The organism is Bacillus sp. USDA818B3_A, from assembly GCF_009928415.1.
GTDB lineage: Bacteria > Bacillota > Bacilli > Bacillales > Cytobacillaceae > Neobacillus.
The window spans coordinates 130,894-188,564 of the sequence record NZ_JAABNN010000006.1 but is presented as its reverse complement, the minus strand read 5'-3'; the positions used below and the strand labels follow the sequence as shown (position 1 = coordinate 188,564).

The following is a 57,671-nucleotide window of genomic DNA, read 5'->3' as shown; positions in this document are numbered from 1 at the left end:
CCTGCGCGATTACTGGCAGCTTCTCTTTCAGTGTTTAAAATTTATACAAAAGCAATTAAAGCCAAGGAATTCACATGGCTTTAATTGCTTTTTGTAGTAGTAAACATTGAATGCTGCAACAATCAGATCGCAGCTCATTATTTTATTCATTCTGAGCCACACTTTTTCCATCTAGAAAAGATTTGAGCGCCTCTATATTCTCATCAAAATCAACATCTAATACCGCACCGAGATCTTCATCCCGTTTGTTTTCAAAACTGCCATCTTCAGGGATACGAAGCGTTTCTATATTTCTGCTTTTACTCGTTAGAACATCTTTTCCAATTGCCAGAATGGTCGAACGATCCATGTTTGTATCAATGTATGTATTCATAAGACTTAATAGCTTAGGGAGTTTGACCACACTTTGCAGACTTACCGCTTCATCTGTTAATTTAGAGATCACTTCTTGCTGCCTTTGAATCCGGCCAAAATCACTTAACCGATCGTGACGAAAACGAACATATCCTAGTAACTCCTTGCCATGAAGTATTTGTTCGCCTTCTTCTAATTTCGTTTCGATCCCATACGACATCTCATAAGGGATATCTACTTTAATTCCATCTGGAACGAGGAGATCGACTACTTTTTCAAATCCCTTAAAATCAATGATAGCGTAATAATGGATGCCGAGTCCGAAATTTTCCTTAATCGTTTCTCTTAATAATTCAGCACCGCCAAACGAATAGGCCGCATTTAATTTTTGCTGGCCATATCCTGGAACAGAGACCAGCATATCACGCATAAGAGAGATAAGCTTTATTTTATGAGTTTCCGGGTCATAATGTGCCACCATAATCGTATCGGTTCGAGCTTGTTTTTCTCCCCGAGTATCACTTCCTAATAGTAGAACATTTACCGCTCCTAGTTTATTTTTCTCTCCTTGAAAGTCTGTGCCTTTTGCTTTTAGTGGCTGGTTGATGGTTTGTATGGTGCCTTCTATGTACTGAAATATTTGCATAAGACCCACTAAAAAAATACTAAATAAAACTAGGGCCCCTAACACTCTCCTCCATCTTATTTTTCTCTTATTCTTCTTTACCCGTGTCAAATCTAGTATCACCTCATCCCTTACAACTCCTTAAAGTAATAATTATCCCATAGTAATTTTTCATTCATTTTAATAGAAGGTTACAATTTTATGTATTTCTGGTTACATCATATTTTTACTATCCAGCTAAGTTTACATGTGTAATAAAGCTTTTCCATTATCCATTTATCATGTAAATTTAATTATAAATGTATTTCCAAAATGCTATATTAGCAAGTAAGGTTTGAATTGGACGGTGATTCACATATGACGGAAACAAAGAAGCTGCAAGAGATGGATTTATATAAACCAATTCAGACATTTTTTGTGAATGAAGGTTTTGAGGTTTACGGTGAGGTTAGAGATTGTGATATAGTTGCGGTTAAGGGTGAGGAGTTAGTGGTCATTGAACTAAAGCTGACGTTAAGTGTTGATTTGCTCATCCAGGCTGCCAAACGGCAGCGGATCACGAATCAAGTGTATATTGCCATTCCAAAACCAAAGCAGCGTTTAAATTCTAGACGCTGGGCGGATAAATGCCATTTAATAAGACGGCTGGAGCTGGGATTAATTGTCGTTTCAAGCCTATCGAGTCGAGCGAAAGCAGAGGTCCTGTTCCATCCATCATCGTTTGATCGTCGCAGGAGTATGGGGCAAAGCAAATTAAGAAGACAAGCGGTTCTAAAGGAAATCAATGGCCGGAGTGCAGATTTCAATTTGGGAGGAAGCAATCGGACCAAAATAATGACAGCCTATAAGGAGAACTGTATCCAGATCGGCTGTTACTTGAGGCATTTTGGTCCGCTATCCCCGAAAAAGTTAATTCAATTGGGAACTGGAGACAAAACTTCATCGATTCTTGTAAAAAATTATTATGGTTGGTTTGAAAGAATTAAGAGAGGTACTTATGTAATAACAGACAAGGGCAGGGAAGAAATGTTGGAATATCCGGGTCTATTGAACTTTTATTTAGATCGTTTATCCAGTGACACATAATCCAGCGTTAGTTCAAAAGGTTGCCAGTCTTTTGGGCAACCTTTGTAAAAATATTAAACTGCTTTTTACTTGTTTATTTCGGCCGGTCATTCACTTCATAGGCGACCCGTATTCCGGACTCAATCGCCCCTTGCATCCAGCCATGGGTTAGTGTAGTATGTTCACCGGCAAAGTGAACTCTCCCTTCAGGCGTAGGAATATAGGGGAATATTTCTTCTTCCTGCCCCGGTTCGAAAGTCGCTAACGCTCCTGTTGAATATGGATTTTCAACCCAGCTAAAGGAAGTCCCAACGACAAATTCAGAATAAACGATGTCTCCATAAACTTGCGCTAAATTTTTTAAAGCAAATTGGACGCGTTCCTCGTTGGATAGGCCTTCCCAAGTTGATGCCTCATCAGCCCAAGTATAACTAGCCACCATGACAGCAGGTCCACTTGTGCCAATTCCTTGACTTGGATAATAAGTAAAGCGAATCGGCAGGTCCGTAATGGATTTACCACCCAATTGATTGAAACGTTCCCAAAACCGGCTTTTAAACTCTATGCCAATTTTAGTTGCCGCCATATAATTCACTTCACGAATGGCCCGCCGCTTATAGTAGGAAAAAGAATGGTAAGGTTCCACTTCGACAAATCTTAAGACGGAAAAGGGGATTGTAAGAATCGCGAGATCACTTGTAATGGTGGTGGATGGAGTTAAGGTGTGCGGCAGGTCGGAATGAATGGTAACACTGTTTTGATGTTGGACAATTTTTGTCATTCTTTGATTATAGCGAATGACATCTTTTAATTGCGGAAGGAATGCTTTTGGCAGCAAATCCATACCGCCTGTTATTTCATAGTAACGATTTGTTTTAAAGTGTGATGCTTCTCGTAAAACTTCAAGAAATGACATGCCCATATAAGCTTCATAGTCAAGGAGCACACCAATCATATCCACTGCGCCTTCAGAGAAAGTCGTCCCATATTGATAATGATAAAATTTTAAAAAGGTTCCTAAGGAGTAGTCTTTAAATTCTTTCTCGATCAAATTCCAATTTTTCACCGGATCTTTGTTTATAAAATCAATAATTGGCTGTAACGCTAAATTTAAGAGATCCTCTGCGCTCTTTCCTTTTTCATTAGGGGCTACTGGAAAGTTTAGAATTTCAGGATGTCGTTCAAAAATGTTCAGGCGCGTTTTGACACCGTTGATATAAAGGATATCGACAGGTGTTCGGTTAATAAACTCGTTTACAGGTAACCCATATTTTTTTATATACTCTATGGTTAAGTAATGAGCATCTGGAATACGCATCGGCCCTGCGTTTAGATAAAGACCGCTGGCAAAGGGGGAACGAATGGTATGAACACGACCACCGACAGCATTTGTGGCTTCGAGAATGACGATTTGGTGCCCGGCTTCCTTTAATAGCGAAGCGGACACTAGTCCTGCAAGACCTGCACCGACGATCGTAATATTCTTGGGTGCGCTGGTCTTTATTAGCCCATGTTTAATGATGTTTATCATTTGTTGAGAGGTTAACTTATCAGGCATCTCATCCCCCCTAGCAAAATGGTGTTATAACATTGTATTCACTTGGGGTGGGAGCTATGTGGTTTATAAGTTGTTGATGAAATAATATGCAGAGATGAGATCTCCATTTGAGGATAAGCAGTTTCATTTTAAAAGTAAACGTCATTTGTGAAATGTAGTAAAATAGAAGAAGACTTTAACGGAGGTAATTAATATGCCAGTCATCCCAGTACAGCAGCGCGATAAAGTAAGTTCTTATCAAAGTCTTCGTTCTTTATACGAACAAAACATTACTGTTAACAGTATTGCCGAAGTATTAGTTGCCTGTCATCTGCAAGATGATGCGACAAGCATTAAAAACATGATGGTGTTGAAAGACTATGACATTCTTGGTGTGGAAGAGAATGGAATCATAATTGGTTATGTGGTAAGAGACGAATTGAAGGAGGGAACCTGCAAAGACTTTTATCGAAGTTTTCTTCCAACCGAACTAGTCTCTGAATCCACTTCACTTTTATATACACTATTCATTTTCAAAGAAACGAACCGAATTTTTATCCTCGAAGGGAACAGGATCACTAAAGTTGTCACCTTAGCCGATCTTCAAAAACCGCCAATTCGCATGCTGCTATTTGGTTTGATCTCTCTATTAGAGATGCATCTATATCGAATTATTAATGATTATTTTCCTGAAGATACCTGGAAAAAACATTTAAATCCGAAGAGGATTCAATTTGCGGAGGATTTATTTTCTCTGAGGAAAGCTAAGAATGAAGCGATTCAATTGGGTGATTGCTTGCAGATTTGTGATAAGAGAGACATTGTCCTTAATGAGACTCCACTAAGAAAATTGCTAGGTATCGAAACAAAGACGAAGGGGAAAGAGTTCTTTAAAAAACTAGAAGAGCTCCGAAACAATTTGGCCCATTCCCAAGATATCAATACGGAAAATTCTTGGAATGACACATTATCCTTAATCGAACAGACGGAGCATTTATTAGAGGAATGTGAGAAGATAAAATAAACGGGAATATCATATGACAAAGTGGCCCTTGATGGATTCAGGTGCCACTTTTTTAATGTAAGTGGTGAACTAGGATGGATATTCCGTTCCTCAAAATTAAACAAAAAAGAAGGCTAAACACCTTCTTCTTTCTTCTCTTAGCTAGTATTAAGTCCTCTGTATAGTAGATAGTGAGAAGTTCTTCACCATTTTTTGCAGGTTTCGATGACCTTCTCTCAATTTAATCGTTTCTTCGATGATTTTTTGGAATCCTTCTATATCTCGATCGGATGCATTTAATAGAGACTTCGGCAGACCTTCGACGAGTTGTTGTAGGGTAATTTCATTCAACGGCTAATCCCACCTTTCAACTTATTCGTAAGACATCGGTTCTGTCTTGTCTTTAATATTTTGCATGAAGAGGTTTTTTTCCTGCCCACACGGTATAAAACTTATCTACATGAATCTCCATATTACATAGAGAATAGAAAAATTCCATGTTTTTATAACAAATTAAGACGTAAAATCTCTAGATGTTACTGATATTTGTAGAAAAATATCTATTCTAGAAGCACAAACAGCTACTTATATTTGTACCCCCATTTTTAGCGATTAGCGTATTAATTCTCATAAAGAACCATATAAAATTATGAAAGGAGGAGAGATGTGTAGATGGACGACATTTTTTAAAAAATTACTAATGTGAGGGGAATTTTTTATGAAAGTTGCATTAAAAAATTCAATTCTTAAATGGGCTTTTATAACTGTAGCCTTTACTCTTATTATAGGTTGTTCAAGGAATAGCAGTCTAACGGGCGGTAATCAGAATGAGAATGACAACACGGCCAATGGACAGCAAAACACCACTTCCAATAACGAGACTCCATCTTCTTCTAATTCTTCTGAAGCATCAAAATCCATTGTCTATGAAAATACAAAATATGGTTTTAGCTTTAAGCTTCCTGCAAGTTGGAGAGAATATTCCATAATTACTAGTCAGTGGGAGGGGGTCGCTATTGAAAATGGAAGTACAGTAGAAACAGGCCCAATTATATCCATTAGAGATCCAAGATGGACCAATGAAACACCACGCCAGGACATTCCAATTATGGTATTTACAATTAGCCAGTGGAACTCGCTTAAGCAAGGAGTATTTCATATAGGAGCTGCTCCTGTGGACCCAAGTGAATTGGGACGAAACAATTCTTACGTGTTTGCACTTCCGGCACGATATAACTATTCTTTTTTACCAGGGTATGAGGAAGTGGAAAAAATTTTAACCGATAATCCTTTGCACACTGCCAAAGTAAAATGAACGTAAGAATAATAGATTTACCGTTTTAGAGAGTGTCAGAGCGCAGAACAAGCTGTCTTTACCGACAGCTTGTTTTTATTCTGAAAAAACACTATTTTGACACTTGTTTGATTTATTCTAAATTTATACAATATACATAAATAGACATTAAAATTACTCTTAATCAATTGATTATTGGTTATAACAGGATAAAGAAATGGGGTATCTTCAATGAAACCAAAAGTAATTGTATATAAAAAAGTCGATAAAAAAGTATTGGATTTTATTAAAGATATAATGGAAGTAACCTATTTTGAGAAACTAGATTCACAAACCTATCCTGCATTTCTTAAAGAATTGAAAGATGCGGAAGGTATATTGGGATCCAAGTTGAAAGTGAATCAAGAATTGTTAGGACAAGCACCTAATTTAAAGATTGTGTGTAATACCTCTGTTGGGTATGACAATCTTGATTTATGTGCATTGGCAGAATATGGAGTAATGGCTACTAATACTCCGGATATTTTGAATGATACAGTAGCTGATACTATTTTTGGATTAATTCTGTCTACAGCAAGAAGGATGCCTGAGTTAGATCAATGGGTAAAAACAGGGCAATGGAATACCACCCTCGAACAAAATTGGTTTGGAGTGGATGTTCACCACAAAGTATTAGGGATTATTGGAATGGGAAGAGTAGGGGCTGCGATAGCAAAAAGAGCCTACTGTGGGTTTGATATGAACATTTTATATCACAACCGTTCGCGGAATGAAGAAGCGGAACAGAAATACAATGCAACTTATTTTACATTGGATGATCTCTTAAAACAGTCTGATTTTGTTTGTTTAATGACGCCTTTAACTCCCCAGACTGAAAAGTTAATCGGGAAACGGGAATTCGAGTTGATGAAAGAGACAGCCATTTTTATTAATGGGTCAAGAGGAAAAACAGTCGACGAACATGCCCTAATTCAGGCACTTAAAACAAGGGAAATTCTTGGAGCGGGGCTTGATGTTTTCGTTCAGGAACCGATTGAGAAGGATCATCCTCTTCTCGCCATGAATAATGTTGTGACACTGCCCCATATCGGCTCTGCTACCTATGAAACTCGCTTTAAAATGGATATGTTGGCAGCTGCTAACTTAGTAGCTGGACTCAAGGGAGAAGTTCCGCCAAACTTAATAAAGTAAAGTGAAAAACTTTATTGTATGTATAGAAAACAACCTTGTTCCGGCGAGGATAGGACAGTGAGGAGATTGACGATGAAAACATTAAAGATTGCTAACATCCCAGGAGACGGAATTGGAAAAGAGGTGGTTCCAGCAGCAACCGACGTCTTGAAAACGTTATCGGACCTTCATGGTGGATTAAGGTTTGAATTTACAGACTTTCCTTGGAGCTGTGAGTACTATCTCGAACATGGTAAAATGATGCCGGAAGATGGTCTTGAGAGATTAAAAGATTTTGATAGTATTTTTTTAGGAGCAGTAGGTAACTTACAGCTTGTTCCTGATCATGTTTCATTATGGGGCCTCCTAATTAAAATCCGCAGAGAATTTGAACAAGTGATTAATATTCGACCAGCCAAGGTATTTGATGGAGTTAGGTTTCCTTTATTAAATCCAAAAGACTTTGACTTAATTGTTGTTCGAGAGAATAGTGAAGGCGAATATAGCTCGGTTGGAGGAAAGATTTATCAAGGTGAAGATGAAATAGCCATTCAAAATGCTATTTTTTCAAGAAAAGGGACAGAAAGGGTCATGCGTTATGGTTTTGAATTAGCAAAAAAGCGTAGAAAACATGTAACTAGTGCGACAAAATCTAACGGCATCATTTATTCTATGCCTTTTTGGGATCATGTGTTTGATGAAGTATCAAAAGATTATCCTGAAATAAGTACAGATTCACAACATATCGATGCTTTATCCGCATTTTTCGTTACAAGACCGGAAAGATTTGATGTAATCGTTGCAAGTAATTTATTTGGAGATATTTTGACTGACTTAGGTGCCGCTATCATGGGGAGTGTGGGAATTGCTCCAGCTGCAAACATCAATGTAAATGGAAAGTTCCCTTCCATGTTTGAACCGGTTCATGGTTCAGCTCCAGACATTGTTGGAAAAGGTATTGCCAACCCGATTGGTCAGATATGGACGGCAAAAATGATGTTGGATCATTTTGGCGAAGAAGAACTTGGCAGCACATTATTAAATGTTATGGAAAGCGTAACGAGAGATGGATTTTTAACTCCGGACATCGGCGGGAAGTACACGACAAATGAGGTTACGGATGAGATCATTAACCGACTTAAAGTTGTGGATAAAAAGGGTGTTAATTTGACATATAAATAGGTACTCATACAAGCTGTCTTAGCCGACAGCTTGTTTTATTTGACACAATACTTCATTAAATTTTTAAGGTTCTTCAAACGGAGGACAATGACCTGCTTTCTCAAATCAAACCTCCTTCACAGGCTAACTATTACAAACCTAATGGTGATTAAATCCCTTTAATGGTAATATATTCTTGGAAGCGACTAAATACCTATGAAATTTGAAATATATTAAAAGGGGAGTATTGATGAATTCAAAAAGAAGATATGATATTGATTGGCTGCGGAATCTGGGAATTCTTTTATTGTTCGCATTCCATTCGGCAAGGGTATTCGATCATTGGGATCCATTCTATGTGAAAAGTAGTGAGTTAAGCTGGGGGTTAAGCTGGTTTATCGCTTCTACCAGCTACTGGTTTATGCCGTTATTATTTTGGCTTGCAGGTGCATCTACTTGGTATGCCTTGCAGTATCGTTCCTCTCAACAATATATAAAGGACCGGATTGCGAGATTGCTAATACCATTCATGTTTGGCTTGTTATTTATTGTCCCACCGCAGGGGTATTTTTCATTATGGCAGCATCGTGGTTCTTCACCTGGCAATTATTTTACCTTCTTGCAAAACTACTTTATGGATTTTAGTGATTTGTCAGGCTACTTTGGTTCATTTACTCCTGCTCATTTGTGGTTCATTCTTTATTTATTTGTTTTTTCGCTTGTAACGGTGCCATTATTTATGTATTGGAAAAATAAAACTGGCACATCCGGGAATGAAAAATTCCATTCGATTTTCAGCAAGCCCTTTGTTTATCTCTTATTTTTTATCGTTTTAACAGCGACACAACCTTTGCCAGACCCAGGGGGGCAAAATCCTTTTTATTATATCGCTTTTCTAATCATGGGTTTTGTCACAACAAGTTATCCCAATTACCAAAAAATGTTTAATAAATACCGTTTCCCGGCGTTAATTTCCATCATTATACTATTTCCTGTTTGGGAAATCCTTTTATACCATTCACTAAATTCAGCCGGTTTTTCTCCGATCAATATTTTTTTAAGGCCGCTAAATACTTGGTTAACGTTGATTGTGATCCTTGGGTACGGGAATAAGTTTTTAAATTTCTCTCATAAACTTCTACCATATATGAATGAGGCCGCTTTTCCGATTTATATTATTCATCAAAGTGTTCTTGTTGTAGCAGGGTATTTTATTCTGAAAATGAAAACGGATGTTTGGCTGGAATATCTTTTGATCATGGCTGTGACTTTTATGATCTCAGTTATGATCTATGAGTTTATCATCAAAAGAATACCGTTTACAAGATGGGTATTTGGTGTCAAAATTAAAAATTCTATTATATCTAAGAAATCAGCCGCAAACATAAATAGATAAGGGGGAATTTATAGTAAAGAGGGGAATAGGATGGATTTAAACTTTGTTAAAGAAAATTGATTTGCTGCCAAGAAAAACGACCTATATTAAATTATTGGTCGTTTTTCAAAAAGTACGATGACTTCAGTCCAATTGGACATATATAGTATCAGTTAAAGTCTATTGTGTGATCGATTTTAGCTCATTCTGATGGTTTACTTTCTTATAGTTCTTTCCCCATTCATACATCGATTCTAGAATCGGCATTAAACTTTCCCCTTGTTCAGTAAGTGAATACTCTACTTTAGGAGGGACAACAGGGTAAACTTCACGATGAATAATATAATCTTCTTCCAGCTCTCTCAATTGATTCGCAAGCATTCGTTGGGTAATATCCGGAATTAACTTTCTGAGTTCGCCAAAACGTTTCGTTCCCTCTTTTCCTAAGTACCATAAGATTAACATTTTCCATTTTCCACCGATGATCGAAAGAGTAAGTTCCTTTTCACAATTAAAAGTTGTTCCACGTGGATGACTCATGTTTTTCCCTCCAATTGTTTGTTTTCATTATTTAAATGAACTTTTAGTTAGTAAACTTTCATTCATCAAGTATACTATATATTTTTAAAAAAGATTGTAAAAAAACAACATTTTAGATGGGAGGGATAACGGGTAGTAATTATTCAAAAAACAAATGATGTATCGATGATAGAGACTATATTGACAACCTAGACTTTTTTTATTATCCTTTAAAAAACGATTATGAATTCAATAAGATTTCGTATAACTCCAATAATATGGTTTGGAGGTCTCTACCAGGAACCGAAATTCCTGATTACGAAGAAATTACAAAATTTGTATTTTCTTCGTAATCAGGAATTTTTTTTATTCTTCATTAAAATATAAAAACTATATTTGGAGGTCAAAATGAACTTTTTAGGGTTGCCAAAAATTGAACTTCACTGTCATTTGGATGGGAGCGTTAGGATTGAAACCATCATTGAAATTGCCCAAAAGGAAGGCATTCAGTTACCGTCTTTTGATAAAAAGGAGTTGCAGAAGGAACTGATTGCTCCTATGGAATGTGACTCCCTAGAGGAATATTTACAAAGATTTTCTCTTCCTAATTTGATCATGCAGTCCAAGAAAAACTTAAGAAGAATTACTTTTGAGCTTTTTGAGGATGCAGCAAGGGAAAATGTGAAATATTTGGAGGTCAGATTTGGACCATTGCTTCACACATTAAAAGGTCTAGAGGTTGAAGAAGTTATTCAAAGTGTTATAGAGGGAATGAGGGAAGCAGAAAGCTGTTACGAAATAAAGGGTAATATTATCCTGTCTTGCTTGAGATCAATGTCAGTAGAAAGTGCAATGGAGGTGGTTGAAAAAGGGAAAAGATTCCTAGGGAAAGGTGTAGTAGCAATTGACCTTTGTGCATCAGAAGAAGAAGGCTTTTGTGAAAGATTCGTAGAACCAATCGTATTAGCCAAAGAATATGGCTACAGAGTCACCATTCATGCAGGTGAAACGGGTATTGGTAAAAACGTCCTAGAAGCTGTTGAATTGTTAGGTGCTGAAAGAATTGGACATGGAGTATTTATTAAAGAATGTGATGAGGCTTATAGGATAGTGAAAGAAAAACAGGTAGTGCTTGAAATGTGTCCAACAAGTAATGTCCAAACAAAAGCTGTTCAAGATTATTCCGCACATCCTATATTTAAGTTTTATAAAGATGGAATAAAAGTGACAATTAATACGGATAACAGAACAGTTTCTGATACTACGATGGCAAAAGAAATCTATTTAGTTAACAATGAATTTGATTTAAGCGAAGAAGATTACCGACAAATATATTCAAATAGTGTAGAAGCATCCTTTGCCGACCAAGAAATCAAAGAATGGTGCTTGGCACAATATAAATAGAAAATTAGTTTTAGCGTTTTTTCTCCAAAAAGAAGCAAAGACCACAAATTCTCCTAAAGGGAGTGAACTTGTGGTCTATAGATATTCTATTTATGGCTTATTTACTCCAGATTCGCATGCTTTCCATACATTTTATTGGAGTCTAGCCCTTTTTTCTCCATAAATCTTAAAATCAGGGCATCGTAAAACAACAACATTGTTTGCTCAAAAAGTGATCCCATTGGTTGGATCGTTTGGTAATCACCGGTTGATTGATCTTTTGGGGCACCTGGCAGCTTAACAACAATATCTGCTAGTTTTCCGATGGTAGAATCAGGAGATATCGTAATAGCTGCGACGGTTCCACCAATGTTTTTAGCTTTTTCAGCAATGGCAACCAAGGTTTTGGTTTCGCCCGAACCGGAACCGATGATTAATATATCACCTGGTTCTAAGTTCGCTGTTACCGTTTCACCTACAATATAAGCATCAATCCCCATATGCATCATTCGCATAACAAAAGATTTGCCCATAAAACCAGATCGGCCTGCTCCTGCAACAAAGATTTTATTGGATTCAAGAATTTTATTCACTAACTCCTCAGCCTGTTTGTCTGAGATTAAATGAATGGTACGGCTTAATTCTTGAACCACTTCATCTAAATATTGAGTGGCTATCATGGTTCGATTACCCGACTTGAACAGCAGTCATTAATTCTTGCATTTTAGCTGCCACTGCCTTTTTATCTTCTTTACTAGTTATCCCTCCGCCTACAATCACCAAATCTGGTTGTTGTTTAATGACTTCTGGAAGTGTTTCTAATTTAATTCCGCCAGCAACAGCTGTTTTTGCATTTTTAACCACACTTTTAATGGTAGCAAGATCTTCAAATGAGTTTTTTCCAACCGCTTGAAGATCATAACCTGTATGAACACAAATATAATCAACGCCAAGTTCATCTAGTTCTTTTGCACGAGCGGCAATATCTTTTACGGAGATCATATCAGCAAGAATTTGTTTACCTTGCTTTTTCGCTTCCTCTACTGCTCCTTTAATCGATTCATCTTCAGCAGCAGCAAGAATGGTAATGATGTCAGCACCAGCTGCAGAAGCCTGGCTCACTTCATATCCAGCTGCATCCATGATTTTAAGGTCAGCCAACACTGTTAATTGAGGAAACGCATTTTTTACTTCCTTTACAGCTCTAAGTCCTTCATTAATGACCACTGGTGTGCCAATTTCAACAACATCCACATGGTCCTTCACTTCTTCCACCAATTCAATTGCACCCTGAATATCGACTAGATCTAAAGCTAATTGTAATTTCATAATAGAAATCTCTCCTTTATCGTTAAAATTTGTTGTGTAGCATGTATTCATTGTAATTCTCAGAAATTTATAAAAAAAGTACGCACTTTAAAATCAGATAGTGAGAAAAAGTATACTAAGGGACTCTATTGGAATACTTTTATAATATAAAATAGCTTAAGCCATCCGTTTAGATTCAAGAGGAGTCTAATACGGATGGCTTTTATTTTTTATTCAAACACAGTGTTTCATACTAAAGTAAATATCTTTTTATATTGTTTAGGTGTTAAATGGATGAACTTTTTGAAACCCTTTATGAAGTGAGCCTGATCATAGTAGCCATTATCATAGATAATATCGAGTAAATCTTCTCCTTTGCTTTCTAAATACATATCTAACGTATTTTGGAAGCGAACGATTTGACAAAATTGCTTAGGAGAAAAGCCGATATAGGATTCAAACTTCCTGCGAATATGCTGTTCAGAATAGCCAATGGAATCGGATAAGTCCTGAACATTAACGGTTCCCCGTGACGAATAAATCTGATCAATGGCATATCGGACCATTTTTTGATCTTTTTCAATTCCTAATTGTTTTTCTTTTAAATAATCCCCAAACAATACGATTCGCTCACTAAATGAGTTCCCAGAAAGAATTAACTCAACCAGCGGCTTCACCTCATTCATCACCTCCATTAAGGGGATTTGCTGAGCGAGAAGGAAGTTCATCGATTCATTTAATTTGAAAATACTTTGTTCGGGGAAAAATCGAACGCCGAAGTATTGGCAATCTTTTCGAAATTCCGGCTGTTCTTTTCGGTAAAAAGGGCTGGTCCAAAGAAAAGCAGATGGATTAGCAGGATCACAGCAGAATAAAAAGTCAAAACAACCATCAGGAATAAGTGATAGAAACGTAGAGGTTTCTGCATTTGTAGTAAATTGATAGAACAAGGCAACATCCTTGCGATACCATACACCCGCAGGTTTAAGTTCTTGATAGAAAAGTGTATTTTGTTTGATCTCTGGTTGAGAAGGAAAATAGAATTGGTTTTCCAATAATGTACTCATTTGAAGTACTCCTTTCATTAAATTAACTCAGAAGGTAAAGACGATTAAATGAAACAGGATTAATTGACTAGTTAGAATTCATAAAAAAATAATAATAATATTTTCATGTTTATTACAGTTTTATGTCATGAAATCTAACATACAAAATCAAAAAACGTAACATAAGTTCGTTTTTTACAATAAAATCGACAAAAAACTAGGTATTCTAAGAGTGTAGTTAAGAGGTACTCAAAAAAATCAATTCAACTTTATCAAATAACGGGAGGAATACTTATGAAAGCATCCGAAATGAAAGTAAATCTTGCGGCACATCCTTTAGAGCCATTAACAACAGAGGAAATCACTAAAGCAGTAGCCATTCTAAGAAATGAAATGAATCTAACTGATTCTGCTCGGTTTGCTCAGGTGGTCTTAAATGAACCTGAAAAAGACTTGGTTCTTCATTTTAAAGAGGGAGATACGTTTGAAAGAGAAGTTTTTATTATTCTATTAGAACCTGAAACGAATGAAACGTTTGAAGCGATTGTTTCACTTACAAAAGAACAAGTGGTTTCCTATGAATTTATTCCAGATGTTCGCCCAGGCTTTATCCTTGATGAATTTGATGCAGTCGAAGAATTAGTGAAAAATGACCCAGATTATCAAGCTGCCCTTTTAAAACGCGGCATCACCGATCCAAGTTTAGTGATGATCGATCCATGGTCATCTGGTTACTTTGGTATTCCAGAAGATGAAGGGAAACGATTGGTTCGTGCGTTAGCTTGGGTAAGGCCAGCTGAAGGAGAAAATGGATATGCGTATCCTATTACTGGTCTCATTCCGGTTGTTGATGTAAATAAAATGGAAATCATCCGTATTGAGGACTACGGAGTGAAACCCATTCCGCCAACAGATGCTGCTTATACTCCGGAAGAAGCAAAGAGTTACCCAATTGATATTCGCCAAGATGTAAAACCATTGGATATCATTCAGCCTGAAGGTCCAAGCTTTGAAATTGACGGGCACTCCATTAAGTGGCAAAAATGGAATATTCGTTTTGGATTCACGCCAAGAGAAGGGCTTGTTCTTCACACTGTAGGGTATGAGGATAAAGGAAAGGTTCGTCCTATTCTTTACCGTGCAGCATTATCTGAAATGGTGGTACCTTACAGTGATACAAACCCAGCTCATAACTGGCAAAATGCGTTTGACGCTGGGGAATACGGGATTGGTCAGCTTGCCAATTCTTTGGAGTTAGGCTGTGACTGTGTAGGGTATATTAAATACTTTGATGCCGTGATGTCCAATAGTAAAGGGGAACCATTCACAGTGAAAAATGCGGTTTGTCTTCATGAAGAAGATTATGGGGTTGCATGGAAGCATACGGATTGGAGGACAAACCGTGTAGAAGTAAGGCGTTCTCGTCGTCTAGTCATCTCTTTCTTTGCAACAGTAGCAAACTATGATTATGGATTCTTCTGGTCTTTCTACCCAGATGGAACGATCGAGTGTGAAGTGAAATTAACCGGTATTTTAAATGTGGGTGCTTTAGATGTAGGGGAAGTTCCTAAATATGGAACAGAGGTTGCACCACAGGTGAACGCGCCATATCATCAGCATTTCTTTAACTTCCGAATCGACCCTATCCTTGATGGGGTGAAAAACTCTTTGGTTGAATCTTACACAGTTGCAGAAAAAGCAGGTCCAGAAAATCCAAATAACAATGCCTTCTATACGATAGCAAAAGCCTTTAAAACAGAATCAGAATCAGTAAGTAATATTGATTTGGCCACCCAAAAAACATGGAAAATTGTTAATCCGAATTCGAAAAACTTCGTTGGCCAACCAGTCGGATATAAAATTGTTACTGGTGAAAACTGTCTTCCGTTCGCTACAGATGAGGCTAGTGTCATTAAACGTGCAGGATTTATCAAAAATCATCTCCATGTTACCAAATATGATCGAAACCAAATGTATGCTTCTGGAAAATATCCGAACCAATCAAAAGGTGGAGATAGCTTAGAGCATTATGTAAAAGCTGACCGTAATATTGTAAATGAAGATATTGTTGTATGGTACACAATGGGGCATCACCATATTACTAGACCAGAAGACTGGCCGGTCATGCCAACTGCGTATCAAAGCTTCCAATTGAAACCAGTAGGATTTTTTGACCGTAACCCAGCTCTAGATCTGCCTCGCCCAAAGGCGAAAACAGCTTGCAGTATGACAAAAGGTGATTCTTGTCATTAATAAGATAGAAACGGGAGTTGGTTGTTAACCAGCTCCCGTATTATAAATGGAGGTGAAGGTATGTTAGTTTTGAGTAGTTCAGCAATGATTGTTTTTTACAATATATTCTTTAGTATACACGTTGCTTCAAAGAAACAATGTGTCAGCCCAGCAACAGGAAAATGTATTTCGATGGGAGCAGGAATGGTAACCAGTACAATGATTGGTCTGATCCTTGCACTGTTAATGCCAGGAGAACTAGCGTATTCGACCGTATTATCCATTATTGTCAGCGGTGTTTTTACCTTCATTATTGGCAGCTTTTTTGGAGTTTCTGGAATCATTGAAGCATTATCTGCCAGCTTTATGGGAGCCATGATGGGGGCGATGCTTGGAGATATGACCCCAGAAAACCGGCAAACATTTATCATTGTTGCCATGGATATCTTCTATTTACTATCTATTATTTCTTTAATGTTTATGGTTAATAAAGAGGTTGTAAAACAGAATGCCATGATAAAAACCAAATTAACCCCGCTTATGCTATCACTCGTTCTTTCCATTTCAGTAATAGGTGTTGCTGTCACAATGGAGACACGTTCCCATGTTCCCGTTGATATGCCGGAGATGAATATGAACCATCAACACCAGCATTAAAATGATAGTAAAAGAATCTTAAGGAGGTATTCGTATGTTGCGTAAAAAACAGAGTATGGTCTTATTCACGTTTCTTGCCTTTCTTTTCATCGTTCCTATTAATGCGTTTGCAGCCACAACAGCACCAAAGGTTGACTCAGGAGATACAACCTGGATGTTAATAGCAACGGCAATCGTCATTTTCATGCATGTTCCAGGATTAGCTCTTTTTTATGGAGGATTAGTAAGTGATCGGAACGTGGTCTCAACTATGATGCATAGCTTTGTCAGCTTGTTAATCATTACGCTCGTATGGGTTTTATGGGGTTATACCCTTAGTTTTGGGCCTGATAAAGGCGGACTAATTGGCGGGTTGGATTACTTAGGATTTAACGGGGTGGGAGGAGAAGCTGCATTTGGCAGTTACAGCATACCACATTATACTTTTGCTATCTTCCAATGTGCTTTCGCCGCTATTACCGTGGCCATCATTTCTGGAGGGATTGCAGGAAGGATTTCTTTCCCGGCTTGGATTCTCTTTAGTTTGTTATGGATTACCTTTATTTACGCACCGATGGCTCATTGGGTTTGGGGAGGCGGTTTTTTAGCACAACTAGGTGAACTTGACTTTGCTGGTGGTACAGTTGTTCATATTCTGTCAGGGGTAAGTGCTCTAACAGCCGCTATTATTATTGGACCTAGGTATGAACATTTAAAGAAAAAACACAGTCCACATAATGTCGTTCTATTTTTAATCGGTGCTGCAACTCTCTGGTTTGGGTGGTTTGGCTTCAATGCAGGCAGTGCTTTAGGGGCAAATGGCGTTACTGCTCTTGCTTTTGCAAATACCCAAATTGCAGCAGCTGCTGGTGGTTTGTGCTGGCTTTTAATTGAATGGAAAGTCCGCAAACGGCCAACTTTAGTCGGGACAGCTACAGGAGCAATCGCTGGTCTAGTAGGAATCACTCCTGCGGCAGGGTTTGTAACGGTTCCTTCAGCCATCATTATCGGCTTACTTTCAGCACCGGTAAGTTATTATGGCATCAATTTTATTAAAGAAAAATTCAAATATGATGATACATTAGATGCATTTGGTGTTCATGGTCTAGCTGGTATTTGGGGATCGATTGCTACAGGTATTTTTGCGACAACAAGTGTCAATTCAGCAGGCAGGGATGGATTGCTTTATGGGAATCCTGAATTGATATTACACCAAGTTACGGGTGTGGCAACAGCGATCATTCTTGGCGTTGTCGGAACGTTCATTATCTTAAAGATCGTAAAACTATTTGTGCCTTTACGTGTTACACAAGAGGAAGAATTAATGGGATTAGACATTAGTCTTCATGAAGAGAGAGCTTATAGCTCAACAGTTCCAGCTTTAGAAATTCCTAATGATACTTATGTATCTTAAATAGTTTTATACTAGTTCAGTTCATTCATTAATAATTTATAGATGAAACAGGATCTTCACATACTTCTAGATAAACGCAGTAACACCTAAAAAACGCCTTCAAAATTTAGCATTTGACGGCGTTTTTGCCGTTTGCCTCCATTTTCTAACTTTAATAGGAAAAAGTAAGATTAAGTATATTTTAAAGGGGGATAATATCAACAGTTATAAAACTGGAGGTACTTTCATGGAAACTCATCATATTCGATTAACTTCATCTGAAGTAGGTGGTTTATGGGCAAATTATATAGCGGATTCTATGTTTGTATGTGTTTATAAGTATTATCTAGCTAAGGTCGACGATGCGGAAATCAAAAAAGTAATAGAGCATGCCTTAGATCTATCTCAACAGCATATACAAGTTGTTACAAAAATTTTTAAGGAAGAAGGTCATGCGATTCCTCTTGGGTTTACTGAAAACGATGTAAATGTAGATGCTCCACGGCTTTTTTCTGATGAGTTCTTTTTATACTATACGAAACATATGACGAAAGGGGCTATAGTAACATACGGTGCTATTTTACCACATACATTTCGTAATGATATTCGAGAACATTTTATGTCTTGTATCTCATCTTCAATGGAATTGTTTAATGAAACAACGAACATACTTCTATCTAAAGGATTAGAAATTAGGTCTCCGTATATTCCTTATCTCCAAGAAGTGGATATGGTTGAAAAACAACATTTCTTAGCAGGTTGGTGGGGTAAACAAAGACCACTAACAGCCGCAGAGATCACTCACCTCTTCTCAAATATACAAACTAACCATTTGGGTACAGCAGTAATAACCGGTTTTGCTCAGGTTGCGAGCTCTAAAGATGTACGGGATTATTTCAGAAGGGGGAAGGAGATTTCAAAGAAACAAATTGAAGTCTTTAGTAAATACCTTCACGAAAATGATCTCCCTGCACCTGTAACTTGGGATGCAGAAGTCCAAGACACAAGAGAGTCTCCATTTTCCGATAAATTAATGTTGTATCAAGTTTCCATGATGACTGCAGCTGGAATGGGTAACTACGGAACAGCACTTTCTGCTAGTCCAAGGCGTGACATCGCGGCTGAATATGTACGATTACAAGGAGAGATTGGACTTTACGCAGAGGACAGTTTAAATCTCCAAATTAAGCATGCGTGGTTGGAAAGGCCGCCTCATGCAGCTGACAGAGATCAGTTAATGAAATAAAATGAAATGAAAAATCAAAGATAAAAGATAGTAAGCAAGGAATAGAGAGTCGTTTACTATTTTGAACATAACTCTTTTCATAAGCCTTTAAGAACTTAATCCCCAAATGCTGCTCTGAGTGTTGCCCCGTCCTATGTTTAAAAGTTCGTGATTAAGTTTATACATAAGTGAAAACTTCTTAGGAAGGGGGAAATTCTATGTGGTATGCTGCGATGTGGGGGGCTATCTCAGGTTCTGCGGTTTTCCTAGGTTCCCTAGCAGCTTTATTTTTACCCATAAAGAAAAGAATCATAGGTGACATTATGGCATTTGGAACAGGGATATTGATCGGAGCTGCTTCCTACGAATTATTGCAAGATTCAATCCATAAAGGGGGATTGAAGGCCACGGGAATAGGTTTTACTTTAGGTGCCCTTGTATTTACAATATTAAATTATTTAGTTTCTAAAAGAGGTGCCGATCAGAGAAAAAGATCAAATCAGAAGAAAGTAAAAGCTGCGGGACTTGCCATATTTATCGGAACAGTAATGGACGCTATTCCCGAATCCATCATGATAGGAGCAAGTCTTTTAGAAAAGCAGCAGTCTGTCAGCTGGCTGTTAGTCGCAGCGGTCTTTCTAAGTAACATTCCTGAAGGACTTTCTAGTACGGTAGGCTTGAAAAACAGCGGTTACCACAAAGGAAAAATATTTGTATTGTGGATTTCAGTTTTAGTTATATCTTCGTTTAGTGCATGGGGAGGTTATTTTTTTCTATCGAATGCTCCTGAATATTTATTAGCGGGAATAGCAGCCTTTGCAGGAGGCGGGATCATTGCTATGGTCACTTCAACAATGATGCCTGAAGCATATGAAGACAGCGGAACAGCAACTGGATTGATTGCAGCAATGGGTCTATTGGTATCACTAATCATGGATCATTTTTCTAGCTAATCCATTATTATAAAGAATGGTAATTAAATCTATTGCGCGACAAAATAAATGAAAAGGTGCTTTCCTTAAGGGAAAACACCTTTTCTTGTTAAAAATCTGCATTTGCTTATCTCTTAAGTATTTAAGCAATTAAATTCCTACAAACTTTTGCACATTCCATACAAGCTTCTGCACACTTTTGACAATGTTCATGCTGATGGTTTTGACACTCATTTCCACAAGCTTCACAAATACTTGCACACACTTGTGCTAAGTCAAAAATAAATGGCGTTCCTCTACCAATCGCCTGTTCTAAATAAGCACAAATATCCGCACATTCTCTGTCTAGTCGAATACACTCTACCATCATATTGCTATTTTCTTCCTTTAGGCAAGCGTCGTAACAGTGGTTACATGCAACCATACACTCGTGTAGTGTTTCAATGATTGTTCGATATTGCTCTTGTAACATATTAAATAACCTCCTAAATTTTATACTAGGTTTATTAGTACCCTATCTTATTTTGGTTAAACGTCTATTTTCTTCAGTTCCTTGGCGAAGAATTTTATTGTTAACACCAAAAATCATAGTCTATGAATTGAATTTTTACGGAATTCTGTGGGACTCACTCCCGTCCATCTTTTAAATTGTCTGCTAAAATGAGAAAGGTTCTTATAACCTAAACGATTCGAAATTTCTTTTAAAGAAATTTCCGGCTGCTGTATTAAAATTTTTGCTTCCTGTAATTTCAATTCCGATAAATAGGCTCGAGGGGACATATTATAGACTTTCTGAAATATTTCTAGTCCATAATTTGGACTTAACCCAAGGGAAGCAATAATTGGCTGTATATGTATGGCAGGGTCTACATCTGCATCCGCATTATTTAAGTAATGTCGTTTGAAAGTTGATTTTATGGCATCTGCAATTTCTTTTGCATATTTTGTTGTCGTCATAGATAGGTTTGCAACATTCTTCTGATTTTGTGAAACAATGTCTGAAAAGATCTCTAATAACTCAAATAGGACGATCTGAATCTTTAATTTGTCTTTAACAGGTCTATCATTCGTTTTTGATAGTAGATCAAGCCAATTCTCAAGAGTACTTTTTATCCTTTGATAAAAAGGAGAAGTAGAGGTGTAGATTAAATCACAATGTTTCAACATTTCTATTCGAAAAGAAGGTTCATCAATATCAAAATGCGCGCAAAAATAGGTCATATTGTTATTTGAAATACATCTATTGATATGCTCCACCCCTGGAGGAATAAGCATAATATCTCCACTGTTTAATGAATAAGTTTCGTTTTCAATGATTGTTTCCTGTTCTCCTTCTAAAACTATCAAAATCTCGAAAGCATGGTGAAACTCCCTTGCTACTGACCATTCTTTAGAAACCGTTTGCATATGAGCACCAAAAAAGCGTATGTTCCAATCAATGAATGGAAGTCGTATTGCATTAGTGGATTCATAGGTATTTGCATAGATATTTCCCATTCTTGTTAACTCCTTTGATTTGGGTAAATTTCACTTTGATAATACAATCGCATGTTTAAGTCAATTACTTTTATAATATAAATAAATACCGTTTTCTGAACTAGAAACAGCAATCATGATTATATAGTATCACCTATTTCAGTCAAGATGGGAACCGTTTTAATGATTCTGGAAGGAATTAATTGAGCTGCTTGAAAAGTGTAAAAGGGTAAATGCAAAAAATAGAGTTTTCCTTTTCAAAGAGCCATAAAAGTTTACCCAAATCAAAATAAAAATAATAGTTAAAAATAATTATTTTATTAATGGAGGCAGTTATGAAACAGCAAGCATTTAATCCTTATCTACCAAGCTTTGAATATATTCCTGATGGTGAGCCATATGTATTTGGTGACAGGGTATATGTGTACGGAAGTCATGATAAGTTTAATGGAACGATGTATTGTGAAAATGATTATGTATGTTGGTCGGCTCCGGTAGATGATTTAAGTGATTGGAAATACGAAGGGGTTATTTATCAGAAGGTCCAGGATCCAATGGGGCAGACTGATAACAGATTATTATTTGCACCAGATGTACAACAGGGCCCGGATGGCAGATTCTATCTATATTATGCATTTGATTTTCTGGGAGTCATGGCAGTAGCAGTCTGTGATTCGCCTGCGGGTAAATATGAATTTTACGGACATGTGCAATACCAGGACGGAACTTTACTCGGCGGCAAAGAAGGCGAGGGATTCCAATTTGATCCTGGTGTGCTAGTGGACGATGATAAAAAAGTTTATCTCTACTCTGGCTTTTGTCCTCAGAATTTTCCGTGGGGACAATTGGGATGTGAAGAGCAAACCATTAAAGGCGGCATGGTAATTGAACTGGAAGCAGATATGATTACGGTAAAAGAGGGACCTAAGTATATTTTTCCAGACAAGGCTCTTGGGGTAGGGACAGATTTCGAAGGCCATGAATTTTTTGAAGCTTCATCCATGAGAAAAATAGGAGATACCTATTATTTCGTTTATTCTTCATTTAATGGGCATGAATTATGCTATGCAACCTCTAAGAGTCCAATCGGCGGTTTTAAATACCGAGGTACTATTATTTCCAATGGGGATATTTATCTGAATGGCAGAACGGACGAGGAAGCATTGAATTACACTGGCAACAATCATGGCAGCATTGTCGAAATTAAGGATAAATGGTATGTGTTTTATCATAGACAGACGAATAAGCATCAATTTTCACGGCAGGCATGTGCTGAGGAAATTCATATTGAAAGTGATGGAAGTATCAGGCAAGTGGAAATGACAAGCTGTGGATTAAATGGTGGTGCTCTAATTGGAAAAGGGGAGTATCCTGCCTATATTGCTTGCAATCTAATGAGCCGATCAGGTGCTGTACGTTATGAATTTGGTTATGTAATCGACGAATCCCATCCGTACTTTACACAGGAGGGAGAGGACAGGGAAGGTCATCCAAATCAATATATTGCAAATATGACGGCTGGAGCTCTAGCTGGGTTTAAGTATTTTAATATTGATAATGTTTCTAAGATTTCTGTTAAAGTGAGAGGGACAGGAAATGGAGAACTTCAGGTTCGCACAACAATCGGCGGTGAAACGGTTGCACGGATTCCTGTTACTCCAGGGGAACCATGGCATATGTATTCAGCCCCTATAAAGATAAATTACGGAGTAAGTGCATTGTATTTTACTTACCAAGGTGAAGGTGCCATTGATTTTTATAGCTTTACATTAGAATAAAGAATAACACGGATCCAATATATTTAAATTAACGGGGCGATGCTTATTGAAGCATCGCCATTCTATTTTAAATACCAATTCGAAATGGTGGCAAATATTGGACAAAGTAGTAGAAGTAGAAAGCAGGTAAATGAAGAACCTTATTTGAAATGTGGTTTATAGTAAATACTTATATTGTGTAAAGGAAGTAATCGCTGTTTGTCGAATGTTAACTAGTTAGGGGACTAATGTTATTTAACAATGGACCTTAAATGTAAGCAATATCCATTTTGAATAATATTACTTATATCAAGGAGTGTTAAGAATGGAACAACAACTTGAATTTTTAGCTATTGGTAAAGCGAAACGCGAGAACTGGCTGGCAACAATGACAGATGAAGAAAAAGAAGTTATGACAAAACACAGTGAATACGTTGGAAAAATGTTTTCTGAAGGAAGGATTGTTATGGCTGGTCCATGTGTAGATGGTGCTTATGGGTTGATTATATACAAAGCCGAATCCTTTGCCTCCGCACAAGAAATGTATGATAATGACCCTGCTGTAAAGGCGGGAATTATGGAAATGGAGCTGCATCCATTTAGGGTGGCAGTAATGGAAAATAGGTAATCGCTTATCACTATTTAGGAGGAAATTTTGATGGCAGAGATTAAATATGAAATTATCCAAACGATTGCCGTGCTTTCAGAATCTGCAAAAGGATGGAAGAAAGAACTCAATCTGGTTAGCTGGAATGGGCGGGAACCCAAATATGACCTCCGCGATTGGTCCGATAACCACGAGAAAATGGGAAAAGGGATTACATTGTCTAACGATGAAATTTCAAAATTAAAGGAAATTCTTAATTCACTTTAACTAATGGGAATAAACAAAAATGACTCCAATTGACAATCACAATTGGAGTCATTTTCATTAGGATCATTAGGCAGCTTTCACTATGATTGATTATTAAAGTGAGTCATTTAATGATTAAAATGGATATTGGCGATCTTTTGTTTGAATGGAAACCCATTTTGTAGTGGTGAATTCTTCTACCACCCATGGATTGCCAAACCGGCCTAATCCACTCGCTTTATTTCCCCCAAACGGAATATTCGGTGCATCATTCACTGTCTGATCATTGATATGAGTCATGCCGCTATCAATTTGTAAGGCAAGATTTTCACCATTTTTTAAATCGCTTGTAAAAATGGCGGAGCTTAATCCATACGCAGCATCGTTGGCGTAGGCAATGGCTTCTTCATCTGTTTCCGCTTTGATGATAGTAGCAATCGGAGCAAAAAGCTCGGTTTGCGCAAGCTTACCGGAATTTTGAACATCTGTAAACACATACGGGGTCAGAATATTGCCAATCCGTTGTCCTTCCAAGGCGACCGTTACACCTTCCGCTTTTGCTTCTTCAATATACCGTAGAGCTTTTTCCATTTGTTGCTTATTCACCAATGGTCCGATGACGGTATTTGGATCACTTGGATCTCCAAAGGTAAGTTCTTTGGCTCGTTCCACAAATTTAGCGACAAACTCGTCATATTTGTTTTTGTGAATGATGAACCGGTTGATAATCATGCATATTTGGCCCTGATGGACGAATTTCCCAAAAATAGCAGCTTTGACAGCTTGATCAACGTCCGCATCAGATAAAACGATAAATGGACTGTTTCCGCCAAGTTCAAGTGCAACCCGCTTTAAATTTTGACCGGCAATGGCTCCAATATGGCGCCCAACCGCAGTGGAACCGGTAAAACTGATGAGTTTCGAAATTGGGTTTGTCAGCATAGCATCACCGATTTCGTTAATATCCGTTAAAATCACATTCAATACACCTTTAGGTAAACCAGCGTATTCAAACGCTTTTGCAATGATTGTACCACCAGAGAGGGCAACTTGAATGTCAGGCTTGTGGACAACACTATTTCCAAGGGCAATGGCCGGTGCGATTGCTCTCATGGATAAATTCATTGGAAAATTAAATGGTGAAATGGAGGCTATTACGCCTAATGGGAGCCGGTGTATATGATTTAATTTATCAGCATCCGGACCTGGAACTTCTCGCACTTTACCGATTTCATCAGCAAATTTGATCGACTCCTCTAATATTTCAATGGTTAGATGCAATTCGATATTAGATTTTAACACGGTGCCGCCTGTCTCAAGACCAATGGTCCTGACAATCTCCTCACGGTTTTTGTTTAAATAGTCTAATGCTTTATGGAGAACTTCCCTTCTTTCTTCAACGGTTGACTTTGCCCATTGTTTTTGTGCTTCTTGGGCTATTTGAAATGCTTCATCCAACTGATCTTTTGATGCTAAGCGAACGGAAGTAATGACAGAATCATCATATGGGTTCAAAATATCATAGGTTCTCGCGCTTTTGCCTTCTGTCCATTTACCGTTGATATAACTCTGATTTAACACCCCAACTGCTTGCATGAAAAAACTCCTCCCGACATTAAGTAATAGTTCTAAATTTTGTAGCGCTTACAAAAAAAGTATAAAGCTATGTACAGTTAAAATAGTAATATTCAACTGAATATGGCGAATTCTACCAACGAAACTCTAGAAAGTAAACTAATTTGTTGCTTTATATGCAACTTTATAAAAAATATCTTTTAATCTAGTAATCATTTTTTGTATGTTTTAATCAATTGCTTAATAAATGCGTCCATCGTGTTGTCTATGAATAAATCTTTTTTATAAACAATCCCGACCATTTTTCTGAATTCACGATCCATAATCCGTACCTGCCTAATCTTGTCGTCGTGAATAGTAGAAAGATAGGACTTTGGAAGAATGGTGGCTAAGTCATGATTCTTTTTTACAAGTTGAAGCAGTGCTTCCACAGTCGAAAACTCAATTCTGGGTTGAATAGTGAAGCCTGCTTTTTGACCCTCCTCCTCAAAAAAGTGACGCATGGTAAATTGATGGGGCAGCAATGTCAGCGGATATGGTTGGAGGTCTTTTAGTTTAATAGAATCAATCTCTGCAAGTTCGTGAAGATGGGAAACAACTAAATAAAATTCCTCTTCAAAAAGTGGAATCGTTTCAAGCCGATTGTCTTCCTCCATCAAAAAGGTTACTCCCAAGTCTAATTGGTTCTGCAAAAGTCTATGAAAGGTTTCTTTCGTTCTCAAATCAATGATAGAAAGCTCGATGCCTGGATATTTTTTATGAAAGGATAAGACTGGGGATGTGAGTAAATGCCCTCCCGAACATCCAATCGACAACTTTCCTCGTAAAATCCCCCGGACATCCCTGATTTTCGTGCTTGCTTGTTCAAGTTCAAAGAAGATTCGCGAGCAATGATCCAATAGAATGTTCCCGGCATAGGTTAAACGGACTTTTTTCCCGGCACGGCTAAACAAAGGGGTACCCAGCTGGGCTTCCAACAGCCGGATTTGCTGACTCAGTGTAGGCTGACTGATTCCTAATTTTTCTGCGGCTTTTGTAAAATGTAATTCCTGAGAAACGGTTACAAAATATTCTAATAGACGAAATTCCACTAGCTTCACATTCCTTTTTGATAGTTTATAACTATGATAATCATTAAAAATATTATATTGAACAATGAAAGGGTTTACAAATATAATTACATTAAAGTTTTAAAAATCTAAATATTCCTAATTGTTTTCTTGAATCTTAATCAAAGGATAGGAGATGTAGTTATGTCGAGTGAAAAAACTTCTATGGTATTAGCCCAAGCAGAGACCCAAAATTTCAAGTACACAACTTCCACCGCTTTAATGGAGGCACTTCAAGAATCAGGTGTCGCTTACATTTTCGCAAACTTAGGAAGTGACCATCCGGCCATTATAGAAAGCTGGGCACAGGCGCAGCTAGAAAACAAGGAATTTCCAAAAGTGATCATCTGCCCGCATGAAATGGTCGCCTTAAGTGCTGCACATGGGTTTGCACAGGTTAGCGGGAAAGCCCAGGCTGTTTTTGTTCATGTCGAATGTGGAACCCAAAACATGGGTGGGGCCATACATAATGCAGCTAGAGGAAGAGTACCTGTATTTATTCTTGCTGGAGCTTCACCATATACGCAGGAAGGGGAACTTTTAGGAAGCCGGAATGAACATATTCACTGGCTCCAAGATGTATTTGACCAGCGGGGAATTGTACGGGAATATGTGAAATATGACAATGAAATCCGAACAGGGAAAAATGTAAAGCAGCTGGTACAGCGGGCGCTGCAAATAGCAGAAAGCGATCCAAAAGGCCCGGTCTATCTGATGGCACCTCGTGAGGTATTGGAAGCAGAAATGGAACCACCAACTGTTGATCAGCGGGGCTGGAAACCACTTTCTCCCGGTGCAATTGCACCAGACGATGTAGCAACACTTGCTGAAAATCTGATCAAAGCCGAACATCCTTTAATTGTTACTTCCTACCTTGGCCGAAATAAGGACGCGGTTTCGGAGTTGGTCAAGCTTAGCGAGAAGTTAGCGATTCCTGTATTGGAGTCGGTACCAAACTATGTGAATTTTCCTGCTGATCATCCGATGCATGTTGGATATCAATGGAATGCACCTGTTCAAAATGAATTATTAAATCAGGCTGATTATATTCTGGTCATTGACAGTGATATTCCTTGGATTCCATTAGTCAATAAGCCCGCTGAAGAATGCACTATTTCCTATATTGATGTAGATCCATTAAAAGAAAAAACACCACTTTGGTACATTCCGTCCGAAAGCTTTTTTAAAGCAGATTCATTGGTGGCTCTTCAACAGTTAAATTCCTTTATCGACAGTGTTAATAAATTAAACGAAGAGAAAGTTTCTAACCGCTACCTCAACATTGCTGCGATCCATTCGAAACAAAGAAAGGAATGGAAAGAGAATGAGACCTTACAGAACCCTGCCATCATTACTCCTCAGTATTTAACAGCCTGTATTCGCGAAGCAATAGATAAAGACACGATTGTCATGACAGAGTCCATAACGAACTATGATGTAGTTTCAAAACACCTTCCACGGAACGCGCCTGGAACGCTGTATGGAAGCGGGGCAAGCTCACTGGGGTGGCACGGTGGTGCCGCTATAGGTGCTAAGCTGGCAGCTCCTGAGAAAATGATTGTCAATCTTACAGGGGACGGTACTTATATTTTCAGTAATCCGACACCTGTCCACTGGATTTCAAGAAAATATAATGTTCCATTCTTAACGGTTATTTATAACAATCATGGCTGGGGAGCGCCAAGAATGTCAACATTGGGTGTCCATCCAAATGGAATTGCCAGTCAAACCGATCAATTTTGGGTGAATTTCGACCCAGTGGCGGATTTATCGAAAGTTGCCGAAGCTGCTGGCGGAGCCTATGCGCAAATTATTGAAAGACCAGAGGAACTAATGGACAGCCTTGTCAAAGCAATCGATATTGTTAAAAGCGGAAGATCGGCTGTTTTAGATGTCCGACTTCAAAATGTGTCTCAGCAGCAACTCTAATTGTTGAACTAATGTGTCCCAGTCAATTTAAATTAGGTCAAAACCGCAATTAAAAAATGGATATATAAAATGAGGAGGAGAATGGATGAATAAAAGGGGTTGGCAGCGCTATCACACTATTTGGGCAATGTTGTTTTTAGGATGGTTTGTTTCCTATATTGACCGGACCGCAACTGGACCTGTCATTACATGGATGATTGACAATAAGGTGTCGTTCTTGTCGAATGTACCAAACCCACATGGATTAGGGGGATTAATCGGCAGTTTATTCTTTGCAGGGTTTATGATGAACCAATATCCTGGCGGTTCCATTGGTGATAAATTCGGGCACCGGACAGTTGTGGTCTTAAGTATTGTATGGGCAGGGATTACCACCCTATTCACAGGGTTTATCTCAGGTTTAATCCTGTTTGTTCTTTTACGTGTGTTATTAGGATTGGGAGAAGGAGTCTTTTATTCGAATGACCGTTCCTATATTGTCTATCATTCTCCAAAGGATAAAGTTGGGCTTGGAATGGGTGTGGTCATTACGGGACTTTCGGTTGGACTAACTGTCGCGACTCTTGGTGTCCCGCTCCTTCTCAACGTGATGGAACCAGTGATGGGTAAAGAGGCTTGGCGCTCTCCTTTTATTCTGCTCGGTGTCATTACATTAATCTCTTCACTCCTAATTTATAAATATATGAAACCTTTATCTGCATCTGTTCAGAAAATGAACCCAGAGTCTCCGGCAGTGAAAGAGGCATACAGAAGTGCATTTCTTATAATGTTGAAGTATGCAGCTGTTTTCGTTGTCATCATTATGGGTATTTACTTTGCTGCCTTAAAAATGGGATTATCCGATATTGCCATTGCTTTTATTTTAGTCTGTCTTTGTCCGCTTTTTATTGTTTTCCTATACAAAACGCGTAAAGCTGAAATTCGTCCTGTTTTAGCTAATAAAAACTTAATTTTTCTTTACGTTTCCTTTATTCCGATTATTTGGCACCTGTGGCTGTATGGCTTTTGGTCCGTTTCGATTGTGAAGGATTTTGGCGGCGGGGCACTCGTTGCCGCTGCGCTGGTTGCTTCCTTTAATGGTATAGCAGGAATTGTTGGATTTCCAATTGGTGGAAAGATTTCCGATATGGTAGCTGGAACAGAAAATGGCCGACGTAATGTTCTGGCGGTTATGACAGCATTACTAACCGTTTCTATCTTTATATTTGCTGCCTACGTAATGACGGGCCATAACAATCCTGTCATCATGTCGATCATTTTATTTGTATCTGGGCTATTCTTCTTTGCCCTGCAGCCAGTATCTCATGCTTTGAATGCTGAAATTGCCCCTGAAAAAAATCGGGGCGCAGCTTTTGGAATGTTTAATTTTATCTCGGAGATTGGAGCTGTTCTTTCTCCGGTTGTCTCAGGGGTTCTCCGTGACAGTACAGGAAGCTGGGGAGTACCGCTGTTGTTGGATGGTGTTCTCCTTGCAGCCAGCTGTATCCTTGTGGTATGCGTCAACCGAGGAGTTTCGACGCAAATGAGCTTAACTGTTGAGAAATAAATCAAGGAGGATAAAATAAATGCAATTGTTTAGAAAATCATTAGATGAAAAAGCATTCCTGCTATTAAAAGAAAAAATGGAGCAAGGATTATTACCCCAGTGGGTCGTCACAGATCCGGATCTTTATGAATTGGAAATAGAAAAAATATATGGGCATACTTGGCAATTTCTTGGACATGAATCGGAGTTACAAGAGCCAGGCAGCTATGTAACAAGATGGATGGTAAATGATCCTATTCTTCTCGTAAAAAACCGCAATGGTGAAATTAATGCCTATCTTAATTCCTGTACACATCGTGGAACGCAGCTTTGCACGGCGGACCGGGGAAACAAAAAGTCTTTCACCTGTCCATATCATGGCTGGAGCTTTAATCTTGATGGAGATTTAATCGGCATTGTTGCTGGGAATAAAGTGTATGGTGAAGAAATGGATAAATCGGAATGGGGACTGCGTAAAGTTCCGAAGATTGGCATGTACCAGGGGATGATTTTTGGAAACCTAGATCCAAATGCAGAAAGTCTAGAAGACTACTTAGGTGATATGAAGTGGTATTTGGATATGATGATGGGCAGAAGTGATGGGGGAATGGAAGTCATTGGGATGCCGCAGCGCTGGGTAGCAAAAGCCAATTGGAAGGCAACGGCGGAAAACTTTGCTGCTGACCCGTACCATGTCCAAACCACCCATCGTTCGACAGTTGAAATGGGAATAAGTCCAGAAGACCCACTTTATGCGGGATATGGACACCAAGTAGTTATGGACCATGCACATGGAATTAATGTAATTACATCAAAAACCGGTGAAGCTAGAGTACCATTTCAAGGAACTCCTGAATCGATGTGGCCGATGTTCAAGAAAAACGTTACTCCAGAACAATATGACATCCTTTCCAAAGTGACGGTTTTTGTTGGCGGCATGTATCCAAACCTTTCCTTCGTTAGTCCGATTCATGGGACAGAAGGACATTTGCACAATTATTTGAATTTCCGGCTCTGGAGACCGATAGGACCTGAAAAAGTAGAGGTATGGTGCTGGTTCTTTATTGATAAAGCTGCCCCAAAGGAATATAAGGAAGCTGCTTATAAAGGTTATTTAGGATCATTTGGTCCAACCGGAACACTTGAGCAGGATGATACAGAAACCTGGGCGCGAATTGTTGAAGTAAGCAGCGGATTGATGATGCGTGATAAGGAATTAAGCTATAACAATGTCAGCAACTACTTAATGGGAATGAACCGGATTGAACCGGATGAAAGTTTCCCTGGTCCAGGAACTGCCTATCCTACCTGCTATCTTGATGCAATTTCTAGAAAAATGCATGAAGAGTGGCTTGAGTTGATTTCAAAGGATCTCTTTGTTAAGGAGGGAGTTTAAATGGAGTTCAACGTTCAAATGAAAATCTCTCCTGAGGTGGAATTAGAAATTACCCGTTTTCTTCATAAGGAGGCATATTTTTTAGATCACCGTAAATATAAGGAATGGCTCGAATTGCTGGATGAGGATATCGAATATCGTATGCCTTTACGCGAAACAGTAGAAGGTGTTGGGGTTAATGATATTGCGAGGGATTCGTCCTTTTATGAAGAAACGAAGCTTTCACTTACTACGCGGGTCAATCGGTTGTATACAAAATCAGCTTGGGTGGAAAATCCAGCAACACGGCAGCGCCATTTTATTTCAAACATTGTGGTTGAGCCAGCTGAAGATCCCAATGAATATAAAGTCATTAGTTATTTCTTATATAAAAGAAGCAGAGGTTCGACACATGTAATTGAAGAATTGTTTGGTGAGAGAAACGATATTATTCGGAAGATTAATCATGAATATAAAATTGTATCACGGACGATCATTCCTGATCAGACTGTTATTACCACGATGAATATGAGTATGTTCTTATAGTTAGATGCCGAAAACTGTTATTTTCCAATGGGTTGCTGAGAAGCAATCCTCTTTTTTATTGAATTAAACATAGAATAAGAATATTCCACTTTAATTATTCATCTTCACAAGAAAAGTTTATTCCAATTTTTATCTTGATGTGATACCATATAAAAAAATAAAAACGTACTCGGAGGAGCCTGTCACCAAGGGATTTGTATGCCCACGGTGACAGGCTTTTTTTTTTCGATCCAAACTATAAGCACTAAGGAAAAAATTGTATCTAACATTAATTAGAATGTGGGGATTAATTTGAAAACAAAAAATAAGTTATATCGAATTTACAGAGTGTTATCTATGGCCTTTATTATTTTTCTTCAAATCTATTGGTATAAGTTACGTAGGAAACCTAAAGAAGACTGGGAAAATCTTTGGGGGAAAATTGGAGAAAGGTTTCGAAATACACTGTTTGAATTAGAAGGCTTACTCATCAAGATTGGTCAGATTTTAAGTACTCGTGCTGATTTGTTACCTAATGCTTTTATCGGCCAAATTGAAGACCTCACAGATAAGGTTCCTCCGTCTAGTTGGATTGAAATTCAAAGCATACTTGAAAAAGAATGGGGGAAATCAATAGAAGAAGCCTTTCTATCTATTGAGAAGAGTGCAGTTGCTTCAGCATCTATTGGTGAAGTGTATAAAGGGGTTCTTAAAAATGGAACAGAGGTCGCAATTAAAGTAAAACGACCAAATATTGATTCCATTGTAAAAATTGATTTTCGGATTTTAGGTTTCATCATTTGGTGTGCGGATCACTTTGTTCCAATTCCCAAAGGTTTTATAAATTTTAGAGTCCTGTATAAGGAGCTAAAACAAGTAATTGAGCAAGAACTGAACTATACAAAAGAGCTCGACACGATCCTGTACTTTCGAAATCGGTTTAAGAGTAAGGATATTGTGCAAATTCCATCCGTATATACTGAATTTTGTACTTCCAGTGTACTTGTTATGGAGTGGGTAGAAGGAATTCGAATAACTGAATTGGAAGAATTAGAACAATTATTGATTACTCGAAAAGAGATTGCACAGAGGCTCATAGAAGTCTTCCTTACCCAATGGCTTGAACCTGGTATCTTTCATGCAGATCCACATCCAGGAAACATTCTTATTTCAAAAGAAGGAAGGATTGTCTTACTCGATTTTGGCATGGTAGGGGAATTAACAAAAAAAGATGCAGCCAATATTCAAGATTTAATCCAAAGCTTTCTAACCAAAGATTACTCCAAAGTGGTTGATTGTCTATTCCATTTAGGATTTTTGCTGCCTGAAGCTGACTCCAAGATCATAGAGAAGCTTATAACTGAAATGGTTTCGTTTGACCCCACTCAAGTAAAAGAAATGAACCTAATGGCATTTAAAATGGAATTAAACGAATTGATACAATCACTTCCAATTCAAGTCCCAACAAGATTTGTTTTTCTAGGCCGGTCTTTTATAACCATTGAAGGAATAATCCGTCAATTAGCACCAGAAGAAGAACTAATGGAACTCGGAAAACCCGTTTTCATTAATTGGATTCATACTCAAGGGAATAGCAAATGGACATTTGTTTGGAAATGGATCCAATCGCTACCGACCTTTAAGTTTTTATATTCCATTAGGGGATTTTTAGATTTCCCTCAAAAATTAGAGCAAATGAAGGAAAATGAACAAAGAAGACAATTTCAATTTAACATCTATGAAAATAATAAAAAATTTTTTTTTCAATTATTCGTTCTTGGATTAATTGGTATAGGGATAGGGATTTATACTTCACAAGAATTTATTTTATATCTGACAATAGGGGTAACTTCTGCTTCTGTGACAGGGTATTTTATTAATTATCAAAAACTGAAAAGATGGATGAAATACATGCACGAAAAACGTAGAGAATAAGAAGAAGGGATTACCTTTAAAGGAGGTTATGTGTAAAATGAATGATTTAGATTTCCATCACATATTTGAACTTGGCCTTATTTTAGTCATGATTGCTGCAGGTATTACTGCGGTTGCAAAAAAATTTAATAAACCCTATCCCATTGCGTTAGTAATTGTTGGAACGATTATCGGTCTCGTAAACATACCGGTTTTAGAGCATTTAAAGGACTTTATAACAGAAGGGGAGGTCTTTAATTTTGTTATTATTACACTGTTCTTGCCTGCATTATTAGGTGAAGCTTCATTAAAATTGCCGTATTCACATCTTAAAGAAAATAAAGGGCCGATCCTTGCACTAGCTTTTGGAGGAACACTTCTATCGTTTATCATTGTCGGTTTTTTGATGATATGGATTTTAGGTTTTTCTATACCAAAAGCATTTGTTTTTGCTGCTTTAATGAGTGCAACTGACCCTGTGAGTGTTATATCTATTTTTAAAAGCGTTGGGGTAAACAAAAGGCTTGCTACGGTTATTGAAGGTGAAAGTTTATTTAATGATGGTTTGTCGGTTGTCCTTTATAAAATTTCTGCCTTCTATTTACTTACATACATTGACCTTGGGGCTATAGGTGCAGGCTATGGGTTGTGGGAATTTTTCAAGGTAATCTCATTGGGGCTCATCATAGGCGGAGCCCTAGGCTATGTTTTTTCTCAATTAACCAAACAATTCGATGATTATCCGCTGGAGATCATTTTCAGTGTCATTCTATTCTATGGTTCATTCTTGTTAGCGGAATCAGTACATGCTTCAGGTGTAATTGCTGTAGTAGTTGCTGGTATTATATTTGGAAATTACGGGGCTAAAATTGGTATGAGTCCAACAACCAAGCTAAATATCAATAACTTTTGGGAAGTTACAGCGTTGCTGGCGAACTCCGTTGTTTTTTTAATGGTTGGTTTGGAAATAACAAGGATCGATTTTAGTGACAAATGGGGATTAGTTTTATTTGCTATCTTGATTGTACTTATAGCAAGAAGCATTGCAGTGTATGCTAGTTTATTTTTGCTAAAGAATTTCCCCTATGCTTGGAAGCATATTATCAATTGGGGCGGTTTAAAAGGTTCCCTATCCATAGCATTAGCTTTAAGTCTTCCTCGTAATTTTGAAGGACGGGAAGACCTCTTAATTATTGCATTTAGTCTTGTTCTTTTCTCTTTAATCGTTCAAGGTCTTTCCATAAAACCGCTATTATCCTTTTTAGGGGTCAATAAAAAGGAGGAAGGGTTTATGGAGTATGAAGAGCTTATTGCAAGTGGATACCGCAATGAAATTGCCATTTCGGAAATAAAAACGGTAAGAAAAAAATTGTTTATTTCAGAAACAGTGGCACAAGAGCTTATTTCACAATATGAAGAAGAGCTGCATCATTTACAGAAGAAAATGGAAGAACTTTTTAAGAAGTATCCAGATTTAAAAGAAAAGCAAGTTTCTGTGTTAAAAAGGCATGCACTTTACGCACAACACGAAGCGCTTGAAAAGTTGTTAAAAGAGGATATTATCTCTAATGAAGTTGCAGAGCACAAACACAACCAAATCACAGATCAACTAGTGAAATTAGAAGAACATTAAGGGAGAGACCATATGAAATTGCTGAAAAGGAAAGTGAATTTAATTAAATTGAATCCCGCTCAAATTCTTGTTATTGGTTTTGGAAGTCTTATTTTATTAGGAACTTGTCTTTTTATGCTGCCAATTGCAACCCATGAACATGGACGTGGACTTAATTTTATAGATGCTTTATTCGAGGCAACTTCTGCTGTCTGTGTGACAGGGTTAGCCGTTGTAGATACAGGAACAACCTTTACCTTATTTGGACAGATCGTTCTTCTTTGTTTGATCCAAATAGGCGGTTGGGGCTTTATGACAACAGGGATATTCATGTTCATTATTTTGGGGAAAAGAATCGGATTAAAGGAGCGTTTATTACTTCAAGATTCATTAAATGTATTCACACTTTCAGGAGTAGTTCATCTAGTAAAGCGGATTATACTCATTACTCTGATTGTTGAACTGGTTGGTGCCATTATTTTAACGATAAGATGGTCTTTCGAGATGCCATTGAAGAAAGCCATTTATTATGGAATATTCCATTCTATCTCATCCTTTAATAATGCTGGCTTCGGTTTAGAATCGGATAGTCTTAGTAAATGGGTTGGGGATCCAACTATTAATATTGTTATCACACTTCTTTTTATTATTGGTGGTATAGGCTTTACGGTGATTTTGGATCTAATTAATAAGAAATCTTTACGTAAATTATCTCTGCACTCCAAAGTTGCTTTATTGATGACACTTATTCTAAACATTGTAGGAACATTAATAATTTTGGCCTCAGAATATGATAATACAAAGACGATAGGAAACTTTGGGTTAGGAGATAAACTTTGGGCATCCTATTTCCAAGGAGTTGTGCCTCGAACAGCAGGTTTCAATACGATAGATATTTCACAAATGACCATTTCATCTCAAGTATTCATGATGGCCTTGATGTTTATTGGAGCTTCTTCTGGTTCAACAGGAGGCGGGATAAAAGTAACCACTTTCGCCATCATCATGATCGCCTTTTGGACGGTTCTGACCAATCGAAACGATGTTAATATCTTTAAAAGAAGAATTTCCTGGCAGTATGTGAACCGGGCTTTATCCATCGTAGTGGCTGCCATCACTTTCATTTTTATCATTTTTTTCTTACTGACCTATAATGAAAAGGCAGAAATGAGCAAAATCCTGTTTGAAACGATTTCCGCCTTTGGAACCGTTGGTCTATCAGCCGGTTTTACAATGGATTTAACTCCAATCGGCAGAATTTTGATCACTATCATGATGTTTATAGGAAGACTTGGGCCCTTAACAATGGCTTTTGCACTTTTAAAAACACAAAAGGAATCAAAAGTAAGATATGCAGAAGAAAAAATATTAATTGGCTAGTCATATGTTTTCTTATGGGGTGAATGCAAGTTATGACAAAGCAGAGTTATGCAATTATTGGGTTAGGCCGATTTGGAACGAGTATTGCATCTAAGCTATATGAAGCAGACCAGGAAGTGTTGGGGATTGATATAAATGATGACCGGGTCGAAGGTGGAAGAGGATTTGTTACTCATGCCGTTATCCTTGATTCCACTGAAGAAGAGTCTCTTAAATCTGTCGGTATAAGTAATTTTGACTATGTGATTGTTGCAATTGGAAACGACATGCAAGCGAGTATATTAACCGTCTTACTTTTAAAAGAATTAGGCGTTAAAAAAGTAATTGCAAAAGCGCTTAATAAACGCCATGGACAAGTATTAGAAAAAGTGGGTGCAGATTGGGTTGTACACCCTGAAAGAGATATGGGGGCACGTGTAGCACATCAGCTGCTGTTACCTAATGTATTGAATTATATTGAATTGTCAAATGAATACAATATAGAGGAAATTGTCATCCCTGGAAGTATGTCGGGGAGAAGTTTACGAGATTTTGATTTAAGAGCAAAATATGATCTAACTGCGATTGCAATCGTTAAAGATCAGGAATTGTTCATTTCACCTTCTCCAGATCAAATTTTGAATGATGGAGATAAGTTAGCTGTTATTGGACATCGGGACAATATTAATGAATTTGTAAATATGAAGTAAAATGTTTTAATTGTCTCCTATACCTCAGTGAAAAGAAGGACTTCTTCATTTTTAATTGAATTTTTAAAAGTGTATAAAAAAGATACATATAGAAGATATCTTTGGAGGGATAAGAAAAAATGCAAGCTTACCTATTTGTACACTTTAAAGAAAAAAGAACACCGGATGGAGAACAGGTTTATTTTGGAGTTAGTAAGGACGGCTTCATGTGGGAAGAGGTAAATGACGGAAATCCTGTATTATGGAGTTACTATGGTGATAAGGGCGTTAGAGATTTTACAATTGCTAGAACCAAAGAAGGCAAATTTGTTATTTTAGCAACTGACCTTAGTTTGTCCTATGGTATGTTGAATCAATATCATCATTCATGGGATGAAATCGGCAGAAACGGCAGCAAATGCCTAGTTCTTTGGGAGTCTGATGATCTGATTCACTGGTCAGAGCAAAGAATGATCAAACTGGGAGACGAAGATTTCGGCTGTTTGTGGGCACCTGATATTATTTATGATAAGAGAAATGATGATTACGTCATTCATTGGTCATCTTCCCATAGCTCCAATAACTATGGCGAAAAAGGAATTTATTATTCCAGAACAAAAGATTTTGTCCATTTTACCAAAGCTGAATTACTGTATCAGAAAGAAGATAGTGGAGTCATTGATTCTGCCATGTATGAAGAAGATGGAAAGTATTATTTATTTTTAAAAAGTGAAAAGAATCCTGAAAGAATTATTCTAATGGAATCAGAGAATATAACTGGACCATTTAAGAAGATTGAAGACTTTGATCAAAGCATGGAGTCGCTGCTAGAAGGACAATATGAAGCTCCGACAGCAGTTAAATTAGAAGATGGTAAATGGTGCTTATTCTTGGATTTTTATGGAGTTTCCGCAGAAGAGCAAGGTTATGTTCCCTTCATCGCAGACCAAATATCGAATGGTAAATTCATTCGTTCTGATCAATCCTTTAAGTTCCCATATGGTTTTAAACACGGTACCATTTTACAGATTAGCATGGATGAATACGAAAGATTAAAATCTTATAAGAAGAAGCCATCGGAGTATTAGTCGTCTACAGGTTTGAGGCCTTACGGGGAGGACATTCTATCCTGGCTACTTCACTGAGGCCTTAAATACTGTATCTTGCCATTTTTTTAAAGATTAATAATACCACCATTATAAACATTACAAAGAAATACCCACGCACAGGGGATTTACTCTGAATAGGAGTAAAGTCCTGTTCGCGGGTAATTAGTATTCTATCGTTCCGCCGCTAATGCCTGTGCCTTAGTTACATGAACCGTGCCAGCAGGATGTTGTGGAGGAGCATAAATAGAATACAATTTCATAGGAATATTACCTGTATTCGTTACATTATGCCAAGTGCCTGCAGGGATCATTATGGCAAAATCATCATAAACGTTTTGAACAAAGTTTAAGTGGTCTTTACTCTTGCCCATTTGAACAACGCCTTGACCTTGTTCAATCCTTAAGAATTGGTCAATGTTCGGGTGAATTTCTAAACCGATATCTTCTCCAACATTAAGACTCATCAAAGTAACTTGTAAATGATTTCCTGTCCATATAGCAGTACGATAGGTATTGTTTTGTTTCGCAGCCTCATTAATATTAATTACAAATGGTTTCCGCCCATAATCTTTTTCCCTATAACTCGCACCATTATCATTAACATTCCAGTGATAAGGCTGTCTTGTATAATGATGATAGTTGGAAAAATTAGCAGGATAATTATTAGATTGGTATGGGTATGGATACATCCATGGGTTATTGTACACCTTATTCAATCCCTTCACAGAATTATACAGATTATCCTATGTGTTTTTTATGGGAATGGTCCTTATATTAATCAGTTAGTCAAATATAAATAGAGGTGTACGTCGTTTATATTTTGATAAAAATAAAGAATTTATTGAACAATTTTAACAGATGTGTTCATTAATAAACAAATTGTGCTCATTTAACAATTGTAAGAATCACGTATATTTTTATACTGAAAATGTAAGATTAAAAAGATTTGTTTAATTGGAAAGTGAGGACTTTAAATGGAATATACCAAACTTGGTAACACGGGGTTAGATGTATCCAGGCTTTGTCTAGGTTGTATGGGTTTTGGAGAAAAGGAACGTTGGATGCATCCGTGGGTAGTAGATGAAGAGAGCAGTCGTGCAGTTATTAAAAAAGCAATTGAGTTAGGGATCAATTTTTTTGATACTGCGAACGTTTATTCAGATGGGACGAGTGAAGAATTTCTCGGGCGGGCTCTTAAAGATTTTTCAAATCGAGATGAAATGGTCATTGCAACAAAGGTTTATTTTCCGTTAGGCAAAGATTTAAACAGCATGGGTCCGAACAGCAAAGGATTATCCCGAAAACATATTATGAGCGAAATTGATAAGAGTCTTATACGCCTTGGAACGGATTATGTGGATCTGTACCAGATTCATCGATGGGATTACCACACACCAATTGAAGAGACAATGGAAGCCCTCCATGATCTAGTGAAGGCGGGTAAGGTAAGATACATAGGTGCATCAGCCATGTATGCCTGGCAGTTTTTGAAGGCGAACCATGTGGCTGAGAAAAATGGCTGGACCCGATTTGTATCGATGCAGAATCATCTTAACCTCATTTACCGTGAGGAGGAACGGGAGATGCTGCCGTTATGTAGGGAAGAAAAAATCGGCGTGATCCCATACAGCCCGCTTGCATCGGGTAGGTTAACCCGTGATTGGTCGGAAGACACGCTTCGTTCTGAAACCGATGCAACTCAAAAATCTAAATACGGTGCTACCGAAAATAACGACCAATTTGTGGTAGAGCGAGTGGCGGAAATCGCTAAAAAACATGGTGTACTTAGATCCCAAATTGCACTAGCATGGTTACTGCAGAAAGAACCAGTCACCGCTCCGATTATCGGTGCGACGAAAATTTCTCATCTTGAAGATTCAGCAGGTGCGTTATCGGTTAAATTAACGGCTGAAGAAGTGGCGTATTTAGAAGAGCCTTATGTTCCTCATCCAGTAGTTGGTGCTTTAATTTCTAGATAATAGTTTTTTTAAAAAAGAAACCCTGATTTCCTTTGATAAAGAAGGAAATCAGAGTTTTTAATTATTATTGTTTCTCAAAGATGACGAATAAAACACCAGCGAAAATTAAGATCGTGCCTATCCAAAAGGTGACACCTATGCTCTCGCCAAGTATAAGCCAGCCAAGTAAAGTCCCAACCAGGGGCTGGAAGAAGAAAAATATCCCACCACTTGAGGCGTTAAGCATTTGTAATCCACGATTCCAAAGCAGAAATCCACTCGCTGTTGAAATAATACCCAAATATAAAAGTCCTCCCCAAATGGCCGGGTGAGTCAGTTGAGATAGGTTAACTTTTTGTAACTCAACAAAAGGAGTCAACACGATTAAAGCAACCAAAATGGAATAGGTGGTTACCACAATTTGTGAATATTCACTCGGTAATCGCTTGACGAGTACAGACATAAGCGCCCATGTAACAGCTGCAATAAATAGTGAAATCCCGCCAAGTTTACTAGACATATTTATATCGCCAATTCCCACAATAAGAAGGACCCCCATTGTTGCTAAACAAACAGAGATTCCCTTTTTTAACGTCAACCGTTCTTTAAGGATTAAGCGTGCAAATATAACCATAAATGCTGGGGTAGAAGAAGTTATCATCGCTCCCATTTGTGCGGTGGAAAGCATAGTACCAGTTTCCTGGGCCACGATTGAAATAGCATTACCAATAATCCCAATGGCTATGATGATTAAGAAATAACGCTTTTCGATTCGCCAATTTTGTTTTGTAAGAAGACCTATAAATAGGAGAGCAACAATGGCCACTAGGTATCGCATCCACACAAGTTCCAGCAGAGGTATAACCGATACTACAACTTTCACAACAACGTACATTCCGCCCCAAATACTTGAAGCTAAAATTAAATATAAAGAACCTAATAAGGTATTTTTCATTTTTGTACCCTCCGTTATTAATCCTTTTTGATCCTGCTCTAAACGGAGAGATGTAGTCACCTTCACGCTATTAAGAGCAGAAGAGTGCTACTGGTACATCATTTTCAAATAATGGAGTCCAATACATTTCATTCACCTCTAGTCCAATCTAATTACAATTTTTTGTTTTTTATTATAGCATAGAATATTTGCCATTTATTGTTTTATAGATATAAGGTTATTTCTGAAAGTCATAGTATTCCTGAACTTAATGGTCAGCGGTCGCTGTACTGTTTTATTTTTGACTAGGTCATAACGTGAAAAAGAAAGCAAATAAACCTGTTTTTATTTGAAAAAACATAGATATCTATATATAATAAAAAACGTGATGAAATGTAATACAGCGTCAATAGGGGGAAATCAGGTAGAATAGTTGCTAGAAAAATCTTAAAAGCTTTCATTTTTTTCGTGCAATACATAGATATCTATCTAATTGAAATTTATAAGAGATTGAGATAGGGTAAGCTACTAAAAAAAAGGAGAGGTAAAAATGATCCGTTTTGAACATGTCTCGAAACAATTTCCTAATGGGACCTTTGCTGTGAAATCTTTAGATTTTGAAATAAAGAAAGGCGAATTTTTTGTCTTAATCGGACCTAGTGGTTCGGGAAAGACAACGACCTTAAAAATGATTAATCGCCTCATTGACTTATCAAAAGGGCGGGTGTGGATAAATGGTCGAAAAATAAGCGACTATGATATCAATGAACTTCGTTGGAATATTGGCTATGTTCTTCAGCAAATTGCACTTTTTCCACACATGACCATTGCTGAAAATATTGCCGTTGTACCTGAACTAATCAATTGGGACAAAGAAAAGATTGCTGATCGGGTGGATGAATTGCTGAAAATGGCAGATCTTGACCCAAAAGAATATCGAAATCGCAAACCTAGTGAACTTTCGGGCGGACAACAGCAGCGAGTAGGTGTTATAAGAGCTTTAGCTGCGGATCCTGAAATTATTTTAATGGACGAACCCTTTAGTGCGCTTGATCCATTTAGCCGGGAAAAATTGCAGGATGATACGCTTGAAATACAACGAAACCTGAAAAAAACAATTGTGTTTGTTACCCATGACATGCAGGAAGCTCTAAAGCTAGGAGATCGTATTTGTTTGATGAAAGAGGGTGAAATTGTTCAGATTGGCACTCCACACGAATTTATAACCAATCCTGTCAATGATTTTGTGCGTGACTTCGTTGGCAGCCGTCATTTAACTATTAAGTTGAATGAACTTATTACACCTGTTCAAGCAGGACAGGAAATTTCATCTGATACGAAGACCATTTCTTTATTAACGCGGGTAGATGAGGCAGTAGAGTATCTTGCAATGTTCGAACAAATTTCTGTAGAAGACAATGGAAAAGTAATTGGTATAATCCACAGGCAACATGCACTTAAAGTCATGTCCCACTATTTGAGAGAAGGGGGGCAAGCTCATGAATAATTTAATAAGTGTATTAGCAGCAAGGAAATCCCAGCTTCTTACCGCTCTCTTACAGCATATTGAAATTTCGTTAATCGCTCTTTTTTTCTCATTAATTATTGCGATTCCACTAGGAATCTATTTAACAAGAAAACAAAGATTGGCTGAATATATCATTGGCATTACTGGTGTGCTGCAAACCATCCCTTCTTTAGCTTTATTAGGACTTTTGATTCCATTATTCGGGATAGGAACTATCCCTGCCGTAATCGCGCTAATCGCTTATGCTCTCCTTCCACTATTACGGAACACCTATACGGGAATTAAAGAAGTAGAACCTTCCTTATTGGAAGCCGCTAGTGCGATGGGAATGAATAGAAGAAAAAGATTATTAAAAGTCGAGCTGCCTTTAGCGATGCCTGTCATTATGGCGGGGATCCGAACAGCTGCCATTTTTATAATAGGAACGGCCACAATTGCTTCACTGATTGGAGCTGGTGGATTAGGGGATATTATTCTACTTGGAATATCCCGGAATGATTATTCACTAATTATCCTAGGAGCTGTGCCGTCCGCACTATTAGCGATTATTTTTGATCTGTTGCTCCGAAGACTCGAAAGAATTTCTTTTAAAAAGATCATGGCGGCATCTGTTGCTTTCGCGCTAGTGATCGTTCTTATCGTTGGATCAATGCTTGGTCCAGCCTTTCTTCAAAAGGAGCAAAAGCCGATTGTCGTCGCTGGAAAATTCGGTCCGGAGCCTGAAATACTGGACAATATGTATAAATTACTGATCGAAGAAAATACAGATTTGAATGTGGAGTTAAGAACCGGTCTAGGCGATACGACCTTTGTTTTTAATGCATTGAAATCGAAGGATGTAGATGTTTATCCGGAGTTTTCGGGAACTGCCATAATCAATTTTCTAAAAGAGAATCCTGTTAGTACAGACAGTAAAGAAGTGTACACCCAGGCAAAAGAAGGGATGGCAAAAAAATATCACATGACATTGCTATCTCCGATGAAATTTAATGACACCTATGCCATAGCGGTCCCGGAAGATTTTGCAAAAAAGTATCATCTGAAAAAGATTTCCGACCTTGTAAAAGTTGAACAGTATGTAACGGCTGGTTTTGACCCTGAGTTTGCTGACATACAGGATGGGTATCCCGGTTTGGCTCAAAAATATGGATTGAATTTTAAGGTGGTGACATTGGATCCGTCTGTAAGATATCATGCTATCCAATCAGGCAAAGTGAATCTGATGAATGCCTATTCAACGGATGGTGAACTGCAAAAATACCACCTGGTGGTGCTTGAAGATGATAAGCATTTCTTCCCGCCCTATCAAGGATCGCCTTTATTGCGGCAAGAAACGATCGAAAAATACCCAGAGATTGTACCAGCATTGAATAAACTAGCTGGAAAGATTACCGACAGCCAAATGCAAAAAATGAACTATAAAGTGGGTGTCAAAGGAAAAAAAGCCGAAGATGTGGCGAGGGACTTCTTAACCAGGGAAGGTCTTCTGAAGAAATAATGGATAAGGAGGAGTTAACATGAAAGCAGTTGTTTTGGAAAAACCCTGTACGGCAAGTGAATTGGCTGTACAGGAAGTTCCGGTTCCAGAAGTAAAGCCTGGGTGGGTGCTGGTTAAAATTAAGGCGTTCGGTATTAACCGGTCGGAGATTTTTACTCGACAGGGGGATTCTCCGTCCGTCAAGCTCCCGAGAATTATTGGAATCGAATGTGCAGGAGAAATTGCAGATCCATCAGATAGTTCTTTTCAAAAAGGTCAGCGGGTTGTATCCCTGATGGGGGGACTTGGACGTGAGTTTGATGGGAGCTACGCAGAATACGCCCTAATACCAGCCTCCCAAGTTTACCCGATTAACAATGATATGGACTGGGTAAAACTGGCGGCCATTCCCGAAATGTATTACACGGCATACGCTTCCCTTTTTGATACACTGCGAGTTACAAAAGGAGAAACTTTACTTATCCGCGGGGGAACAAGCTCTATCGGACTAGCTGCGCTGCAGCTTGCTAAAAGTGCTGGTGCTATTGTGATTTCGACTACTCGAAACACAAATAAGCAGGAATTTTTAAAAGTATATGGTGCAGATTTTGTGTTACTTGATGATGATAGCTTATCAGAACAACTATTCTCTCTTTTTCCAAATGGCGTGAACAAAGTTTTAGAACTAGTAGGGACTGTCACATTAAAAAGTTCACTTAAGTTACTCGCTGAACATGGAATCCTATGTATGACAGGGATCCTGGGTGGTGAATGGGTGGCGGACAACTTTGAGCCTATGATTGATATTCCTTCTGGGGCCTATTTTACTCAGTTTGATAGCGGAGTGAATTTTAAAGAGAAATTGCTCGTCGAACTGTTCGGACATATTGCACAACATAAAATGGACGTTCCCATTGCTGAAGTGTTCCCACTCGATGAAATCGCCCAGGCGCATCTCCTGATGGAAAGTAATAAAGCTAATGGAAAAATTGTTGTAGTGAATTCCTAATTATAGTGTAAGTGATATAAATAGAGCCCCCTGTCTATCTATAATAAACAGGGGGCTTTTTTAATTTGTAATGGGAATTTCCATCTTATTATTTCTATGAATGTCTTCCGTACCGGCATCCAATGCAGTCTTGTAATAAAAGCATTTATGCTCAATGACCTCTATCGTTTTTCTTAGTTCCTCTATCTGTGCTTCCACTGTAGCTTTTCTTTCCATAAACATGTCATATCTCTGCTGCAATGTGGAATCTCCTTCAGAGCACCAATCAATGAAACTTTTAATTTCTTTGATTGGCATCCCGGTGGATTTTAAACATTCAATTACTTTTAAAGCGGCGATATCAGATTCTTTAAACAATCGTGTTCCGCTTGATGTCCGTTCTACAAAAGGAATAAGACCCTCCTTGTCGTAGTAACGCAAGGTATATGGCGTGAGGTTTAATTCTTTTGCGACTTCGCCGATCGAATAGGTCTTCATCATTTATCCCCCGATTCTTCATAATATAGACTAGACTTAGAGTTAACTCTATGAATAAAGAGGATCGTATCACGCTATTTGCTGGATGTCAAAGTTCATCTTAAAGGGAAGGTAGTATATCTATTAAAAAAGTATTGATAGCTTTTGTTAATATTTTTGAAATGGAATCTGATTGGCCGGAGAACTTCAATAAAAAAATAGTTAATTGCTTGACTTAGAGTTAACTATAAGGGTTACCATAGTTTTGCAAGAGAAAAAAAGGGAAGAAAAGAGGAGAAAAGTGGAATTTTGATCTGCATTCCCATTTACATCTACTAAAAGTTTATTCTCTTGAAATATATTTTTTGGAGGTTTTTTAATGATTACTGCTAAAGCAAGAGCTGTCGACGGTCCTGACAAACCGTTCCGAGCAGCTGAAATTAACCGTCGTGATCTTGATTCACGTGATGTTTTGATTGAAATTAAATATGCAGGCATCTGCCATTCTGACATTCATACAGCCCACGGCGAATGGGGTCCCGTAAACTATCCGCTCGTACCTGGACACGAGATTGCCGGAATTGTCACAGCTGTAGGAGCAGAAGTTACAAAGTACCAGATCGGTGACAGGGTAGGGGTTGGCTGTATGGTTGACTCCTGCGGTGAATGCGAGAACTGCCGTAAAGGGGAAGAACAATACTGTCTTAAAGGAAATGTCCCTACATATGCTGGTGTTGACAAATATGGCGAGCCTACACAAGGTGGTTATTCTACCCATATTGTCGTAACAGAAGAGTTCGCAGTTAGAATTCCTGATAACATCGAGCTTGATGCGGCTGCCCCATTACTTTGCGCAGGTATTACAACCTATTCGCCATTAAACCATTGGGGAGCTGGCCCAGGTAAGAAAGTAGCGGTTGTTGGTATGGGAGGCCTGGGGCATATGGCTGTCCAAATTGCCCATGCTATGGGTGCTGAAGTCACTGTTTTATCTCAAACATTGAAGAAAAAGGACGATGGCTTGCAATTAGGGGCAGACCACTACTATGCGACAAGCGATGAGGAAACATTCCAAAAACTTGCCGGCACGTTTGATCTTATTATTAATACGGTGAGTGCAAAGATTAACCTTGATGCATATATCTCACTGCTAACTCTGGATGGTACTCTAGTAAATGTTGGTGCACCTGCCGAGCCGCTTTCACTAAATGTATTCTCTCTTATCGGTCATCGCCGCTCGTTTGCAGGGTCAATGATCGGAGGCATTCGTGAAACTCAGGACATGTTGAACTTCTGTGCAGAGCATAACATTGCTCCGATGATTGAAGTCATTTCAGCCGACCAAATTGATGAAGCCTATGAACGAGTATTAGCTTCAGATGTGAAGTACCGATTCGTAATTGATATCAGCACCATGTGAGTTAAGTAATTCTTAGGAAAAAGTTTATCTAATCAAGTAGAGCAACTTATTTTATATATTTCTGAGTAAGTTATTCAATTAATCAATACTAGAGTATAGTTTATTATCCGTTTCTCATATTTGGGAAACGGCTTTTTTTGTGTGGAATTATATATAAACACCAAACCGTCCGTCGCAGGCATAACTTTTTCCTCCCAAGAGATGAGACCACTATCTTTTTGTACAAAACCTTTTATTCAATAAATTTCGACATTATTCTGCACTAATAGAGATGAAAGAAATCAGATAAGAAATTAGGATCAATAAAACGCTTACTGATTTTATTGACTTTACGCCTCATTAACGATTACAGCCATTCTATCTATTAGGTATTAAATCGACAATTTGTCAAATCATGACTTTTTTTATAACTTTCCTCTGAATAATTTTATTAGTAAAATAAAAAAAGTTAAAAAACGAATAAAAACATACAAATATAATTCACATAAGTTTTAATAAAGGAGAATGAAAAAATGTACAACTACACTATCTATGTAACACTTAATGGTAAAACTTATCAAACGAATGTATTGGCTACCAAAGATCAAACAGAAGAAGAGATTAATCAGATCGCAAAAGAACAAGTAATAAAACAGTGGGCCAGTTAAATCATAATCTGAATACAAAATAATGGAAGCTGTCTTTTGGCAGCTTTATTTATTTTCATAGAGAAGATAGAAATGAAAAAAACTTCAATTATCTTGTCCAATATTTATTTTGCGTAATCGTAAACCTTTAAATGCTTAAAGTTGAAGTGGTTCTACTATTTGATCACCATTCATTCCGAAGTAAATGGACTTTTTCTCTCTTATATTTACAGTATAGGTTGAAATTCCTGCATTAGCTATTTCGCGAAGAAAGTCTAAAAAGGGGAGAGCTATATAATTAATTGCTTTTAATGCTTGATCCCGATTAAATTGATCTGAAATTATGAAGTCAACTTGTGGGTCAGTCTCTAGCTCTGAGTGCTCACCTTTATAGGTTGCTTGACCTGTAGCAACATTAATCGTGTATTGGGATACCCCGATTTTCACTAATTCCTCCAAAAATTCAGCAAAGCTTGTTTTTCCTGTACTTCTTCTTTCAATAATCTTATGTAACTCTTCCTCGGTCAGCTTTTCAGTCATACTCTTTCCTCCTTATGAAGAGTGGGTCTATGAAAGTAGATTCCATTTGGAAAGGAAAAGAAAGATAGATACTCTTTTTCCTTTTTGTTCATTTAATACTTTAATTCATTGTTAGTTATACTCTTTTTTTCTAATCTGCAAATCCAATTATAATAACCAACCAATATTAATAGAAGGATGGGATTTAAAAATAGCGAATGCCATAGCGTCCACCATCCATAATGGAAATACCCCCAAGGCTCTGGAAATAACGTCATCGATTCGTAAAGTAATAATCCAATCTCCCATCCGGCAATATACAATATTTTCTTCATTAGTTCCTTTTTATAAGGAAAGAAATTTAGAAAAATAACATTTACTGGCGGTACTAAAAAAATAAGTACTAAAAACGAATTCCAATCGACACTTTTAGAGAAATACCAATAACCATGATATTTAAGATCAATATATACATCAAAGATCGTTTGGAGTGCAATAGTAAATACCCAAATATGGACCATTTGACTGATAGAAAGCTTCTTTTTAATTTTTAGTGCTATTAGATTGAAAATACCGATGGAGAAGATAAGACCAACCATAAAAGCCTCCCATTTATCTATTTATACGAGTCATTCTAACCAAATAAAAACATAAGATACCTCTCCACAAATACTTTGAATATACTAGTTATATTGGTTCATTATGTTTAAAGCTGATTTGAATTATAAGAGGGGGTGAATCTTAAACTGGAAGCCAAATTTGGCTTCCGGTTATTTTATGGAAAGAAAATCAACTATCCTGAAGGAAATTAGGATGTGTTGGTTGAATTTTAGAGTGGACTTATTTTTTAACTAGAGGAGTGTTAGATAAATGAAAATTGGTTTTATCGGTTTAGGAACGATGGGTCTTCCAATGGCAAAGAATTTGCTTAAAAATGGTTATGAACTAACGGTTTTTAATCGTACAAAAGAGAAAATGAATGATTTAAAGAGAGAAGGGGCTATCACTGCTGGTTCTCCAAAGGAGGTGGCTTTGCAAAGTGATATCGTATTCACGATGCTAACTGCCGATGCTGCAGTTGAAGAAGTAGTACTTGGAGAAAATGGTATTATTTACGGTGCGCATCCAGGATTAATCGTGATCGATTCAAGTACAATCTCTCCATCAACAAGCAAAAAAATGGCAAGCGCTCTATCACAGCATGAGGTGGAAATGCTTGATGCTCCAGTTACTGGCAGTGAGCCGCAAGCTATTGAGGGAATTCTTACCTTTATGGTAGGTGGTAAAAAAGATATTTTTGAAAAATGTATGCCTTTGTTTTTAGCGGCCGGGCAAGGTGCTTATTATATGGGTGAACATGGTAAGGGCTCTTATACGAAGTTAGCTAATAATATCATGTCTGCTATTAATTTAATTTCGTTCACAGAAGCCGTTACAATGGCAACAAAAGCAGGGATTGACCCAGAAATTTTTGTCAAAGTTGTCAATGGCGGAGGAGCAAGAAGCGGTCAAGTAGACAATAAAGCACCTAAAATAATAAATCGTGATTTTACTCCTCATTTTATGACCAATCTAATACATAAAGATTTAGGTTTAGCATCCGAGGTGGCCAAAGAGTTAGAAGTTTCTACACCCGTTCTTGCCATAGTCAAAGAACTTTTTCAAATGGCGAAAGCCAAAGGTTATGGTACAGAAGATATGAGTGCTGTGATTAAGTGCTATGAAGAATGGGCCGGAGTTACAGTGGAAAAAGTTAAATAAATGTCAGGATCTTTCTGTCCCCAGTGTTTCCATATCACTTGGTACTTTTACCATAAAACAAAATCATTCTAAATAATTTAATAATTAGGCTTTACTTTACCAAAATTTACAGGTTCCTTTCAATATTGAGAGATGCTATATTTGTTTTGTAAGTTCTTCATACAGATGTACTCAGGCGGGTAGGTTCTTTGCCTTACTTGCGGAGTCATAACTCAACAAGGGCACTAGGAACAGGTCAGGGCGGGAACGCAGCAGCCATAACTAGTGAAATTGTGTGGGTTATTTACATAAAATGGTATTGAAGCACAGAACTCTTTGAGTTTTGTGCTTTTTTATATAATCTAAAATAATCTCTTTTAAATAAACGTGACAGTCCTTATAGAAGAAGGTGATTGGATATAACTTTGCACTAATCCGTTCAACCTTATATCCGATTTCTTTACTTCTTTAAATATTAAGTGAACCAGTAACTCTTTTTTAAGAGGTGAAATTGAAAGCGAAACGGTTTCTTGGTTTGTCCATTGTGCATGAATGGGTTGATTGTTTGCGAAAGGGAATAATTGTGGAAATCCGTTGCGAAAGAAGGGATGCGCATTTTCGCCGGGTTTATTTAATGAAATAAACAGGGAAAGGTTATCGCAAAACCTTAACATGTCAAGATGGTACATTAATACCTCTTCTTTATTTTTCTTCCCTTGTATCCCTAGTTCATTTAAAAGGCACTGCTGTCTTTTTATTTCCTTTTTCATAAATGCTTTTCCGATTGGATCGGTTTCGTTTTTAAAAAAAGCAGCAAAGTGCAAACTACAAAGAAGACCGGCATACTTATTACTTTGTGCTACTTCATCTATTCCTTTTTTATAGGAAGTAGTTTTCGCTTCCATTGGGTAGTTTTCAAAAGAGAAGGGTTTTTGTTCTTGGTCGTTCCATAAAGGAGTAGAATCTAGATCAATCCAACCTCGATCATGTTCATAAATAGAAAGAACTACATCTTCTTTTCTGTCTATACCATTAAATAAGTCATCTCTCCAATTTCGGGCAATTTCACCTGATATTTTTGCATGGTCGTGTTGAGAAATCATGATAAAGCTATGTTCATACTCACATATAATCATTTTTCTCAAACCTTTCTATGAGTGATATAAAATAATTATACACGAGAAGAGCCAAAAACTCTTCGTAAGAGTCATTAGATCATGCAATGATTATTATTAGTACTTTTGGACTACCAAATTTTACAGCTTCCATCGAATGAGAAGAGATGATATATTCTTCTTGTAAGTTCTTCGACGGAACTTACGGGTAAGTGTTTATACAGAGAAGTACTCAAGAGGCTGAAGAGGCGCCCCTGCTAAGGGTGTAGGTCGGGTAACCGGCGCGAGGGTTCAAATCCCTTCTTCTCTGCCATTAAAATATGGGAATGTCTTGGTATCGACAGGGATCGTTTGAACTTATATGGCGAGTCGGGGGTATCGTCCTCGTAAAAAACGATAAAGCCTAATAACTGGCAAATCAAACAACAACTTCGCTTTCGCAGCCTAATTTAGGCCGCTAGCGGTTCCGTCCTCCATCGTCCATGTGGAGGGAAGGGACTCATTTCAAGTGGACTACGCCGAAACCCGCCGTCCTGAGGGTTTAGGAAGAGACTAACCAGACTAGCTGTTTCAATGCCTGTCAGTAGGCTAAAGAAGCCAGTGAAATGAAATATACTGACTACACTCGTAGAAGTATAAGCGGCAAGGTCTTTGCACACGGGTTCAACTCCCGTCATTTCCACTCAAACATCTTAAATATTTTGCAGAAAAAATTCAAAAAGGTATTGAATAGGCTATCGCTAATTTGTATAATATAATCATGACGTAAGGATATATGCCGGTTTAGCTCAATTGGTAGAGCAACTGACTTGTAATCAGTAGGTTGGGGGTTCAAGTCCTCTAGCCGGCACCATTATTCCGCAGTAGCTCAGTGGTAGAGCTATCGGCTGTTAACCGATCGGTCGTAGGTTCGAGTCCTACCTGCGGAGTCATAGTTCAACAAGGACACAAGGAATCAGGTCAGGGCGGGAACGCAGCAGCCTTAACTTGTGGAATTGTGTGGACTATTACATAGGACGAAACAAAACGCTAAACTTTCGAGTTTAGCGTTTTTCTTTTTACTTAGAGCAATTAAAATGTTTAAATAGAATACATAACAAAAATGCAGTACTTATTAAGAGAGGAGTTGTAAGAATGAGTAATGATCAAACAGTGACATCATTTTCTGCAAATAAAAAATGGCTGGCTATTCCAAAGGAGATACGTAAAAAACTAGAGCAAAATGTATGGTGTAGTTCATGTTCGGAGGCAGTCACCATTGAAAAATATGTCGTTGAGGATTCGCCGGCAGGAATTGTTTTAAAAGGTAAATGCAAACAATGCGGCCGCGATGTCGCAAGGGTCATCGATTAGCATTTTGACTAACAACATTCAGGAGGAATGACATGTGCCCCAATTAATTTTTAAAGGGATAACAGTAGAGCAAGTAAAAACAATAAGCACGTCATTAGTAGAGGAACTAGCCGACCTTTGCGAGTGTGAAACGGACAATTTTTCCCTTGAAATCATTCATTCTACTTTTGTATTTAATAAAGACGAGGTTCAGTCATTTCCTTTTATAGAGGTCAAATGGTTTGATCGCGGGCAGGAGATTCAGGATCAATTTGCTGCAATCATCACAAAACATCTTCATTCGATCGATATTCCTGAACTAGAAGTGGCTTTTAGTGTATTCTTGGAGTCGGCTTATTATTATAACGGTAAAAGCTTTGCATAAATCATTGGGGTAATTAAAAAACTTCAAAAACAGCGCAATTTTTGCGCTGTTTTTTCTTGTTGATATATTTAATTTTTCCTTAATGATCATTTTCGGTAAAGGAATAACGACAGCTTTTGTCAAAATAAAAAGAATACAAGAATGTTTGTTCAAGGAGCCCAAAATGATAAAAAGCAGCCTTTACGATCTTGCGTTAACTACAGGAGAGTTTCTTCCAGAAGTTGTCGCCTATTACTATAAGCAGTGGGACCACTATTTCATGCCTTTTCATGCCCATAATCAGGTAGAAATTATGTATGTAATTGAGGGCCGTTGCTGCGTTGCAACTGAGGGTGAGTCACTTTTTATGAAAAAAGGAGATTTCATCGTCATTGATGCCGAAGTCCCACATCGTCTGTCAGTAGATAAGGGCAGCCCTTGCCGAATGCTGAATATTGAATTCCGCTTCCGGGATCAAAAAGGAATATTTCCCTCAATCAAAAATTTTGCGGAGGAAGATCAGGCATTTTCCCGTCTGTTAAAATTGAATGCTCCTTATCTTCTCTTAAAGGATCCGAATGAAGTTTATTTTGTCTTAAAAAATCTCGTTTTGGAAATGGATGAAAGTGGAAAAGAAAGTCGATTAATGGTGCAGCTGCTGCTCTCGGAACTCTTGATTCGAATTGGGAGATTAGCAGTTGAAGCCAAGGTCAATGAACCGCAGCAGCAAACGAATCTTTATGTAAAAAAAGTAATGGCCTTTCTCCATGAGAAATATGATTGTGAGATTCAGATGAAAGATATTGCTGCAGATGTGAATCTTCATCCTGGCTATCTTCATCGGATTTTTAAAAATCAGACCGGTTTAACAGTGATGGAGTATCTTACTTCAGTGAGAATGGAAAAGGCCAAAATGCTGTTAGCTGAGACGGAAATACCGCTAATCGAAATATCGGATTATATTGGGATTAACAGCAGGCAATATTTTAGTTCTCTTTTTAAAAAATATACACAACAGACACCTGTAGAATATCGAAAAGCAGCCATTCTACAAAAGGAATTTGTCTCTTGGGGCAAAGCAGGGGGAAAGTGAGGATTTTATAAATTTGCTACTATCAGAAGTTACTATTTTGATAACGTTTACAACCAATATCCTGATAAAATCACTTTAGAATCTTTTATTGAAGGAGAGTTGCTTAATGTCATTTAAAGTTACTTTTATCGGAGCAGGAAGCATTGGTTTTACAAGAGGACTATTACGAGATCTTTTAGCGGTCCCAGAATTTAAACAGGTCGAAGTGGCATTCACTGATATCAACCCGCACAATCTGCAAATGGTGACTGAGCTTTGCCAGCGCGATATTAATGAAAACGGGCTCGACATCCAAATCCAGTCCACCTTAAATCGGCGGGAGGCCCTGAGAGATGCCAGGTATATTTTCTCCGTGGTCCGAATTGGAGGGCTGGAAGCCTTTCAGACCGATGTGGATATCCCACTAAAATATGGGATTGATCAATGTGTGGGCGATACTCTTTGTGCAGGCGGAATTATGTATGGCCAGCGTGGAATTTCAGAGATGTTGAATATTTGTAAAGATATCCGCGAAGTGGCGGAGAAGGACTGCTTGCTGTTGAACTATGCCAATCCCATGGCAATGATGACCTGGGCGTGCAATAAATACGGCGGGGTGAAAACGATTGGTCTTTGCCACGGTGTCCAGCATGGCCATAAACAAATTGCTGATGTTCTTGGGTTAACAAAAAAGGAAGTCGATATTGTTTGTGCCGGTATCAACCACCAAACTTGGTATGTCCAAGTTAGACACAAGGGCGAGGACATGACTGGAAAGCTGCTCGAAGGGTTTGAGAATCATCCGGAATACAGTCAAACAGAAAAAGTCCGCATCGACATGCTTAGACGTTTCGGATATTACAGCACTGAGTCCAATGGACATTTAAGTGAATATTTACCATGGTACCGAAAACGTCCAGAAGAAATTAAAGAATGGATTGACCTAGGCAGCTGGATCAACGGCGAAACGGGCGGTTATTTAAGAATTTGTACGGAGAGCCGAAATTGGTTTGAGACTGATTTCCCGAATTGGATGAAGGATCCCGCCCTGCTTTATAAACAGGAGAACCGCAGTGAAGAACACGGTTCATATATTGTTGAAGGTTTAGAAACTGGCAGGGTGTATCGCGGACATTTCAATGTCGTTAATAATGGCGTTATTTCAAATCTTCCGGACGATGCGATTATCGAGGCACCAGGTTACGTCGATGGTAACGGGATTAGCATTCCAAGAGTCGGTGACCTCCCGTTAGGTTGTGCGGCCGTATGTAATGTGAGTATTTCCGTTCAGCGTCTTGCAGTAGAAGCTGCCGTTAACGGAGATGACATGCTCTTGCGTCAAGCAATGATGATGGACCCGCTAGTAGGAGCGGTTTGTAATCCAAAGGAGATTTGGCAATTGACTGATGAAATGCTGGTAGCACAGGAAAAATGGCTGCCGCAGTATAAAGCGGCTATCGAAAAAGCAAAAGGGAGACTTTCCTCTGGTAATCTCATTCCAACAAAACAAAATACAGGGGCTGCAAGACTTCGTATCAAGACTGTTGAGGAAATGGCCCAAGACAGGGAGGCAGCCAACCGGGTTGCTGGTGAGTCAGACAAGGCAAAGGTTCGTCCAACAGCAGCAAAGTAAGATAGGGCTTATAAGACAAGAGAATACTACAAAAATAAAGTGGATAATTGTGTCTAACCCCTGAATAATCAAATTATTCAGGGGTTTTTCTTATAAAGAATGTCTTTAAATGTATGAATTTTGCAAGTATAATAAAATATTGTAAATAAAATTAATTTTTCGTTAATATGAACATCATTTTTAGCTTAATTAATATTATTTATTTTATTTTGGAGGATCGATTAATTTAATTTCGAATGTTCGTGTTTTACCAATCAAAAATATTTAGTATTATTGAAGTAAAAGTAAAATGATATTGTAATATATTTATATTTTCATTATAATAGTAAAAAGTTAGAGAAATCTAATAAAATAACAAAATCCGAACATTTTTATCTTCGGATCACAAAAACGTTCAGCTCTCTGTTTCATTAGTACGAACAAGCTAGTGGAATAGGCCGATATACCATATATAAATTGGCATTGGACTGATGTATTTTTATCTATACTTCTAGGGGGGACTATCTTTGAAAAATGTAATTAAAAAATGGAATCAAATCAGTCTGGTCAAGCAGATCATTATCGGTTTGATTGTTGGAATCATACTAGCCGTAACGATTCCAGAAACAGCTAAGCCAGTGGTCATCCTGGGTTCCTTATTCGTAGGGGCTTTAAAAGCCATCGCACCTGTATTGGTACTCTTCCTGGTAATGTCAGCCATCGCGCAGCACAAAAAAGGCCATCAAACCAATATGAAATCGATTATTATCCTATATCTTTTAGGAACCTTTTTAGCCGGTTTAATTGCTGTCGTTGTAAGCTTTATCTTTCCTGTCAGTATTTCCCTTGCCAAAAGCGCGGAGGACGTGACCGCGCCAGGTGGTGTGGCGGAAGTTCTTAAATCCTTACTAATGAATGTGGTGGATAACCCTGTTAGTGCCATCTCTAATGCGAATTACATTGGAATTTTAGCATGGGCCATTCTTCTTGGTTTAGCATTAAAGAATGCCTCTGACACGACCAAAACGTTGATTTCAAATTTTTCAGATGCGGTTTCCAAAATGGTTACTTGGGTCATTAAGTTGGCTCCATTCGGTATTATGGGTCTAGTCATCGAATCTATTACAGCTAATGGCATTGCCTCATTGCTAAGCTATGGCAAATTATTGGCTGTGTTGATTGGCTGCATGCTCTTTGTTGCACTTGTAGTAAATCCAATCATCGTGTTCGTTAATATCCGTCAGAATCCATATCCGCTTGTTTTTAAGTGTCTAAAGGAGAGCGCGATTACTGCTTTCTTCACTCGCAGCTCTGCCGCCAATATTCCTGTGAATATGAGGTTATGTGAAGATTTACGATTGGATAAGGATTCTTATTCTGTATCCATTCCGTTAGGCGCGACCATCAATATGGCCGGGGCTGCGGTTACAATTTCTGTTCTTAC

The 57,671-nt window shown here is 37.9% G+C and carries 53 protein-coding genes, 3 tRNA genes, 3 other RNA genes and 1 riboswitch (1 of these 60 running past the window's edge); of the genes, 42 read left to right on the top strand and 17 right to left on the bottom strand.

The genetic code is table 11. The features are described from left to right. Positions 1-142 precede the first annotated feature (142 nt). Complete coding sequence (locus GXK58_RS13540; protein ID WP_237389661.1) at positions 143-1,000, bottom strand: LCP family protein; 858 nt, start codon at positions 998-1,000, stop codon at positions 143-145. 336 nt (positions 1,001-1,336) lie between these two features. Here GXK58_RS13540 and GXK58_RS13535 point away from each other — a divergent pair, with 336 nt between their 5' ends. Continuing rightward, positions 1,337-2,065 (top strand): DUF2161 domain-containing phosphodiesterase, encoded by a 729-nt coding sequence (locus tag GXK58_RS13535; protein WP_160723665.1) that lies wholly within the window; start codon positions 1,337-1,339, stop codon positions 2,063-2,065. Positions 2,066-2,138: 73 nt separating this feature from the next. On the opposite strand, the gene GXK58_RS13530 is transcribed toward GXK58_RS13535, so the two are convergent. Further along, on the bottom strand, positions 2,139-3,602 hold the full coding sequence (locus tag GXK58_RS13530) for a flavin monoamine oxidase family protein (protein WP_160723663.1): 1,464 nt from the start codon (positions 3,600-3,602) through the stop codon (positions 2,139-2,141). A 193-nt stretch (positions 3,603-3,795) separates the two neighbouring features. On the opposite strand from GXK58_RS13530, the gene GXK58_RS13525 reads away from it, so the two are divergent. Next, complete coding sequence (locus tag GXK58_RS13525) at positions 3,796-4,605, top strand: hypothetical protein (protein ID WP_160723661.1); 810 nt, start codon at positions 3,796-3,798, stop codon at positions 4,603-4,605. Positions 4,606-4,752: 147 nt separating this feature from the next. Here the strand turns inward: GXK58_RS13525 and GXK58_RS13520 are convergent, their stop codons facing one another. Further along, the gene (locus tag GXK58_RS13520; protein WP_160723659.1) at positions 4,753-4,935 is read right to left on the bottom strand and encodes a hypothetical protein; all 183 of its coding nucleotides are present in this window, start codon (positions 4,933-4,935) and stop codon (positions 4,753-4,755) included. 367 nt (positions 4,936-5,302) lie between these two features. Here GXK58_RS13520 and GXK58_RS13515 point away from each other — a divergent pair, with 367 nt between their 5' ends. The 4 genes from GXK58_RS13515 (at position 5,303) to GXK58_RS13500 (ending at position 9,605) form a co-directional block, all read left to right on the top strand. Then, positions 5,303-5,899, top strand: a complete 597-nt coding sequence (locus GXK58_RS13515; RefSeq protein WP_160723657.1) for a hypothetical protein — start codon at positions 5,303-5,305, stop codon at positions 5,897-5,899. A 210-nt stretch (positions 5,900-6,109) separates the two neighbouring features. Beyond that, positions 6,110-7,069: a 2-hydroxyacid dehydrogenase gene (locus GXK58_RS13510; protein ID WP_160723655.1), complete on the top strand. Its 960-nt coding sequence runs from the start codon at positions 6,110-6,112 to the stop codon at positions 7,067-7,069. A 72-nt stretch (positions 7,070-7,141) separates the two neighbouring features. Beyond that, positions 7,142-8,230 carry a tartrate dehydrogenase gene (locus GXK58_RS13505; RefSeq protein ID WP_160723653.1) on the top strand — a complete coding sequence of 363 codons (1,089 nt, stop codon included), beginning with the start codon at positions 7,142-7,144 and terminating at the stop codon, positions 8,228-8,230. 229 nt (positions 8,231-8,459) lie between these two features. Next, entirely contained in the window at positions 8,460-9,605 is a 1,146-nt protein-coding gene (locus tag GXK58_RS13500; RefSeq protein ID WP_160723651.1) for an acyltransferase family protein, read from the top strand. Between the two features lie 159 nt (positions 9,606-9,764). Here the strand turns inward: GXK58_RS13500 and GXK58_RS13495 are convergent, their stop codons facing one another. Further along, positions 9,765-10,124 carry a winged helix-turn-helix transcriptional regulator gene (locus GXK58_RS13495; protein WP_160723649.1) on the bottom strand — a complete coding sequence of 120 codons (360 nt, stop codon included), beginning with the start codon at positions 10,122-10,124 and terminating at the stop codon, positions 9,765-9,767. A 219-nt stretch (positions 10,125-10,343) separates the two neighbouring features. Further along, positions 10,344-10,442: riboswitch (purine riboswitch) on the top strand. A gap of 69 nt (positions 10,443-10,511) precedes the next feature. Between GXK58_RS13495 and add the strand changes: the two genes are divergently transcribed. After that, positions 10,512-11,507, top strand: coding sequence for an adenosine deaminase (gene add / locus GXK58_RS13490; protein WP_160723647.1), 996 nt, complete (start codon positions 10,512-10,514; stop codon positions 11,505-11,507). Between the two features lie 101 nt (positions 11,508-11,608). Here the strand turns inward: add and hxlB are convergent, their stop codons facing one another. The 3 genes from hxlB to GXK58_RS13475 all read right to left on the bottom strand — a co-directional run bounded on the left by hxlB (position 11,609) and on the right by GXK58_RS13475 (position 13,861). After that, a complete protein-coding gene (hxlB, locus tag GXK58_RS13485; RefSeq protein ID WP_160723645.1) occupies positions 11,609-12,166 on the bottom strand; it encodes a 6-phospho-3-hexuloisomerase in 558 nt (185 codons plus the stop codon). A 7-nt stretch (positions 12,167-12,173) separates the two neighbouring features. Continuing rightward, complete coding sequence (gene hxlA, locus GXK58_RS13480; RefSeq protein ID WP_160723643.1) at positions 12,174-12,815, bottom strand: 3-hexulose-6-phosphate synthase; 642 nt, start codon at positions 12,813-12,815, stop codon at positions 12,174-12,176. Positions 12,816-13,042: 227 nt separating this feature from the next. Beyond that, on the bottom strand, positions 13,043-13,861 hold the full coding sequence (locus tag GXK58_RS13475) for a helix-turn-helix domain-containing protein (protein ID WP_237389660.1): 819 nt from the start codon (positions 13,859-13,861) through the stop codon (positions 13,043-13,045). 273 nt (positions 13,862-14,134) lie between these two features. Between GXK58_RS13475 and GXK58_RS13470 the strand changes: the two genes are divergently transcribed. The 5 genes from GXK58_RS13470 to GXK58_RS13450 all read left to right on the top strand — a co-directional run bounded on the left by GXK58_RS13470 (position 14,135) and on the right by GXK58_RS13450 (position 20,279). After that, the gene (locus GXK58_RS13470; protein WP_160723641.1) at positions 14,135-16,093 is read left to right on the top strand and encodes a primary-amine oxidase; all 1,959 of its coding nucleotides are present in this window, start codon (positions 14,135-14,137) and stop codon (positions 16,091-16,093) included. 60 nt (positions 16,094-16,153) lie between these two features. Next, positions 16,154-16,729, top strand: coding sequence for a hypothetical protein (locus GXK58_RS13465; protein ID WP_160723639.1), 576 nt, complete (start codon positions 16,154-16,156; stop codon positions 16,727-16,729). Between the two features lie 154 nt (positions 16,730-16,883). After that, positions 16,884-18,122 (top strand): ammonium transporter, encoded by a 1,239-nt coding sequence (locus tag GXK58_RS13460; RefSeq protein ID WP_237389669.1) that lies wholly within the window; start codon positions 16,884-16,886, stop codon positions 18,120-18,122. Positions 18,123-18,348: 226 nt separating this feature from the next. Next, positions 18,349-19,347: a DUF3231 family protein gene (locus GXK58_RS13455; protein WP_160723635.1), complete on the top strand. Its 999-nt coding sequence runs from the start codon at positions 18,349-18,351 to the stop codon at positions 19,345-19,347. 197 nt (positions 19,348-19,544) lie between these two features. Continuing rightward, positions 19,545-20,279 (top strand): ZIP family metal transporter, encoded by a 735-nt coding sequence (locus GXK58_RS13450; protein WP_160723633.1) that lies wholly within the window; start codon positions 19,545-19,547, stop codon positions 20,277-20,279. 121 nt (positions 20,280-20,400) lie between these two features. Here the strand turns inward: GXK58_RS13450 and GXK58_RS13445 are convergent, their stop codons facing one another. Beyond that, positions 20,401-20,730: a four-helix bundle copper-binding protein gene (locus tag GXK58_RS13445; protein ID WP_160723631.1), complete on the bottom strand. Its 330-nt coding sequence runs from the start codon at positions 20,728-20,730 to the stop codon at positions 20,401-20,403. Positions 20,731-20,843: 113 nt separating this feature from the next. Next, complete coding sequence (locus GXK58_RS13440; RefSeq protein ID WP_160723629.1) at positions 20,844-21,755, bottom strand: helix-turn-helix domain-containing protein; 912 nt, start codon at positions 21,753-21,755, stop codon at positions 20,844-20,846. 314 nt (positions 21,756-22,069) lie between these two features. Between GXK58_RS13440 and GXK58_RS13435 the strand changes: the two genes are divergently transcribed. The 3 genes from GXK58_RS13435 (at position 22,070) to GXK58_RS13425 (ending at position 24,365) form a co-directional block, all read left to right on the top strand. Then, a complete protein-coding gene (locus GXK58_RS13435; RefSeq protein ID WP_160723627.1) occupies positions 22,070-23,512 on the top strand; it encodes a family 43 glycosylhydrolase in 1,443 nt (480 codons plus the stop codon). Positions 23,513-23,816: 304 nt separating this feature from the next. Continuing rightward, complete coding sequence (locus GXK58_RS13430; RefSeq protein WP_160723625.1) at positions 23,817-24,119, top strand: YciI family protein; 303 nt, start codon at positions 23,817-23,819, stop codon at positions 24,117-24,119. Positions 24,120-24,149: 30 nt separating this feature from the next. Continuing rightward, on the top strand, positions 24,150-24,365 hold the full coding sequence (locus GXK58_RS13425) for a YdbC family protein (RefSeq protein WP_202171364.1): 216 nt from the start codon (positions 24,150-24,152) through the stop codon (positions 24,363-24,365). A 114-nt stretch (positions 24,366-24,479) separates the two neighbouring features. Here GXK58_RS13425 and GXK58_RS13420 read toward each other — a convergent pair whose 3' ends face one another. Together GXK58_RS13420 and GXK58_RS13415 are read right to left on the bottom strand one after the other, a co-directional pair. Continuing rightward, positions 24,480-25,940 (bottom strand): aldehyde dehydrogenase family protein, encoded by a 1,461-nt coding sequence (locus tag GXK58_RS13420; protein WP_160723621.1) that lies wholly within the window; start codon positions 25,938-25,940, stop codon positions 24,480-24,482. Positions 25,941-26,131: 191 nt separating this feature from the next. Next, complete coding sequence (locus tag GXK58_RS13415; RefSeq protein ID WP_160723619.1) at positions 26,132-27,010, bottom strand: LysR family transcriptional regulator; 879 nt, start codon at positions 27,008-27,010, stop codon at positions 26,132-26,134. Positions 27,011-27,172: 162 nt separating this feature from the next. Between GXK58_RS13415 and GXK58_RS13410 the strand changes: the two genes are divergently transcribed. The 9 genes from GXK58_RS13410 to GXK58_RS13370 all read left to right on the top strand — a co-directional run bounded on the left by GXK58_RS13410 (position 27,173) and on the right by GXK58_RS13370 (position 39,044). Beyond that, a complete protein-coding gene (locus GXK58_RS13410) occupies positions 27,173-28,957 on the top strand; it encodes a thiamine pyrophosphate-requiring protein (protein WP_160723617.1) in 1,785 nt (594 codons plus the stop codon). Between the two features lie 85 nt (positions 28,958-29,042). Next, complete coding sequence (locus tag GXK58_RS13405) at positions 29,043-30,503, top strand: MFS transporter (protein WP_160723615.1); 1,461 nt, start codon at positions 29,043-29,045, stop codon at positions 30,501-30,503. Between the two features lie 19 nt (positions 30,504-30,522). Then, on the top strand, positions 30,523-31,878 hold the full coding sequence (locus GXK58_RS13400; protein WP_160723613.1) for an aromatic ring-hydroxylating oxygenase subunit alpha: 1,356 nt from the start codon (positions 30,523-30,525) through the stop codon (positions 31,876-31,878). After that, positions 31,879-32,403 carry a 3-phenylpropionate/cinnamic acid dioxygenase subunit beta gene (locus GXK58_RS13395; RefSeq protein ID WP_202171363.1) on the top strand — a complete coding sequence of 175 codons (525 nt, stop codon included), beginning with the start codon at positions 31,879-31,881 and terminating at the stop codon, positions 32,401-32,403. A 291-nt stretch (positions 32,404-32,694) separates the two neighbouring features. Continuing rightward, a complete protein-coding gene (locus tag GXK58_RS13390; protein ID WP_160723611.1) occupies positions 32,695-34,317 on the top strand; it encodes an ABC1 kinase family protein in 1,623 nt (540 codons plus the stop codon). A gap of 37 nt (positions 34,318-34,354) precedes the next feature. Then, positions 34,355-35,929 carry a Na+/H+ antiporter gene (locus GXK58_RS13385; RefSeq protein WP_160723609.1) on the top strand — a complete coding sequence of 525 codons (1,575 nt, stop codon included), beginning with the start codon at positions 34,355-34,357 and terminating at the stop codon, positions 35,927-35,929. 12 nt (positions 35,930-35,941) lie between these two features. After that, positions 35,942-37,288 carry a TrkH family potassium uptake protein gene (locus GXK58_RS13380; RefSeq protein WP_160723607.1) on the top strand — a complete coding sequence of 449 codons (1,347 nt, stop codon included), beginning with the start codon at positions 35,942-35,944 and terminating at the stop codon, positions 37,286-37,288. Positions 37,289-37,320: 32 nt separating this feature from the next. Next, positions 37,321-37,977, top strand: coding sequence for a potassium channel family protein (locus GXK58_RS13375; protein ID WP_160723605.1), 657 nt, complete (start codon positions 37,321-37,323; stop codon positions 37,975-37,977). Positions 37,978-38,096: 119 nt separating this feature from the next. Next, positions 38,097-39,044, top strand: coding sequence for a glycoside hydrolase family 43 protein (locus GXK58_RS13370; protein WP_160723603.1), 948 nt, complete (start codon positions 38,097-38,099; stop codon positions 39,042-39,044). A gap of 191 nt (positions 39,045-39,235) precedes the next feature. On the opposite strand, the gene GXK58_RS13365 is transcribed toward GXK58_RS13370, so the two are convergent. Next, complete coding sequence (locus GXK58_RS13365) at positions 39,236-39,772, bottom strand: cupin domain-containing protein (protein WP_237389659.1); 537 nt, start codon at positions 39,770-39,772, stop codon at positions 39,236-39,238. 267 nt (positions 39,773-40,039) lie between these two features. Between GXK58_RS13365 and GXK58_RS13360 the strand changes: the two genes are divergently transcribed. After that, a complete protein-coding gene (locus GXK58_RS13360; RefSeq protein WP_160723601.1) occupies positions 40,040-41,044 on the top strand; it encodes an aldo/keto reductase in 1,005 nt (334 codons plus the stop codon). Positions 41,045-41,108: 64 nt separating this feature from the next. On the opposite strand, the gene GXK58_RS13355 is transcribed toward GXK58_RS13360, so the two are convergent. After that, positions 41,109-41,978, bottom strand: coding sequence for a DMT family transporter (locus GXK58_RS13355; protein ID WP_160723599.1), 870 nt, complete (start codon positions 41,976-41,978; stop codon positions 41,109-41,111). 529 nt (positions 41,979-42,507) lie between these two features. On the opposite strand from GXK58_RS13355, the gene opuFA reads away from it, so the two are divergent. From opuFA to GXK58_RS13340, 3 genes are read left to right on the top strand one after another with little or no spacing between them, the layout of a single operon-like run. Beyond that, complete coding sequence (gene opuFA / locus GXK58_RS13350) at positions 42,508-43,464, top strand: osmoprotectant update ABC transporter ATP-binding subunit OpuFA (protein WP_160723597.1); 957 nt, start codon at positions 42,508-42,510, stop codon at positions 43,462-43,464. Beyond that, positions 43,457-44,983 carry an osmoprotectant update ABC transporter permease/substrate-binding subunit OpuFB gene (opuFB, locus tag GXK58_RS13345; RefSeq protein WP_160723595.1) on the top strand — a complete coding sequence of 509 codons (1,527 nt, stop codon included), beginning with the start codon at positions 43,457-43,459 and terminating at the stop codon, positions 44,981-44,983. Before opuFA ends, opuFB begins: the two co-directional genes overlap by 8 nt. A gap of 19 nt (positions 44,984-45,002) precedes the next feature. Next, positions 45,003-45,971 (top strand): zinc-binding alcohol dehydrogenase family protein, encoded by a 969-nt coding sequence (locus GXK58_RS13340; RefSeq protein WP_160723593.1) that lies wholly within the window; start codon positions 45,003-45,005, stop codon positions 45,969-45,971. A 60-nt stretch (positions 45,972-46,031) separates the two neighbouring features. Here the strand turns inward: GXK58_RS13340 and GXK58_RS13335 are convergent, their stop codons facing one another. Continuing rightward, positions 46,032-46,448 carry a MerR family transcriptional regulator gene (locus GXK58_RS13335; protein WP_160723751.1) on the bottom strand — a complete coding sequence of 139 codons (417 nt, stop codon included), beginning with the start codon at positions 46,446-46,448 and terminating at the stop codon, positions 46,032-46,034. Positions 46,449-46,806: 358 nt separating this feature from the next. Between GXK58_RS13335 and GXK58_RS13330 the strand changes: the two genes are divergently transcribed. After that, complete coding sequence (locus GXK58_RS13330) at positions 46,807-47,847, top strand: NAD(P)-dependent alcohol dehydrogenase (protein WP_160723591.1); 1,041 nt, start codon at positions 46,807-46,809, stop codon at positions 47,845-47,847. Between the two features lie 512 nt (positions 47,848-48,359). Continuing rightward, on the top strand, positions 48,360-48,494 hold the full coding sequence (locus tag GXK58_RS13325; protein ID WP_160723589.1) for a BA3454 family stress response protein: 135 nt from the start codon (positions 48,360-48,362) through the stop codon (positions 48,492-48,494). 135 nt (positions 48,495-48,629) lie between these two features. Here GXK58_RS13325 and GXK58_RS13320 read toward each other — a convergent pair whose 3' ends face one another. Together GXK58_RS13320 and GXK58_RS13315 are read right to left on the bottom strand one after the other, a co-directional pair. Then, positions 48,630-49,013, bottom strand: a complete 384-nt coding sequence (locus GXK58_RS13320; protein ID WP_160723587.1) for a DUF1398 family protein — start codon at positions 49,011-49,013, stop codon at positions 48,630-48,632. 92 nt (positions 49,014-49,105) lie between these two features. Further along, positions 49,106-49,591 carry a hypothetical protein gene (locus GXK58_RS13315; protein ID WP_160723585.1) on the bottom strand — a complete coding sequence of 162 codons (486 nt, stop codon included), beginning with the start codon at positions 49,589-49,591 and terminating at the stop codon, positions 49,106-49,108. Between the two features lie 271 nt (positions 49,592-49,862). On the opposite strand from GXK58_RS13315, the gene GXK58_RS13310 reads away from it, so the two are divergent. Beyond that, complete coding sequence (locus GXK58_RS13310) at positions 49,863-50,753, top strand: NAD(P)-dependent oxidoreductase (protein WP_160723583.1); 891 nt, start codon at positions 49,863-49,865, stop codon at positions 50,751-50,753. A gap of 204 nt (positions 50,754-50,957) precedes the next feature. After that, an RNA gene (ffs, locus tag GXK58_RS13305) (signal recognition particle sRNA small type) lies at positions 50,958-51,042 on the top strand. Positions 51,043-51,109: 67 nt separating this feature from the next. Here ffs (GXK58_RS13305) and GXK58_RS13300 read toward each other — a convergent pair. Further along, positions 51,110-51,868 (bottom strand): DUF3891 family protein, encoded by a 759-nt coding sequence (locus GXK58_RS13300; protein WP_237389668.1) that lies wholly within the window; start codon positions 51,866-51,868, stop codon positions 51,110-51,112. Positions 51,869-52,069: 201 nt separating this feature from the next. Here GXK58_RS13300 and GXK58_RS13295 point away from each other — a divergent pair. From GXK58_RS13295 to sstT, 10 genes are all read left to right on the top strand, one after another. After that, a tRNA-Ser gene (locus GXK58_RS13295) sits at positions 52,070-52,160 on the top strand. A gap of 9 nt (positions 52,161-52,169) precedes the next feature. After that, positions 52,170-52,532: a transfer-messenger RNA gene (ssrA, locus tag GXK58_RS13290) on the top strand. A gap of 92 nt (positions 52,533-52,624) precedes the next feature. Next, a tRNA-Thr gene (locus GXK58_RS13285) sits at positions 52,625-52,700 on the top strand. A 4-nt stretch (positions 52,701-52,704) separates the two neighbouring features. Further along, positions 52,705-52,776 (top strand) — tRNA-Asn (locus tag GXK58_RS13280). Further along, positions 52,776-52,861: signal recognition particle sRNA small type (ffs, locus tag GXK58_RS13275), an RNA gene on the top strand. The genes GXK58_RS13280 and ffs (GXK58_RS13275) overlap by 1 nt, the downstream gene beginning before the upstream one ends. Positions 52,862-52,981: 120 nt before the next feature. Continuing rightward, positions 52,982-53,200, top strand: a complete 219-nt coding sequence (locus GXK58_RS13270; protein ID WP_160723579.1) for a hypothetical protein — start codon at positions 52,982-52,984, stop codon at positions 53,198-53,200. Positions 53,201-53,234: 34 nt separating this feature from the next. Next, positions 53,235-53,564 (top strand): DUF1904 family protein, encoded by a 330-nt coding sequence (locus GXK58_RS13265; protein ID WP_160723577.1) that lies wholly within the window; start codon positions 53,235-53,237, stop codon positions 53,562-53,564. A 163-nt stretch (positions 53,565-53,727) separates the two neighbouring features. Beyond that, a complete protein-coding gene (locus tag GXK58_RS13260; protein WP_160723575.1) occupies positions 53,728-54,636 on the top strand; it encodes a helix-turn-helix domain-containing protein in 909 nt (302 codons plus the stop codon). Between the two features lie 106 nt (positions 54,637-54,742). Continuing rightward, a complete protein-coding gene (locus tag GXK58_RS13255) occupies positions 54,743-56,248 on the top strand; it encodes an alpha-glucosidase/alpha-galactosidase (RefSeq protein WP_160723573.1) in 1,506 nt (501 codons plus the stop codon). Between the two features lie 506 nt (positions 56,249-56,754). Next, positions 56,755-57,671: the 5' portion of a serine/threonine transporter SstT gene (gene sstT / locus GXK58_RS13250; protein WP_160723571.1), read on the top strand. It continues 322 nt past the right edge of the window; the window shows 917 of its 1,239 coding nt (coding positions 1-917); its start codon is at positions 56,755-56,757; its stop codon lies off the right edge, out of view.

Bases quoted from the DNA above. Each gene is read 5' to 3' on its own strand.
- GXK58_RS13370 (WP_160723603.1), top strand. From the start codon at position 38,097: ATGCAAGCTTACCTATTTGTACACTTTAAAGAAAAAAGAACACCGGAT.
- GXK58_RS13470 (WP_160723641.1), top strand. From the start codon at position 14,135: ATGAAAGCATCCGAAATGAAAGTAAATCTTGCGGCACATCCTTTAGAG.
- GXK58_RS13315 (WP_160723585.1), bottom strand. From the start codon at position 49,591: ATGGTTGGTCTTATCTTCTCCATCGGTATTTTCAATCTAATAGCACTA.
- GXK58_RS13525 (WP_160723661.1), top strand. From the start codon at position 3,796: ATGCCAGTCATCCCAGTACAGCAGCGCGATAAAGTAAGTTCTTATCAA.
- GXK58_RS13385 (WP_160723609.1), top strand. From the start codon at position 34,355: ATGAATGATTTAGATTTCCATCACATATTTGAACTTGGCCTTATTTTA.
- hxlB (WP_160723645.1), bottom strand. From the start codon at position 12,166: ATGATAGCCACTCAATATTTAGATGAAGTGGTTCAAGAATTAAGCCGT.
- GXK58_RS13510 (WP_160723655.1), top strand. From the start codon at position 6,110: ATGAAACCAAAAGTAATTGTATATAAAAAAGTCGATAAAAAAGTATTG.
- GXK58_RS13515 (WP_160723657.1), top strand. From the start codon at position 5,303: ATGAAAGTTGCATTAAAAAATTCAATTCTTAAATGGGCTTTTATAACT.
- GXK58_RS13420 (WP_160723621.1), bottom strand. From the start codon at position 25,940: ATGCAAGCAGTTGGGGTGTTAAATCAGAGTTATATCAACGGTAAATGG.
- GXK58_RS13340 (WP_160723593.1), top strand. From the start codon at position 45,003: ATGAAAGCAGTTGTTTTGGAAAAACCCTGTACGGCAAGTGAATTGGCT.
- GXK58_RS13320 (WP_160723587.1), bottom strand. From the start codon at position 49,013: ATGACTGAAAAGCTGACCGAGGAAGAGTTACATAAGATTATTGAAAGA.
- GXK58_RS13310 (WP_160723583.1), top strand. From the start codon at position 49,863: ATGAAAATTGGTTTTATCGGTTTAGGAACGATGGGTCTTCCAATGGCA.
- GXK58_RS13260 (WP_160723575.1), top strand. From the start codon at position 53,728: ATGATAAAAAGCAGCCTTTACGATCTTGCGTTAACTACAGGAGAGTTT.
- GXK58_RS13425 (WP_202171364.1), top strand. From the start codon at position 24,150: ATGGCAGAGATTAAATATGAAATTATCCAAACGATTGCCGTGCTTTCA.
- GXK58_RS13325 (WP_160723589.1), top strand. From the start codon at position 48,360: ATGTACAACTACACTATCTATGTAACACTTAATGGTAAAACTTATCAA.
- hxlA (WP_160723643.1), bottom strand. From the start codon at position 12,815: ATGAAATTACAATTAGCTTTAGATCTAGTCGATATTCAGGGTGCAATT.
- GXK58_RS13450 (WP_160723633.1), top strand. From the start codon at position 19,545: ATGTGGTATGCTGCGATGTGGGGGGCTATCTCAGGTTCTGCGGTTTTC.
- GXK58_RS13540 (WP_237389661.1), bottom strand. From the start codon at position 1,000: ATGCAAATATTTCAGTACATAGAAGGCACCATACAAACCATCAACCAG.
- GXK58_RS13255 (WP_160723573.1), top strand. From the start codon at position 54,743: ATGTCATTTAAAGTTACTTTTATCGGAGCAGGAAGCATTGGTTTTACA.
- GXK58_RS13440 (WP_160723629.1), bottom strand. From the start codon at position 21,755: ATGGGAAATATCTATGCAAATACCTATGAATCCACTAATGCAATACGA.
- GXK58_RS13330 (WP_160723591.1), top strand. From the start codon at position 46,807: ATGATTACTGCTAAAGCAAGAGCTGTCGACGGTCCTGACAAACCGTTC.
- GXK58_RS13475 (WP_237389660.1), bottom strand. From the start codon at position 13,861: ATGAGTACATTATTGGAAAACCAATTCTATTTTCCTTCTCAACCAGAG.
- GXK58_RS13465 (WP_160723639.1), top strand. From the start codon at position 16,154: ATGTTAGTTTTGAGTAGTTCAGCAATGATTGTTTTTTACAATATATTC.
- GXK58_RS13495 (WP_160723649.1), bottom strand. From the start codon at position 10,124: ATGAGTCATCCACGTGGAACAACTTTTAATTGTGAAAAGGAACTTACT.
- GXK58_RS13435 (WP_160723627.1), top strand. From the start codon at position 22,070: ATGAAACAGCAAGCATTTAATCCTTATCTACCAAGCTTTGAATATATT.
- GXK58_RS13360 (WP_160723601.1), top strand. From the start codon at position 40,040: ATGGAATATACCAAACTTGGTAACACGGGGTTAGATGTATCCAGGCTT.
- GXK58_RS13355 (WP_160723599.1), bottom strand. From the start codon at position 41,978: ATGAAAAATACCTTATTAGGTTCTTTATATTTAATTTTAGCTTCAAGT.
- GXK58_RS13530 (WP_160723663.1), bottom strand. From the start codon at position 3,602: ATGCCTGATAAGTTAACCTCTCAACAAATGATAAACATCATTAAACAT.
- GXK58_RS13505 (WP_160723653.1), top strand. From the start codon at position 7,142: ATGAAAACATTAAAGATTGCTAACATCCCAGGAGACGGAATTGGAAAA.
- GXK58_RS13455 (WP_160723635.1), top strand. From the start codon at position 18,349: ATGGAAACTCATCATATTCGATTAACTTCATCTGAAGTAGGTGGTTTA.
- GXK58_RS13395 (WP_202171363.1), top strand. From the start codon at position 31,879: ATGGAGTTCAACGTTCAAATGAAAATCTCTCCTGAGGTGGAATTAGAA.
- GXK58_RS13430 (WP_160723625.1), top strand. From the start codon at position 23,817: ATGGAACAACAACTTGAATTTTTAGCTATTGGTAAAGCGAAACGCGAG.
- GXK58_RS13535 (WP_160723665.1), top strand. From the start codon at position 1,337: ATGACGGAAACAAAGAAGCTGCAAGAGATGGATTTATATAAACCAATT.
- add (WP_160723647.1), top strand. From the start codon at position 10,512: ATGAACTTTTTAGGGTTGCCAAAAATTGAACTTCACTGTCATTTGGAT.
- GXK58_RS13270 (WP_160723579.1), top strand. From the start codon at position 52,982: ATGAGTAATGATCAAACAGTGACATCATTTTCTGCAAATAAAAAATGG.
- opuFB (WP_160723595.1), top strand. From the start codon at position 43,457: ATGAATAATTTAATAAGTGTATTAGCAGCAAGGAAATCCCAGCTTCTT.
- GXK58_RS13460 (WP_237389669.1), top strand. From the start codon at position 16,884: ATGTTAATAGCAACGGCAATCGTCATTTTCATGCATGTTCCAGGATTA.
- GXK58_RS13445 (WP_160723631.1), bottom strand. From the start codon at position 20,730: ATGTTACAAGAGCAATATCGAACAATCATTGAAACACTACACGAGTGT.
- GXK58_RS13300 (WP_237389668.1), bottom strand. From the start codon at position 51,868: ATGATTATATGTGAGTATGAACATAGCTTTATCATGATTTCTCAACAC.
- GXK58_RS13380 (WP_160723607.1), top strand. From the start codon at position 35,942: ATGAAATTGCTGAAAAGGAAAGTGAATTTAATTAAATTGAATCCCGCT.
- GXK58_RS13500 (WP_160723651.1), top strand. From the start codon at position 8,460: ATGAATTCAAAAAGAAGATATGATATTGATTGGCTGCGGAATCTGGGA.
- GXK58_RS13410 (WP_160723617.1), top strand. From the start codon at position 27,173: ATGTCGAGTGAAAAAACTTCTATGGTATTAGCCCAAGCAGAGACCCAA.
- GXK58_RS13405 (WP_160723615.1), top strand. From the start codon at position 29,043: ATGAATAAAAGGGGTTGGCAGCGCTATCACACTATTTGGGCAATGTTG.
- opuFA (WP_160723597.1), top strand. From the start codon at position 42,508: ATGATCCGTTTTGAACATGTCTCGAAACAATTTCCTAATGGGACCTTT.
- GXK58_RS13400 (WP_160723613.1), top strand. From the start codon at position 30,523: ATGCAATTGTTTAGAAAATCATTAGATGAAAAAGCATTCCTGCTATTA.
- GXK58_RS13375 (WP_160723605.1), top strand. From the start codon at position 37,321: ATGACAAAGCAGAGTTATGCAATTATTGGGTTAGGCCGATTTGGAACG.
- GXK58_RS13335 (WP_160723751.1), bottom strand. From the start codon at position 46,448: ATGAAGACCTATTCGATCGGCGAAGTCGCAAAAGAATTAAACCTCACG.